A 54,898-nucleotide genomic window follows, 5' to 3' on the forward strand; every position below is an offset into this window, starting at 1 on the left:
CTCGGAGCCCGAGGCCGATCGAGCGGTCACCTCGCTCGATCCGAGGGGCAGATCCTCGACGAGTCCGATGAGGCGCCCGTTCACGGCGGTGAAGGAGGCGGTGACGTCACGCCCGTCCGCGGTCACGACCGTGGTCTCGTCCGCGCCATCCACCGCGATGAGCGCGTCACCCCCCGTCACGGTGTCCGCGCGACCGGAGAGCACGGTCAGCGAGAGGTCGTCCGCGGCGGCGGCCGACCCGAGCGGCGCGGCGAGCGCCACCACCACTCCGATCGCGGCAGCGGCGGACGCGAGCATTCTCGCGCGAGGTCGTCGATGTCTGAGCATGCAAGATCCTCCGATGTGACGTCATCGTCATGGGGGGATGCCTCGTTGCGCCCCCTCGGGGATGAGAGTAGAAGTAATTGTTACGAGCGTCAATGAATCTTTACATAAGATCCATTCAGGAAAGTCGCTGAGGTCGGACCACACCCGCCAGTGCGGGCTCGATGGCCGCGACGTGTTCCCGCATCCGTTCCTCCGCCGCAGGCCCGAGCGCGTCGTACACGGCGACGAAGGCGTCTCGTGCGCGTTCACGCGGCCACGCCGCGGGCATGAGGCGCATCGGATGGCCGGGTTCGGCGTGGCGGAACGACTGCCACGCGAGCATGAGCGAGGTGCGCTGCTCGAGCGCTGCCGCTGGCGTGAGCGTCTCGCCGCCATCGCCGGTGGCGACGCGCGTGAGGAACTCGGCATACTCCTGCTCCACCTCGGAGAGATCCCACGCGCGCGTCGGGCTGTCTCCCGGCGCCGTGGCCAACACGCCCCGGAAGCTGGAGACCTGCCCCACCCCGAGTGAGCCGAGGGCGTCCACGGCCGTGCCGACGGAATCGAACGGCGAGATCCACACGCCGTCGTACAGGGGGGCGTAGCCCAGCCAGCGCAGCCGGGTGCGCGCGGCATGGCGCAGAGGCCGCTCCTTCTCGGGGATCGAGAAGAGCACCGCACTCCACAGACCGTCCCACACCGGATCCTCCCGGCCGAAACGCTGCAGCCACCGGGCCTCGTCCGCCAGTACCGCGGCGCCGCGGTCGGTGAGGGCGTGGCTCGTGCGCCGCCCGGACTTGCTAAGGACGAGCAGGTCGCGGTCGGTCAGCCGCGTCAGGCTCGCCCGGGTCGCGGGCGCCTTCACTCCCAGATCCGACATCGCGGCCAGCAACGCCCCGGTCGGCATCGGCGCGTCGGCCCCCCACCAGTAGTCCCCGAAAAGGGTCAGGATCTGGTGCGCCGGCGACCGCTTGCGGCCGATGCTGACCGTCGGCGCCTGTCGGGTGTCGCTCACCGCCCCATTCTGGCAGCGGGCATCCCCGGATTCGCGTGGTCGCGCGGCGGCGGTCGCTGCCGAGGCCGCCGGAAGTGAGGGCGAGTCAGCTCTGGTCGCCCTCAGGCCTCCGCGCCGATAGCGTCCGGCCATGCCCGATACACGACGCCCCGCTTCCCGGCGCCTCCAGCGCGCACTCCAGGCTCTGGGCGCCGGCGCCCTGTCCGCTGCCCTGCTGCTGGCCGCGGCGCCCGCCGCATCCGCCGCCGACACCGAAGTCGACGGACTCACCTACTCCCTCGCCGCGGGCACCGCTACGGTCACGGGGCAGACCGTGCAGACCTCGGACGTCACCATCCCGCGGCAGATCACCGTCGACGGCGACAGTTACACCGTCACGGCCGTGGGCGACAGCGCGTTCGACCGCACCGGCGGGACGGCGCTGACCTCGCTGAGCCTGCCGGACTCGCTGACCGACATCGGGTTCGCGGCGTTCCAGGGCAACGCCCTCACCTCGCTGACGCTCCCCGCGTCCGTGCGCACCGTCGGCGACCAGGCGTTCGCGCTCAACGCGATCCGCAGCGTGACGTTCCACGAGGGGCTCGCCAGCATCGGCAGCTTCGCGTTCTCGCAGAGCCGACTCGAGCGGGTGACTCTGCCCTCCACCGTCACCGATCTCGGCTTCGCCCCCTTCGGCGACAACCCGCTCTCGGTCATCGAGTTGCTCGGACCGCCGCCCACGACCTTCGGCACGATCGCGACCACGCCGCCCGCCACCGCGCTGTACCCGTGGCGATTCGGCGAGGCCCGCTTCGCCGGCGGATACACCGAGCCGGCCTGGAACGACCTGCCCACCACCGCGGTGGCCACCGTCGCCTTCGACAGCGCCGGCGGCAGCGCCGTCACCGCGCAGTCGGTCGTGCTGGAGTCGGGAGCGACCGCGACACGTCCGGCCGATCCCGCCCGCGACGGCTTCACCTTCGACGGATGGCGCCGAGGGGACGCGGCCTACGACTTCGCCACGCCGCTGACCGGAGACCTCACCCTCACCGCGCAGTGGGCGCTCGCGCCCGAGCCGAGCCCCACCCCGACCCCGGAGCCCACGCCGTCGGCGAGCTCGAGCGCGGCACCGGCGCCCCCATCCACTCCGGCCGCGGCGGAGCTGGCCGCCACGGGGATCGACCCGCTGCCTTTCACACTCGCCGCCCTCGGGCTGCTGGGGGCGGGCGCGGTCGCCTTCGTCGCAGAACGACGAGCCCGCCGACGCGGGTGAGCCGTCAGTACACGTACTCCATGAGCTCCACACCGAGCACGCGGAACGCGTCGTGCACCCGTAGCCGGTGGGCGATGGAGAGGTCGTCGAAGCACACGAACAGCGCATAGGCGACGCCTGCACGGGGGCCGGCGAGCACGCCCGCCTCCGTACGGATGCCGGATGCCCGCCCGGTCTTGTTCACGAACAGCAGCCCGTGCTCGTCGTTGTCGTGGGCGAAAGGATCGAGCCCGGTCGCCGCAGCCACCAAAGACAGATCGTGCCCGTGGCTCAGCCACTCCGCGACCTGTGCGCTCACGCCCGCGCTGACCGCGGTGCTGTTCACGAGCTCGGCGAACAGGTGCGCGTACTCGCGCGCCGCCCCCAGCGCCACGTGCGGGGCATCATCGGGACCGCGCGTATCGCGGAAGCTGTCCATGAGGGCGGAGCGGGTGAGCCCGAGCTGCTCCACACGAGCGCGCACAGCCGGAAGCCCCACCCGCGACATCAGCGCGTTCGCGGCGAGGGCGTCACCCGACGACGCGGCGAGCAGCGCCACGTCGATGAGCGGAAGCGCGGGCGCCTTCAAGTGCTGCCAGACCCCCGACACGGCGACGGGTTCGATACCGGCCCGGTCGATGATCTCCAACGGATCCAGCGTGCCCGCCTCGAACTGCGCGGCCGTCTCCACGAGGAGCGGCACGACTCCGAGCCCCGCGATGGGCAGGCTCCGGAAGTCATCGCCCGCCAGCACCGCCGAGCCGAGATCGAGGTCGTCGATCCGCACCGACACCTGCGCCCCCGACGCGGCGAGCGCGTCGAGGGCTTTCAGGGTCGAGGTGAACGAACGCCGTCCCGCGGCGGCGCGACGCGGAAGGCGCTTGGCCCCCCGCCGCGAGGGCGGCGCCGATTCCGTTCCGCGAGAGGCCTCGGGAGAGCTGGGCACGGCGCAGTTCCTTCCTACCGTTCGGGCTCGGGGATGCGGGCGAGACTACGCCCGACGGATCACGGCTCAGTTACCAGATGGTGACGCGCTGGTCTGCGTCGAGCCACAGGGCGTCACCCTCGGTCACGTCGAACGCCTCGTAGAACGCATCGATGTTGCGCACGATCTGGTTGCAGCGGAACTCGTTCGGGGAGTGCGGATCGATCGTCAGCAGACGGATCGCCTCCGCGTCACGGCTCTTCTGCTGCCAGATCTGCGCCCAGCTGAGCAGCAGCCGCTGGATGCCGGTCATCCCGTCGATGACGGGATCCTCCGCATCCCCCAGAGACAGCCGGTACGCGCGGATCGCGATGCCGAGCCCGCCCAGGTCGCCGATGTTCTCACCGATCGTCAGGGCGCCGTTGACGTGGTTCTCCTCGGGCAGCCCCTGCGGCACGAGTGCGTCGTACTGGGCGATGAGGTTCTTCGTACGCTGCTCGAAGGCCTCGCGGTCCGCATCCGTCCACCAGTCGCGCAGCGACCCGTCACCGTCGAACCGGCTGCCCTGATCGTCGAACCCGTGTCCGATCTCGTGCCCGATGACCGCGCCGATGCCGCCGTAGTTCGCGGCCGCATCCCGGGTCTCGTCGAAGAACGGATACTGCAGGATCGCGGCGGGGAACACGATCTCGTTCATGAGGGGGTTGTAGTACGCATTGACCGTCTGCGGCGTCATGTACCACTCGTCACGGTCGATCGGCTGCCCGACCTTGCCCAGCTGACGGTCGTGCTCGTGCACGTGGGCCCGACGGACGTTGCCGACGAGGTCGGCGGCGTCGAGCTCGAGCCCCGAGTAGTCCTTCCACTTGACCGGGTAGCCGATCTTCGGCGTGAAGGCGTCGAGCTTGGCGAGCGCGCGCTCACGCGTCTCGGGGCTCATCCATTCCAGCTGCGAGATCGACTGGCGGTACGCCTCGATGAGGTTGGCGACCAGCTCGTCCATCGCGATCTTGGCCGCCGGAGGGAAGTGGCGCTCGACGTAGACCTTGCCGACGACCTCGCCCAGCGCCGCCTCGACCAGGCCGACGGCGCGCTTCCAGCGCTCGCGGTTGACCGGGACGCCGGTGAGCTGGGTTCCGTAGAACGAGAAGTTCTCGTCGACGAAGGACTCCGGCAGGAACGCGGCGGCCGCGTGCACGATCTTGAAGCGCAGCCACGCCTTCCAGTCGTCGAGGCGCTGCTCGGTGAGCACCGTTCCCAGCGCCTCGATGAAACTCGGCTGCGAGACGACGATCTCGGCGAACGCATCCGGATGGTGCGGGGCGACGCCCTCGAGCCAGGGCGCGAGGTCGACGCCGGCCAGCGCGACGACCTCGTCCCACGTCTTGAGGTTGTAGGTCGCCACGGCGTCGCGGCTGCGGACGTTGTCCCAGTGGTGCGAGGCCAGCTCGGTCTCCAGCGCCACCACGCGCTCCGCGGCGTCAGCCGCATCCGCGACCTCGGCGAGCGTCAGGATGCGCTCGATGTGCTGGCGAAGCGCCTGCCGGGTCTCCTCGAACGAGTCGAGGCGGTAGTAGCTCTCGTCCGGCATCGACAGGCCGCCCTGGATGAAGAAGGGCAGGTAGCGCTGCGGGTTGCCGGGGTCGGGCTCGACGTAGAGCTCGACGATCCCGCCGATGCCGTCGCGTTCCAGCTCGCCCACGAGCCGGAGGAGGGAGGCGACATCGCTCACCGCATCCACCCGCGCCAGCTGATCGACGAGCGGCTCGGTGCCGCGCTCCGCGATGCGCTCGGTGTCCATGAAACTCGCGTACAGGTCGCCGATCTTGCGCGCCTCGGTGCCGGGTTCGGCATCCTGCGACTCGAGGATGATGGCACGGACGTCCTTCTCGGCCTGCTCGGCCAAGAGGTGGAAGGAGCCCCAGCGCGCCTTGTCCTCGGGAATCTCGGTCCGGGCGATCCATTCGCCGTTGACGTAGCGGAACAGGTCGTCCTGCGGGCGGATCTCGTTGCTCAGCTCGTCGAGCGCGAGACCGGAACGGGGGGAATCGGTCATGCGCACAGGATATGCCGCGCCGCTGAGTGGGGGCTCCAGCCGCCGCGACGTGCCGCCGCATCCCTTCGCCAACCTCCGCGAGACTGCATCTCGAGCACGAGATCACTGTGTTTACCCGTGATCTCGCGATGGAAATGCAGTCTCGCGGGGGGAGACGGGCGTCGCTGGGGAGAGCGGATGCGGAGCGTCGGTGCGGCTCAATAGGGTCGAGGGGTGGCGGCGACACTCAATCGGCAGATCGTGAATCTCGCGGTGCCCGCGCTGGGCGCGCTCATCGCGGAGCCGCTGTTCCTCATCATCGACGCCGCCATGATCGGGCACCTCGGCGTCGTCCCGCTCGCGGGCCTGGGCATCGCGTCGGCCGTGCTGCAGACGATCGTCGGGCTCATGGTGTTCCTCGCCTACTCGACGACCCCCGCGGTGGCCCGCCGGTTCGGCGCGGGTCAGCACGGCTCGGCCGTGACGGCGGGCATCGACGGGATGTGGCTGGCTCTCGGCCTGGGCTTCATCCTCGCCGTGGCCGGATACCTCACGACCCCGATGCTCGTCGGCCTGTTCGCACCCGCTGCCGACGTCGCGGCGGAGGCGGAGGCGTACCTCGGCATCTCGATGTGGGGCCTGCCGGCCATGCTGATCGTTTTCGCGGCGACGGGTCTGCTCCGCGGCATGCAAGACACCGTGACCCCGCTCTGGATCGCCGGCGCCGGATTCACGGCGAACGCGGGACTGAACTGGCTGTTCATCTACGGATTCGGATGGGGCATCGCCGGCTCCGCGGTCGGAACCGTCGTGGCGCAGTGGGGCATGGTCGCCGTGTACGTGTTGGTGGTGGGACGCCTGGCGCGGCGGCACGACGCATCCATTCGCCCGCGGCGCGACAGCGTGTCCGGCGCCGCACGCAGCGGCGGCTGGATGTTCCTGCGCACCGTCTCGTTGCGCGCGGCTCTTCTGGCGACGGTCGCCGTGGCGACGGCGCTCGGCACCCCCGAGCTCGCCGGCTGGCAGGTGGCGTTCACGATCTTCTCGACCGCCGCGTTCGCCCTCGATGCGCTGGCGATCGCCGCGCAGGCACTGGTCGGTCGCGGGCTCGGAGAAGGCGACGAGATCTTCGTGCGGCGCGTGCTCGGCCGCACGGTCGCGTGGGGCGTGTGGTTCGGCGTGATCGTCGGGGCGTTGATCGGCGGCTTCTCGGGCGTGATCGGTCTCGTCTTCACCTCGGATGCGGCCATCGCCGCGCTCGTGCAGCCCGCGCTGATCGTGCTCGCCGTCGCGCAGCCGCTGTGCGGCATCGTGTTCGTGCTCGACGGCGTGCTCATCGGCGCCGGGGACGGCAAGTACCTCGCCCTCGCGGGGATCGCCAACCTCGTGCCGTTCGTTCCGGCGCTGCTCGCGCTGGTCTGGGCGGGCGCCGCGGGAGCGGCGGGCCTGGCCTGGCTCGCCGTCGCCTTCTTCGGTGTCTACATGCTGGCCCGCGCCGTCACCCTCGGCTGGCGCGTGCGCACCGGCGCGTGGATGCGCGTCCCGGCCTGAGCCCGCGCTGCGGGTGCTCCGGCATCCCCGCAGCGGCACGGCACGTCGCCCGACTCTCGCGGCCCGGTAGCCGCGCCCGCGCGGCCCACGCGCAGCACCCACCCTGCGTGTCTCAAACGTTCACCCCCACGCGGGCCTATCCATGCATGAGTGAGACGCACACGTCCGGCCCACCACGCGTGTCTCACTCATGCACGCGTGAAGCCCGGCATCCCTGCACAACTGAGACACACACGCGGCAAGGGAGAGACGCACGCGGCGAGACCGGATGCCGGCACCCGGCCCCATCCGAGCCATCGGGCAGCGGGCTCAGGAGTCGCAGGCGATCCCGTCGCCGTCACGGTCGAGGTCGTAGATGTCCGATCCGACGACCCGCGCCGTGCCGGAGAAGTAGGCGGGGCCGTTGCCGCTGCCGCCAGCGCAGTCCACGTCGGAGGCGATCGGGACGCATCCATCCGCGTAGTTCGGGTCGCAGTCGCCCTGCGCCGGGGCAGGAGCCGCCGGCGCCGGCGCTGCAGCCGGCGGATCGTACGTGCCGATCGCCGTCACCTCGGTGACCGGGGCGCGCGTCACCGTCTCTGCAATCTGCTCACGCTTCACTTCGACGCCATCGACGAGGGTCACGCGGAACGTGCGGGTGAGTTCGCCGGTGACTCCTGCCACCGACACCATCGACTCGCCGCGGGTCAGCGATGGGTCCTCCGCCGTCGTCCGTTCGAAGGGCATGGCTTCCGTCACGGTCTCGTCGCGCGTCGTCGTGACCGGGGTGGGAGTCGGGCTCGGTGCACGGGTCGTCGTGCGCTCAGGCGTCGGGCTGACGGACGAGGCTGCTCCAACCGCGCTGACCTCGACGGGACGGCCCGCGCTGGTGGCCGCCGCGACGGTCCCCGTCACGAGAACGAGCACGGCTGCGCCGCCCGTCACGGCGACGGCCATGCTGCGTGTCCGCAGCCGTAACCACGTGGGCGTTCCGGCCGAGATGGCGACGATCCCGGTCACGAGGACGCTGAGCGCGCCGAGCGCGACCAGCCACGGCACGAAGACCGTCAGCGTCACGAGGGCCGCGGCGATGAGCACCCAGCCCCACACCGGCACCCCGAGCCATGACCGGCCGGGATCCTGCTTCGGTACTGCCGGACTCGCCGCGGGCGCCACACGGTCCGTCCACTGCCGGCCGTCCCACCAGCGCCACTGATTCCCGTTCGTCGGGTCGGGAAACCATCCGGCTTCGTTCACCATCGCACTCCCCCAGAAGTGAGAACCGACCTCACCCCCAGTCAGCGAGATCCAGGCTCACTGAAGCAGATGCGCACCTCGCTCGCAACGGGCGATTTCTCACCGAGTGAGCATCCGATCACCGAGCGAGCATCCGATCGGGCGCTCACTCGGCTCGCAACCCCCGGCGGCACCTGCACCGTCACGCCCCCCACGTCAGGATGTGGCATCCGCGCGCATGTCGGGGCAGGTACCGCCGGGAGTGGTCGCCAACTCGAAGTGCCAGCGTTCGTTGGCGTAGGTCTGGCACAGGCCGTACGCGGCGCCGTGCTCCCCGAGCCAGAGCTGGGCGTCGAGCGGTCCGATGTCGACGGCGTCGCCCGTCACGTGCTGAGAAGCCTCCGGCGTCGCCACGAAGTGACGCGCGGTCTCCTCGTCGCCGTAGTAGCGGATGGCGTCCCCCATCAGCCACCGCTGGTAGGCCTCGCTGCGCCATCCACTGGAGACCAGCAGCGCCACCCCGTCGCCCGCCGCGTCGGCCGTGGCGGCGCGCATCGCGTCGCGCAGCTCGGCGTCGAGCCCGGCGATGGCGGGCAGGTGATCGTCGCCGACGGTGACGGCCTGGTCGCCCCGGATGAGGCCGTTCGCCTCGTCCGGTGCGAACGACCCGTCCGTGGTGAGCACGGCACGCAGCCACACGCCGGCGAGCGCGGCGAGCAGGATCGCGGCGACGAGACCGAGCGCGGCGAACGCGAGCCGGTGGGACCGCGCCGGAGCGATGGCGGATGCGGGTGCGACGGAACTGTGCATGCCCCACATCCCACGCGGCGCCGTGTTATCACAGCGTCAGCACAATCGGATATGTCCGCGATATGTACTCCCACCTAGACTCACCGCATGCGGGTGCTGATCGTCGAGGACGAGTTGTTCCTCGCCGAAGCGATCCGCGACGGACTGCGTCTCGAGGCGATCGCCGCGGACATCGCCGGCGACGGCGACACGGCGCTCGAGCAGCTCTCCGTCAACTCCTACGACGTCGTCGTGCTCGACCGCGACATCCCCGGCCCCAACGGCGATGAGATCGCCCGCCGTGTGACAGCCGAGACGGCGGCTCCCCGCATCCTCATGCTCACCGCCGCCGACCGGCTCGACGACAAGGAGACGGGCTTCGCGAGCGGCGCGGACGACTACCTCACGAAGCCGTTCGCGCTTCGGGAGCTCGTGCTCAGGTTGCGCGCGCTCGGGCGCCGCCCCGCGGCGGGCGCACCTCCCACGGCCGAGCGCGCGGGGGTGACTCTGGACCGATTCCGGCGCGAGGTGTTCCGCGACGGACGCTATGTCGCGCTCACCCGTAAGCAGTTCGCGGTGCTCGACGTGCTGATGAGCGCGGACGGAGGTGTCGTCAGCGCCGAAGACCTGTTGGAGCGCGCGTGGGACGAGAACGCCGACCCGTTCACGAACGCCGTGCGCATCACGATCTCGACGCTGCGCAAGCGTCTGGGCGAGCCGTGGGTCATCGAGACCGTGCCGGGCGTCGGTTACCGGATGCTGCCGTGACGCCCCGCGGTGTCGGCGTCTCGATCCGCCTCAAGCTCGCACTCAGCTACGCCGGGTTCCTCATCGTCGCCGGCGTCGCGCTCGTGGTGGTCGGGCTCCTGGTGCTGCGCTTCGTACCCCAGGGCGCCCTGTTCGGTATGGACGGCGACTGGGCACCGAACCGCGCCGACCTGCTCGAGGTCTTCACGCGCTATGCCGTCTGGGCGATCATCGCGCTCGTGCTGTTCGGCCTCGTCGGCGGCTGGATCCTCGCGGGCATCGTGCTGCGGCCGCTCCAGCGCATGACGGATGCGGTCGCCCTCGTGCGCGACGGCCGCCTCGATCACCGGGTCGAGCTGCCCGGACGCCGCGACGAGCTGACCGAGCTCGCCGACACCCTCGACGCGATGCTGGATCGCATCGAGCGCACCCTCGACGAGGAGCGCCGGTTCGCCGCGAACGCGTCGCACGAACTGCGCACCCCGCACGCCGTCATCCGCACCCTCGTCGAGGTGGCGCAGGCGGATCCCGCCGGGCGCGACATCGACACGACGCTCGCCCGCATCGGAGCGACGAACGACCGTGCGATCGAGGCCACGGAGGCGCTGCTCGCGCTCGCACGGGTGGGCCGCGGCACGCCCCTCGCCCTGCAGCGGGTCGACCTGGCGGCGGTCGTCGAGACGGCGCTCGCGGACGTCCGCGCGGATGCGGAAGCCGCCCGCATCCGCATCGACACCGATCTGCGGGCGTCGATCGTCACCGCCGACGAGGCGCTTCTGCTGAGACTCGCCGCCAACCTCCTGCGCAATGCCGTGGTCCACAACGTCGACGACGGATGGATGCTGGTGCGCGTGCGCGAGGGCACCCTGATCGTCGAGAACGGCGGCGATCAGCTGACCGCGGAGGTCGCCGCGACCCTCACCGAGCCCTTCGTGCGCGGCGCCGGCCGCACCCGCGGGGCACACGGCCGCTCCGGCGCGGGACTGGGGCTCGCGATCGTCGCCTCGATCGTGCGCGCGCACGGGGCGACGCTGGCCGTGGCGGCACGACCCACGGGCGGGTTGCAGGTCACGGTTCATCTGCCGCGCTGAGCCGATCCGATCCCGCGGATCGACGCCGCCACGATCACGCCGATCGCGCCGCCGCAGGTGTTCCAGAGCACGTCGCCGGCATCCGGCACGCGGCCGGGGACCGCCTCCTGCGCGATCTCCACGAGCGCCGACAGGACGAACCCGGCGATGATCGCGACGGGCCACGCCCGGCGGGGCAGCAGCAGTGCGAGGGTCGCACCCACCGGGATGAACAACAGGGTGTTGAGCACCTGATCCGGCCCACCCGGCAGCCAGGTCAGGACGGGCGCCGCGACATCCTGCAGCAGCCAGACGACGCGGCCCCGCAGCGGATGGACGAGGGCCCAGGGAGCGAGGGTCAGCAGCGCCACGACCGCCACGGCCGCGACGGCGGCGACGAGGCGGGCGGGTGAAATGCGCGTGTGCGGCATGTGTCCTCCGTGGTTCGGGAGGACCAGTCCACGTCAGGCGATGTTGCGGGAGCGTATGCGCCTCAGCGCGCCCAGCGGCGGCACCATTCGTACATCACGACGGCGGCCGCAGCGGCGGCGTTGATCGAGCGCGTCGACCCGTACTGCGAGATCTCGACGACCCCGGATGCGGCCGCCACGGCCTCGGGCGAGAGCCCCGGCCCCTCCTGACCGAACACGAGCACGCAGCGTTCGGGGAGCTCCGCATCCTGCACGGGGACGGAGCCGGGCACGTTGTCGACGGCGATGACGGGGAGCTGCTCGGCCGCAGCCCACGCCGCGAACGCTGCGACGTCGTCGTGATGGCGGACGTGCTGATAGCGGTCGGTGACCATGGCGCCGCGCTTGTTCCAGCGGCGACGGCCGATGATGTGCACCTCGGCGGCGGCGAAGGCGTTGGCGCTGCGCACGATCGAGCCGATGTTCATGTCGTGCTGCCAGTTCTCGATCGCCACATGGAAACCGTGCCGGTGTGCGTCGAGATCGGCGACGATCGCCTCCATGCGCCAATAGCGGTAGCGATCGATGACGTTGCGGCGGTCACCGGCGGCGAGCAGATCAGGGTCGAAGTGCGCGTCGTCGGGCCACGGCCCCTCCCAGGGCCCGACGCCGTGCTCGGGAGCGGTGTCCGCGGTGGTGTCCTCCGGCTCGCCCGCATCCGTCATCCACCCAGGCTAGCCGCGCCCGCGCTCGCTTCTCACTCCATGGAACGGATCTTTTCGGTTCCCCGAAAACTGCGATACGGTTTCGGCATGCCGAAAACACTGACCGTCGCGCCCGCGCAGGCGGCGCCCGCGCGTCGGATGGTGTGGCTGCTGGGTCCGGCGCTGGTCGCCGGGGTGGCCTACCTCGACCCGGGGAACGTCGCCGCGAACATGACCGCCGGCGCGACCTTCGGCTACCTGCTCGTGTGGGTCGTCGTGCTCGGCAACCTCATGGCGTGGCTGATCCAGTACCTGTCCGCGAAACTCGGCATCGTCACCGGCCAGAGCCTGCCGGACCTCCTCGGCCACCGCATCCGCCGCCCATGGGCCCGGCGGCTGTACTGGCTGCAGGCCGAGCTCGTGGCGATGGCGACGGATGTGGCCGAGGTGATCGGCGGCGCGGTCGCGCTCAATCTCCTCTTCGGCATTCCGCTCCTGTGGGGCGGCGTGATCACCGGCGTCGTGTCGATGCTCGTGCTCACGGTGCAGTCGCGCCGCGGCGCCCGCGCGTTCGAGACCGTCGTCATCACGATGCTCATCGTGATCGTCATCGGCTTCTGCGCCGGCATCCTCTTCTCGCCACCGGATGCGGGCGGCCTGGTGCAGGGCCTGGTGCCGCGCTTCGAGGGCACGGAATCGGTGCTGCTGGCGGCGTCCATCCTGGGCGCGACCGTCATGCCCCACGCGATCTACGCGCATTCCTCACTCGCACGCGATCGCTTCCCGCTGACGGATACCGCCCCCGCCGATCGCGAACGTCGGCTGCTGCGCGCCACGCGGTGGGACGTCACGATCGCCATGGCGGTCGCCGGCACGACGAACCTCATCATGCTGCTGCTCGCCGCATCCAGCCTCGCCGGGGTGCCCGGCACCGACTCCCTCGAGGGCGCGTACGCGGCCCTGTCGGCGGGACTCGGACCGGTCGTCGCCACGCTCTTCGCCGTGGGCCTGCTCGCGAGCGGGCTCGCCTCGACCTCGGTCGGCGCCTATGCCGGCTCCGAGATCATGAAGGGGCTGCTGCACGTGCGCGTGCCCCTGCTGGCTCGGCGGCTCGTCACCCTGATCCCGGCCCTCGTGATCCTGGGACTCGGGCTCGACCCGACGCTCGCGCTCGTGCTCAGCCAGGTCGTCCTGTCGTTCGGCATCCCGTTCGCCCTCATCCCGCTCGTCTGGTTGACGGCGCAGCGAGGCCTGCTGGGCCGGTACCGCAACCGCCTCGCGACGACCGTCGCCGGAGCGGCCGCATCCGTGTTCCTGGTCGCTCTGAACGCACTGCTCATCTGGCTCGTCGTCACGGGCGGGTAGCCTGACGGGGTGCCCACATCCGCAGCCGTCGACGACTATCTGAAGGTCGTGTACCAGCACACGGAATGGCAGGACGAGCGGATCACGCCCTCGCAGCTCGCACAGCAGCTCGGGCTCGCGCCGTCGAGCGTCACCGAGATGGTGCAGAAGCTCGCCGCGGCGGGCCTCGTGAGCCATCGCCGGTACGGCCCGATCACGCTGACCGAGAAGGGCCTGGCCCGTGCGGCGGCGATCGTCCGCCGCCACCGCCTCGTCGAGACGTGGCTCGTTCGCGAGTATGGCTACACCTGGGACGAGGTGCACGACGAGGCCGAGATCCTCGAGCACGCACTCAGCGACCGGCTGCTCGATCGCATCGATGAACGACTCGGACGGCCGCGTTTCGATCCCCACGGCGACGCCATCCCTGACGCGCTGGGCCAGGTCGAACGTGTACCGTTCGTGCTGCTCGCCGACGCGCCGGCCGGGCACGTGGGTCGCGTCCTGCGCGTCAACGACCGCGACCCCGACCTGCTGCGCGAGCTCGAGCGCCGCGGCCTGGACGTCGACCATCGCGTGGAGGTGCTCGATCCCGCGCCCGCTCTACGGGTCCGCGTGGATGGCACCGAGATCAGCATCCCTTCTGCGGCGCACGACGCGATCTGGCTCTCCGCCTGAGGCGATCGGATGCGGCTGGCGCCGCGCTCAGCGGCGGGCTGCGTCGAAGGGCCACCGCATCCGCGTGGCCGCCTCGCACATGAGCCACAGTCGCTCGCCGATCGCCGGCTCCCGCAGGAACGCCGTCGGCTGCGCGGCTCGGGGTGGCCCGGCGACGACGCGGCCGGGGCCCCACATCTGCCCGCCCTCCACGTCGGGGTCGACGAGGGCGCGAACCAGCGGCCACGCGCCGTGCTCTTTGGACTGTGTGATGGGGGCCTGCAGATTGTCGAGGAACCGACCCCAGCGCGAGGGCTCGTTGACCCCGCGGATGCCGACGGTGCGACCACTCGTGGAGTAGCCGGGGTGGGCGATCACGCTCGTCACGGGAACGCGGGCCTCGCGCAGGCGCCGGTCCGCCTCGAGGCCGACGACCGTGGTGACCGCCTTCGACTGCACGTACGCACGCCACGGCGAGTAGCGCTCGACGAGCTGCGGATCGGTGGGGTCGTACTTCGAGATCGAGGTCGACATGCTGCCGAGCCACACCATCCGACCGCGACGGGCGGCGAGCGTGGTCAGCAGCGCGCCGGCCAGGGCGAAGTGGCCGAGCGCGTTCGTGGCGAGCACGAGCTCGTTGCCGTCCCGCGTCGTCTCGCGCTGGGCGGGCGGATGCACGATCCCCGCGTTCAGCAGCAGTCCGTCGAGGCGTCCCCGCTGACGGACGGTGGCAGCCGCCGCTCGTACCGAGCCGAGGTTGCTCGTGTCCAACAGCAGCGTCTCGGCGGCGCCGGTCGCGTGCGGCAGACGCGCGGACACGGCGGCACGGGCGGCGGCGAGCCGGTTGGGGTTGCGGCCGGTCATGATGACGCGGGCTCCCGCGTTCACGAGCTGCTCGCTGGCGAAGTATCCGAGGCCCGCGTTCGAGCCCGTCACCAGGTAGGTCCGGCCCGTCAGGTCCGGCAGCCGGTGCGGATTCCAATCCGCCTCGCGAGCGCTCACGCGTACGACCCTAGTGCGCTGGGAGAGGCACCCCCTCCACCCTTGAGCACTCCTTCGCGCCCGGGTAGCCTGGCCGCCCCGCGGATGCCGCCATGACCTGGCTCCGCGGGCTCGGATACCGCCCGCGGGAGCCCTAGGCTGAGGCCATGCGCACGCGCGATGACATCGAATGCTGGCTGACCGACATGGACGGCGTGCTGGTGCACGACAACCAGGCGATCCCGGGAGCCGCCGAACTGCTCGCGCAGTGGCGCGACACCGGCACACCCTTCCTGGTGCTCACGAACAACCCGATCTTCACCCCTCGCGATCTCAGCGCGCGCCTGAAGCGATCCGGCCTCGACGTGCCCGAGGAGCGGATCTGGACCTCGGCGCTGGCGACGGCCGAGTTCCTCAAGTCGCAGATGCCCGGCAGCTCCGCGTTCGTCATCGGCGAGGCGGGGCTCACGACCGCTCTCCACGAGGCGGGCGTCGTCATGACCGAGACGCAGCCCGACTATGTCGTCGTCGGCGAGACGCGCCAGTACTCGTTCGAGGCGATCACCCAGGCCATCCGCTTCATCAACGCAGGTGCGCGGTTCATCGTCACCAACCCGGATGCGACGGGCCCCACCCCGAACGGCATCGTGCCGGCGACGGGATCGTTCGCCGCGATGATCACGAAGGCCACCGGCAAGGAGCCGTACGTGGTCGGCAAGCCGAACCCTATGATGTTCCGCTCCGCACTCAACCGCATCGGCGCGCACTCCGAGAACACCGGCATGATCGGCGACCGCATGGACACCGACGTCGTGGCGGGAATCGAGGCGGGGCTGCACACCGTGCTCGTCATGACCGGCATCAGCGACCCGGCCGAGATCGAGCGCTACCCGTTCCGCCCCGACGAGGTGCTCACCTCTGTGGCCGAGCTCATCGCCCGCGAGCCCGTCGAGTCGGAGATGCCCGAGGGCATCTGAACGCACGCGTCCCCGCACCATCCTGAGGACGATGCGGGAACGGATGCGCGGTGTCAGCGGTAGGTGATGCTGAAGCCGTACAGCTTGTCGGGGCCCCAATAGCCGCAGGCATCGCCGGCGAAGATCTCGCCACCCGTCGCATTGATGGCCCAGCCCGTGACCTGCTCGGCGATCTGGCAGATGCCCTTCGTGGGGAAGCCGTGCAGCACGACGGTCTCATCCGCGAACGCCGGGGCGGCTGCTGCGGCACCGGCTCCGGTCAGAGTCGCGGCAGCGAGGAGCCCGGCAGCCAGGCGAGTGCGCTTCTTCATATGCGTGTCCTTTCCGAGGGGTGTCCCGGAAGGGTGCCACGCGTCGCACAGCCCGCGCAGAGATTATCCACAGCCGAGCCGCGCGTCAGCGGTCGCGCGGCTGCCTGTCGTCATGCTCCCGGTCGTCGCGCTCGCGGCGCAGGAACCGGATGAGCTGCAGGACGAACGTCACCAGCGCGCCCGCCGTGATGACCAGCGCGACCAGCAGCATGAGGGTGCGATCGTCCATCGTCAGCACCGCCCTGCGGGAGCAATCCCGCACGCAGGACGATCACGCCGCATCCGTCCTGCAGAACGGGGATCTCCTGAAATGCGGATGCGGGCAGCAGCCATCACTGAGCCGGAAGACCCAGATCGTCGAGATCGATCGCGGCGAGCCACTGCAGGCCCTCGGCTTCGACGGCCGCCTGGGCTCCGGTCTTGCGGTCGACGATCACGGCGACGGCGACCGGCTCAGCGCCCTCACGGCGCAGCGCCTCGACGGCCTTCAGGGCGGACTGGCCGGTCGTGGAGGTGTCTTCGACGACGACGACGCGCTTGCCCGCCACATCCGCGCCCTCGATCTGGCGACCGCGGCCGTGGTCCTTGGGCTCCTTGCGCACGACGAATGCGTCCAGCGGCGTGCCCGCGTGCACCGACTCGTGCATGACCGCGTTGGCGATCGGGTCGGCCCCGAGGGTGAGACCCCCGACGGCAACGACGCCGTCCACGTCGCGGATCAGATCGAGGATGATGCGCCCGATCGCGGGAGCCGCCCGGTGGTCGAGCGTCAGCTTGCGCATGTCGACGTAGTACGACGCCTTCTTACCGCTCGAGAGGGTGAAGTCGCCGTGGAAGACGGCCTCGGCGCCGATCAGCGCGATGAGCGCCTGGCGGTCGGATTCGAGCTCGGGAGTGGATGCGGCGGTCACACCGTCGAGTCTAGGGGCGCGAGCGGATGCGCCGTCAGGACCGGGACCCGTTACAGGTAGTCGAAGTAACGGTCCCACCACGTCGGCTCGCCTCCGCCGAAGACGTGTCGAGCAATCGCGCCACGATACGGCGTCCAGAGCGGCTCCTCGGGAACGAGGACGTACCCACCGGCATCCAGACACGCTGCGATCCGCTCGACATCGTGCGGATCGGCTCGCGCCCTGAATACCTCCTCACTGTGCACCCCCGGGTTGTCGAGGGCAATGACGGCGAGCATGCCGAAGTTGGAGACCCGCACCACGAAGCGTTGCCCGGTCGCCGTAGCCTCAGCAGGGACGACGACCTGGGCATGGAAGCTCGCATCCTGCACGTGCAGATCGGCCGCGCACTCCGCCTCGAAGGCGCCGGACAGTCGCTCGGTCAGCTCGACGAACGCGCGCCGCGCGGCCGCCCGGTCGAAACCGGCCGGCGTCTCGATGTGGTCGGGGTCGTCCAGCGCCTCCAGCAGCGTCCACAGCGCCCTCGGTTCGGCTCGCACGCTGCCAGTGTCTCAGGGCCTCACGGCGTGCGCGAGAAGAACGGCCGGGGCCACGCACCGAGGGCGAGCACCGCGAGCACGGTCTGCAGCAGCCCGGTGACGAAGTAGATGCCGTGCAGCGGCGACCACACCAAGAGCATCCCCAGCTCGACGAAGATCCAGATCATCATCACGAGCCCCGCCGCCGCCTGCAGCCCCCAAACCAACGCGTAACGCCGGTACTGCGCGATGACGGCGAGTGCCTGCATCCCGCCGACGACGACTCCCAGGATGACGCCGGGCCAGAAGTACGTGGTGAACGGGGTGCCCTCGAGCCACTCGAGAGGCACTCCCATCCCGCCGCCCGCAGTCAGACCGATCATCCCCGCGACCGCGGAGACGAGGTTGAACCACGCCACGACGAGGAGGGCGACGCGGAGCGCACGAGGCACCGTCATGGGCGCAGGCTACGCCGCGGGGCACCGCATCCGTCACGGCCCGCGCCGGGACTAACACGGGCGCGGTAGCGTCCGATGGTGCACATCACCCTGACACCGCCCACGGCCGACGAGTTCGCCGCTCTCTACGCGAGCACCGGATGGGGCGAGCGCACGGCGCAGCAGCTGGCCGCCGCGCTCGCCGGCAGCTGGGTCGTGTGCTGCGCGCGCGACGACGCGGGCGCGCTCGTGGGAATGGGCCGCCTGATCAGCGACGGCGTGCTGCACGCTTTCGTCACCGAGCTCATCGTGGCGACCGAGGCGCGCGGCAACGGCGCTGGGGCACTCATCCTCGATGCGCTCGTCGAGGAGTCTCGGCGTCGTGGGGTGGACGACGTGCAGTTGTTCGCTGCGCGTGGCCGCACCGCTTTCTACGAGCGCAACGGGTTCACCCCGCGCCCCGCGGATGCGCCGGGGATGGACCTCGCCTGAGCCACGGCGGCGCACTCAGACGAGGTCCGGTGCCGCTCAGGAGCAGGTGTAGGTGACGCCGTCGACGTAGTGCGTTCCCGGCCCGAGGTCGGCGCACTGCGCGATGAGTCCCGCGAAGACGGTTCCGAGGATGATCGCGACGATGATTCCGATCACCAGGAGGACGGCACCGACGATGATTCCGATGAGTGCCGGGGTGTTCTTGTACCCGGCCTTCTTCGACTGCGAGTAGGCGACGATCGAGAGGATCAGGCCGATCAGGCTCGCGAAGAACGAGACGATCAGCCCGACGATTCCGAGAGTCTTGCCGGGGTACGAGCCGTTCGCGGTCGCCACGGGCTGCTGCGGCGGCTGGGACATGGGGGGCATGGGCTGGGTCATGATGCTCCTTCTGGTGGTTCGACGGGGCGAGGGGGGAGTGCGAGGTCAGCCGCCGAAGAGACGACCGAAGAACCCCTTCTTCTTCTCCCAGCCGTTGACGGCGAGGAAGTCGAACAGGGGCTGCTTGATGCGGTCGGTGTCGAAGGACCAGCCGGCGGACGTGCCTTCGCCCTCCGGCGTCGTCACGCGCGTGCCGGCGACGAAGCTACGGGTCATCCGTGACTGCTTGCCCTTGAAGGTGGAGGTGCTCCCCCCGAAGTGGAAGGACCCGTCGGTCGAGAACCTGCCGGATGCCTTCGAGGTGGTCTGCGTCTCGTCGGTGTCGAACGTGCCCTCGTCTTCGTCGAACGTGACCTCGATGGAGTAGGCGTCGTCGATCTGTCCGGCGCCCAGGAGGGCGACGTACTGCACGTGGGCGATGTCCCACGAGCCCTGGATGCGGTCGCCGACGGCACGGAACACGAACGGCGAATCGGGAGAGTTCAGCTCGTCGACGCGGGTGAGCAGCTCGGCAAGTGGCGTGCGCATGCCAGGAAGATACTCCGCCCGAGGCGCGCGCGATCGACCGCTGTGGACAACCAGTCCAAAGGTGTACAGTTCACGGCCGCCGGCGTACGGCGTCGGGGCCGGGTTCTAGGCTGGAGGCATGCGCCTGGCCACCTGGAACGTCAACTCGATCCGTGCACGCGTCGTGCGCACCGTGGAGTTCTGCGTCCGCGAGAACATCGACGTGCTGGCCATGCAGGAGATCAAGTGCAAGCCTGAGCAGTTCCCGTACGCGGCCTTCGAGGAGGCCGGCTATCACGTCGCCGCCCACGGCCTGAACCAGTGGAACGGCGTCGCCATCGCCAGCCGTGAGCCCATCACCGAGGTCGAGACGGCCTTCCCCGGCATGCCCGGGTTCCTCAAGGGGCACGAAGGGCCCGACCTCCCGCAGGAGGCCCGCGCCATCGGCGCGACCATCGACGGCGTGCGCGTATGGAGCCTCTATGTGCCCAACGGCCGTGGGCTCGACGACCCGCACTACCTTTACAAGCTCGACTGGCTCGCGGCGCTGACCGGCTACACCCGCGAGACCCTCGCGGCGAACCCCGATCTGCCCCTCGCCCTTGTCGGTGACTTCAACATCGCGCCGACCGATGCCGACAACGGCGACCCGACCGTCGTCGAAGGCGTCACCACGCACGTCTCCCCTCCCGAGCGCGAGGCGTTCCGCGCCCTGCTGGATGCGGGACTCAGCGACACCGTCCGGCCGCTCGTGCCCACCGGCTACACCTACTGGGACTACAAGCAGCTGCGCTTCCCCCGCAACGAGGGCCTGCGCATCGACTTCATCCTCGGCTCGCACGCCTTCGCGGATGCCGTCGCTGGCGCGGCCATCCACCGCGACGAGCGCAAGGGCGAGATCCCCAGCGACCACGTCCCCGTCGTCGTCGACCTGGACTTCGCGGGCGACGAAGACGACGACGACCGCCCCATGATCTTCGGCTGACCGCATCGTTCCCTGTTGAAGGGACCCGAGACGCCACGCCTCCGGCCCCGGCACGACATCACGCGTCCCTCGAACAGGTGAATCTGCGACGGGGAACGTTCAGTCGGTGTCGTCGGCGAGGTGGAGGAAGCCGAGGGAGTTGCCGTCGGGGTCGTCGAGATCGCGCGAGTACATGGATCCGTACTCCTGCGGAGCCTTCGGCTCGCTGCCCCCGGCGGCGATGCCGCGTTCAACGATCGCGTCCACCGCGTCGCGCGAGTCGAGCGAGAAGGACACCGACACCTGTGCGCTCGTGCGGGGGTCGGCGATCGGCTTGTCGGTGAACGACGCGAAGAAGTCCCGCATCAGGACCATGAAGAAGATGTTCTCGTCCCACACCACGCACGCCGCGTTCTCGTCCGAGAAGTCCGGATTGATGTCGCAGCCGAGCGCCCGGTAGAAGGCCACGCTGCGCTCGAGATCGGTGGTGACCAGGTTGATGAAGACGCTGGTGGAGGCCATACCGTGCCCTTCGATCGGCGAGGCCGGTCGCCGCGCTCTGGGTGGATGCTCGCACCGACGCCCTGGTGCGTCAATGCTCTCCGTCTGGCGGGGGATGCCGCATCCGATGGCCCGCTCTAGGTTGGGAGGATGCTGCCGCTCACGCCCGCGCAACAACGCGGTGATCTCCTGCTGGCCGCCGCCATGTGCATCGGCGCGCTGATCAGCGCTGCGCTCTCCTCCGTCGCCGGCATCTACGGCGAGCACCAGGGCTCGCTGGCGGCCGCCGTCGCCTACGCGTTCGTGCTGGCCGTCCCCCTCGCGCTCCGCCGACGCTGGCCGGCCACCGTCGCCGTCGTCGTCTGCGCCGCGTACTTCGCGGCCGTCACCCTCCGCGTCCCCGAGATCTACGCGGGCAACATCGCCATGTTCATCGCCATCTACACGGTGGGCGCCTGGTCGCCGAACCGACGCCGGGCGATGTGGACGCGTATCGGCATCATCGCCGGGATGGCGGTGTGGCTAATGGTGACGATGTTCGTCGACGCGACGAGCGACGTCGAGATCGAGGGGGTGTCGCGCGCGGGCGCCTTCTCGCCCTATGTCGCCTCGATGCTGCTGACCCTCCTGATCAACGCCCTCTACTTCGGCGGCGCCTACTTCTTCGGCGAGCGCACCTGGGCGAGCAGACAGCAGCGCGCACTGCTCGAGGAGCGCACGGCGGAACTCGAGCGCGAGCGCGAGCGCAGCGCCGAGCAGGCGGTCGCGCTGGAGCGGGTTCGACTCGCCCGCGAGCTGCACGACGTCGTGGCCCACCACGTCTCCCTCATGGGCGTGCAGGCGGGCGCGGCGCGCATGATGATGGGGAAGGATCCGCAGGCGGCGGGCGAGACGCTGGCCCGCGTGGAGGAGTCGGCGCGTTCGGCGCTGAGCGAGCTGCGCCATCTGCTCGAGACGCTGCGGACGCCCGGCGACCAGGCCGAAGAGACATCCGTCGGCCTGGAGGGCCTCGAGAATCTCGTCGCCGAGGCGAGCGCGGCGGGGGTCGCCTGCGAGCTGCGCATCGTCGGTGAGGAGCGCGACGTGCCCGACACCGTCCAGGTGAACCTGTACCGGATCGCACAGGAGGCGCTCACCAACGCCCGCCGCCACGCCGGTCCCGGCGCGCGAGCCGACGTCCGCCTGCGCTACGCCGCCGAGGGAGTGGAGCTCGAGGTCGCCAACACCGGACGGCCGGTGGCCGAGATCACCCCCGGCATGGGCCTGATCGGGATGCGGGAGCGCGCCGCCGCATCCGGAGGCACGATCGAGGCGACGCCCCGATCCAGCGGAGGATTCGTCGTGCGTGTGCGCGTTCCCCTCACGCCGCTCGTCATGGCGGACGCCCCGTGAGCGGCCGCATCCGGGTCGTCCTCGCCGACGATCACGCCATGATGCGCGCGGGCTTTCGCACCATCCTGACCCTCGACGATCGCATCGAGGTCGTCGGCGAGGCGGGCACGGGCGCCGAGGCCATCGCGCAGGCCCGCGCTCTGCGTCCCGACGTCGTGTGCATGGACGTGCAGATGCCCGACCTCGACGGCCTGGAGGCGACCCGGCGCATCATCGCCGACCCCGACATCCCCTCGGCGGTGCTGGTGGTGACGACCTTCGACCGCGACGACTACCTGTTCGCCGCACTGGATGCGGGCGCCAGCGGGTTCCTGCTGAAGAACGCGGGTCCCGAGGAGCTGACGGCCGCGGTGCGGGTCGTCGCCGGCGGCGATGCGCTGCTCGCTCCGGAGGTCACCCGCCGCGTCATCGCCCGGTTCGCGAACTCGGCCGTCTCCGCATCCGCTCCCGAACCCCTGCCGGTCTCGAGCCCGCTCACCGAGCGGGAGGAGGAGGTGCTCCGCCTCATGGCGGATGCGCTGTCCAACGGCGAGATCGCCGAGCGGCTGTACATCGGCGAGGCGACCGTGAAGACCCACGTGTCCAATGTGCTGGCCAAGCTCGGCGCCCGCGACCGGGTGCAGGCCGTCGTCCTGGCCCACCGCCACGGCCTCGCCTGACCCCGCACCCCCGGCGTCGCTCTGCCCGAGTTGCGTCGCATCTGCGCAGATGCGCCTGTGGATCTCTGTCGCCGCTGCGCACATGTGGCGCGGCGGCTGCGCGGAGACTCCTCGACGCTGCGCAGCCCGGATGCGGCACCGCCCAGCCCCCGGATGCGGCACCACCCAGCTCCCGGATGCGGCACCGCCTCTCGCCTGTACCGCGACATCTGCACGGCGGGTGGCCCCGAGGACGTCTCACCCTGCTCGGCAGGTCGCTTCTGCACCGCGCATCGTGCAGATGTCGCAGCACCCGCCCACTCCGCCGGAAGGGGGAGGGTGTGAACCCGTCCAGGGAGGGAGGTGCGCAGGGATGCGTCGGACGTAACGTCGGAGCACGGACCAAGGAGGACGCATGCTGCGCCTGTCAGGAGTGACAAAGAACTACGGCACACGCCGGGTACTCGACGATGTCGGTTTCACCGTCGAGAGCGGCCGGCTCACCGGCTTCGTCGGCGGCAACGGTGCCGGAAAGACCACGACGATGCGCATCGCACTGGGCGTGCTCGCGGCGGATGCGGGCACGGTCGAGATCGATGGCACGCCCATCACGAGCGAGGACCGTCGCCGCTTCGGCTACATGCCCGAAGAGCGCGGGCTGTACCCGAAGATGAAGGTCGGCGAGCACATCGCTTACCTCGCCCGCCTCCACGGCTACAGCAAGGCCGCCGCCACCGCGAACGCGGAGAAGCTGCTGGACCGCCTCGGACTCGGCGAGCGCCTCGGCGACACGGTCGAGACCCTCTCGCTCGGCAACCAGCAGCGCGCGCAGATCGCCGCGGCCCTCGTGCACGAGCCCGAGGTGCTCATCCTCGACGAGCCGTTCTCGGGCCTCGACCCGCTCGCGGTCGAGGTCGTCGCGGGCGTGCTCGCCGAGCGCGCCGCGACGGGCGTCGCGGTGCTGTTCTCGTCGCACCAGCTCGACGTCGTCGAGCGCCTCTGCGACGACCTCGTCATCATCGCGGGCGGCACGATCCGCGCGGCGGGTAGCCGGGAGCAGCTTCGCGCCGAGTACAGCTCACCGCGCTACGAGCTCGTCACCGGTGGCGACCTGGGCTGGCTCCGCGACGTGCCCGAGGTCACGGTCGTCGAGCTCGCGGGCGGTGAGGCCGTGTTCGAGGCCTCCCCCGACGTCGCTCGCGGCGTCCTCTCCCGTGCGGCGGCGTCGGGAGACGTCGACGCCTTCTCGCCGCAGCGTCCCACACTCACGCAGATCTTCCGGGAGGTCATCCGATGAACGCGCACACCCCCGCAGCGCCCACCACCGCGCAGAGCGTCTGGCTCGTCGCCGAGCGCGAGATCGGCTCGAAGCTGCGCAGCAAGTCGTTCGTGATCTCCACCGTCATCCTCTTCGTGCTCGCCCTCGGCGCGGTCGTCTGGGGCGGGTTCACGGCGAGCGACACGAGCGGCATCAAGGTGGCCGTGACGCCGGCGACCGCATCCGTCGTCTCAGGCGTCGCAGGACTCGACGTGACGGATGCGGACTCCTCCGACTCCGCCATGGCGCTGGTCACCGACGGCACCGTGGAGGCGGCGCTCGTCCCCACCGCGGATGTGCCGGACGCGACCGCTTCCGGCTCGTTCGACTACACGGTGGTCGGCAAGGACGATCTGCCGTCCGGGCTGCTGTCGATCCTGAGCCAGTCGCCGCCGGTGCACCTGCTCGATCCCTCGAGCACCGACTTCCTGCTGCGGTACTTCGTGGCGCTCGGATTCGGCATCGTGTTCCTGCTGGCCGCCTCGACCTTCGGCGGCACGATCGCGCAGTCGGTCGTCGAGGAGAAGCAGACCCGCGTCGTCGAGCTGCTGATCTCGGCCATCCCGGTGCGAGCTCTCATGGCCGGCAAGATCATCGGCAACACGATCCTCGCGATGGGTCAGATCGTGGTGCTCGCGGCGATCGCGATCGTCGGGCTCTCGGTGACGGGGCAGGACCTCGTGCTCACGGGCCTCGGCGGACCCATCGTCTGGTTCGCGATCTTCTTCCTGCTCGGCTTCATCCTGCTGGCCGCCCTGTTCGCCGCGGCCGGCGCCATGGTGTCGCGCATGGAGGACATCGGCTCGACCACCGCGCCCCTGACGATGCTCGTGATGCTGCCGTACTTCCTGGTCATCTTCTTCAACGACAACCAACTCGTGCTGACGATCATGTCGTACGTGCCGTTCTCGGCTCCAGTCGCGATGCCGCTGCGTCTCTACCTGGGTGGCGCGATGTGGTGGGAGCCGCTGGTCTCGCTCGTCGTCCTGGCGATCACGTGCGTGCTGGCGATCTGGGTCGGCTCGCGCATCTACAGCCGTTCACTGCTGCGGATGGGGGCACGCGTGAAGCTGTCCGAGGCCCTCTCGCGCAGCTGATCCCGCGTTTCGTCTCGCTTCGCTCGCTCAACGACCGGTAAGGCTCCCTCGCTTCGCTCGCTCAACGACCGATGGAACCCCGCCGGTCGTTGAGCGACGAGCAGAGCGAGGAGACGAAACGCGGCCTCAGGTGCGATGGGCGGCGCGGCCGCCGTGCCCGCCCATCGCATCGGCCGCACGCACCTGAGCGAGGTGCGACAGCGCCTGGGGGGTGTTGCCGATCTGCCGGCGGGCCGTGGGGTCGTACTCCTCGGAGAACAGCCCCAGATCGTTCGCGGTCGCGCAGGCGCGGTCCATGAGCGCCTGCGCATCGCCGACCCGGCCCATGCGGGCGTACTGCTCCACGAGCCAGAACGTGCACGCGATGAACGGATGCTCGCCGCCCGCCAGCCCGTCCACGCCCGTCTGCGTGCGGTAGCGGTTGACGAGACCGTCGGGCATCAGCTCCGCTTCGATACGGGCGACCGTGGCGACCATGCGCGGGTCATCCGGTTCGCAGAAGCCCACCTGAGGCAGCAGCAGGAGCGAGGCGTCGACCTCGGTCGAGCCGTAGTGCTGCACGAACGCTCCGGATGCCGCATCCACGCCATGGGTGTCGATCTCCTCGCGCAGCCGGTCGCGCAGGGCCTCCCACTTCTCGACCGGTCCGTCCTGCCCGTAGGCACGCACCGCGCGTACGCCACGGTCGAAGGCGGCCCACATCATCGCGCGCGACTGGGTGAAGCGCTGCGGATCGCCGCGCACCTCCCAGATGCCGTTGTCGGGCTCGTCGATGCGAGCCTCGACGCCGTCGAGGAGGGTACGCTGCAGGGCCCACGCCAGCGGGTCGTCGGGCACCCCGGCGACGCGAGCCGCCTCGAGCGACACCATGACCTCGCCGACCACGTCGGCCTGATACTGCGTGACCGCACCGTTTCCGACCCGCACCGGCGCCGATCCCTCGTAGCCGGGCAGGCTCGTCAGCTGCCGCTCCGGCAGGTCGCGCTCGCCCGCGACGCCGTACATGATCTGCATCTGGCGCGGATCCCCCGCGATCGCACGGATGAGCCAGGACCGCCACTGCTCGGCGACCTGAAGAAAGCCGTGCGCGACGAGCGCCTCGAGTGTGAGGGCCGCATCGCGCAGCCACACGTACCGGTAGTCCCAGTTGCGCTCTCCCCCGATCTGCTCGGGGAGCGAGGTGGTGACCGCCGCGACGATGCCGCCGGTGTCCTGGTGACTCAGCGCCCGCAGGACGAGCAGGGAACGCACGACCTCGTCGCGATGCGGTCCGTCGTGATCGATGGATGCGGCGAAGCCGGTCCACCAGGCGCGCGTGCGCTCGAGCGCCGCATCCACGTCGAGCGGTTCGGGCGTGGGCAGGTAGGAGGGGTTCCAGGTGGCGACGAGGTCGGCCGTCTCGCCGGCGGCGACGCTCACGCGCCCGCGGTGCGCGCGTCCGTGCGGGGTGAGTGCGACGCCGCGGACGACGAGCGCGTCGGGGCCGGCGATCGCGTGGAGCGCGGGAGCCGCCGCATCCCCCACCTGACGCACCCAGGGGATCGCGCGCGCGTAGTCGAAGCGGATGCGCAGATGCGTCGTGAACTCGACGGTGCCGCTGACGCCGACGATGCGGCGCACGATGTCGACGCGTCCCCCGTCGATAGGCAGGAAGTCGTGTACCTCGGCGACGCCGCTCGCACTCTCCCACCGGGTCACGAGCACGAAGGTGTCACCGTCGTAGTGCCGGCTCGCGAGGGCGTCCCCGTCCTCCGGCCGCAGATGCCACGCGCCCTGCTCGTTCTCGCCGAGAATCGCGCCGAAGACGGATGCGGAGTCGAACCGCGGTGCGCAGAACCAGTCGATGCTGCCCTCGCGCGAGACCAGGGCGGCGGTGCGGCAATCGCTGAGGACGGCGTAGTCCTCGATCGGGACGCTCATGCTCCGATCATGCCGTGTCGCGGGCCTGCGCCGCGTCGGGCACGGCAACTCATAGCGGGGACTAACGTGGCCTGCGTGACCGACACCACGCTCGTCATCTTCGGCGCGACCGGCGACCTCACGTCCCGGCTGCTGCTTCCCGCGCTCGCTCAACTGCTGGATCGAGAACCGGGCCGCACCGTGCACCTGCTCGGCGCCGCCCGTCGGGAGCTCAGCGACAAGCAGTGGCGCGACCTGCTGAAGGCGGGCGTCGGCGACCGCCACGGAGAGGCGGTGGACCGCCTCGTCGCGGACGCGCGCTACATCGTGGCCGACCCGACCGACGCGAAAGACCTGAAGAGCGTGCTGGATGCGATCGAGGGCCGGCCGGTGTTCTACTTCGCCGTTCCGCCCCAGGTCGCGGAGGCCGCGTGCGAGCATCTCGCGGGCATGGATCTCCCTGAGGGGCTCACCCTCGCGCTCGAGAAGCCGTTCGGCACGGATGAGGCGAGCGCCCGATCGCTGAACGAGACCCTGCGCCGCGTCGTGCCCGAGAACCAGATCTTCCGCGTGGACCACTTCCTCGGCCGCTCCACCGTGCTCAACGTCCTGGGGCTGCGCTTCGCCAACCGGCTGTTCGAGCCGGCATGGTCGGCCGAGGACATCGAGTCCGTCGTCATCCGCTTCGACGAGACGCTCGGACTCGAGGACCGCGCCGGCTACTACGACCAGGCGGGCGCCCTGATCGACATGATCCAGAGCCACCTGCTGCAGGTCATGGCGATCGTGGCGATGGAGCCCCCGGCGACGCTGCACGAGAACGATCTGCGCGATGCGACCGCGGCCGCACTCCGTGCGACATCGCTGTGGGAGGACAACGCCGTGCGCTCCGCCCGCCGCGCCCGCTACACCGCCGGCACCGTGGGTGACGAGGAGCTGCCCGCCTACGCCGACGAACCGGGCGTCGACCCCGCCCGCCAGACCGAGACGCTCGCGGAGGTCACCCTCGAGGTGCGCACGGCACGCTGGGAAGGGGTTCCCTTCACCCTGCGTTCGGGCAAGGCGCTCGGACGCAAGGACACCGAGATCGTGCTGACGTTCCGGCCCGTGCGCCACCTGCCGGCCGGCTTCGCCGGGCACGCTCCCGGCTCGACCCTGCGGTTCTCGCTCGGCCCCGACAAGATCTCGCTCGGTCTGAACGTCAACGGCCACGAACCGTTCTCACTCGTGCGGGAGGACGTGGAGGTGACCCTCGGCGACGGCGCACTCCTCGCCTACAGCGAGGTGCTCTCCAGCATCCTCGACCAGGATGCGGCGCTCGCCGTCCGCGGCGACGCGGCCGAACAGTGCTGGCGCATCGTGCAGCCGGTGCTGGACGCGTGGCGACGCGGCGAGACGCCGCTGGACGAATACCCGGCCGGATCGGCGGGCCCCGCCACCTGGCCGCAGTTGCCGTGAGCCGCGTCAGGTCTGCAGCACCGCCAGGACGTTGCCCGCGGGATCGGTGAACCACGCGATGTCGGGGCCGTGCCCGCCGCCACGCAGGATGCCGCGCTCGTCGGTGGCGAACTCCTCGTCGGCGTAGATCTTCGTCTCCACCCCTCGAGCACGGAGGTCGTCGACGGCCGCGTCGATGTCGGCGACGGGAAAGTTGAGCACGGTGTAGGTCGCGGGCTCGTGGTTCGGCTTCGTGTACAACAGCACCCGAGCCCCCGACGAGAGCTCGAGCTCCAGGAAGCCCATGGGGTTGTCGACGACCGTGAGGCCGAGCACGTCGCCGTAGAACGTGCGGGCCGCATCCGTGTCGTCGATGCTGAAACCGCTGAACGCGGCATCCGGTGTGAACATCGTGATCCCCCTCGATCGTCACACCCCAGCTTGCTCCCGACGCGGGCGAGTGTCGAGAGCGGATGCGGGTTCAGCGCTCGACGAGAACGCCGTCCGCGTCGGCCCAGACGTGGCGGCCGGGGGCGAACACGACGCCCGCGATCTCGACGGGCACGTCGACGTCGCCGACGCCGTCCTTCGCGCTCTTGCGCGGGTTCGTGCCGAGCGCCTTCACCCCCAGCGGGAGCGTCGCCAGCACGGCCGCATCCCTGACCGCACCGAACACGACGATGCCGGCCCAGCCGTTCTCGACCGCGGCGCCGGCGATGATGTCGCCGACCAGCGCGGACTCCAGCGAACCTCCACCGTCCACGACCAGCACGGCGCCGTCTCCCGGAGTCTGCAGCACCGCCTTCACGAGGGCGTTGTCGCGATGGCACCGCACCGTGCGGACGGGACCGTCGAACGCCTGCCTTCCTCCCACGTCGCGCAACTGCAGCGCGAGCGAGTCGAGCTGCTCACCTCGCTCGTCGTACACATCGGCCGTCGCGATCACCATGCGTCCACGGTAGGACGCCGGATGCGGCGGATGCGTGGTCGGCGCCGTGAAGTTCTTTCCACATTCACACCCGGCACGGATCCGGGAACATTCCGCCTCTGTATACCGTTGCATGGATCGGGCCGATGACGTCCCCCCGCATATTCGACCCCGAGGAGATCCTCATGTCTGACACTCTCGACCGCACCGCACCCGTCGACGCGCCCATTCTCGACGTGCTCTCGCAGCGCTGGAGCACCCGCGCCTACGACAGCGTGACCCCCATCGACGAGGACGCCCTGCGCGGCGCGCTCGAGGCCGCCCGCTGGTCGCCCTCCGCCTACAACAACCAGCCCTGGCGCTTCATCGTGGCCCGCCGCGGCACCGAGACCCACGCCAAGGTCGTCGCCAGCATGGTGGAGTTCAACCAGGCGTGGGCCGCCCCCGCCGGCGCTCTCGTCGTCTTCATCGCCGAGACCTCTCGCGGCGAGCACCAGTTCCCCTCCGCGTTCTACGACCTCGGCCAGGCCGCCGCGCACTTCACCGTGCAGGCCCACGCCAACGGTCTGTACACCCACCAGCTGACCGGCTTCGATGCGGCCGCGGTCGCCGAAGCCTTCGAGCTCGCGCCGGAGTTCACGCCCTTCTCGATCATGGCCGTCGGCAACCTCGGCACCATCGAGGACGCCCCGGAGTTCGCCCGTGACGGCGAGCGCGCCCCTCGCGTCCGCCGCCCCATCGAGGAGTCCGTCGTCGTCGACGACTGACCCCTCGGGCCCACCGCTCGCCTGTCACAGATCGCCCGCCGAGGCTCGATTTGTGACAGGGGAACCGCGCTACCCCCAGCTCGCCTGTCACAGATCGACGCTCCGCGCTCGATTTGTGACAGGCGAGCTGTCGTTTCGGCGCGCGACAGGGCCCGGCGGTGGAACCTGACGGCGGGGCGCGGGAGGGCGTTTCGGGTGCGGCACTCTAGACGCCACCACATCCGGGCACCAGCCTGCGCCACCTCGGCGCATGACGTGTCTATCGTGAGGCATGGTCCCGAGCATCGTCGGAGTCGGCACGGCCGTGCCGGACACCCGGCTCACCCAGTCGCAGATCCGCGACCTCTTCCTCGCGCAGCCCGGTCTCGACCGCCGCGCGCAACGGATCCTCGGCGCCGCGTTCGACGCGGCGGCCATCGAGACGCGCCACACGGTGCTGGCGTCCCTCACCGGCGACGCCCCGCCCGAGGCTCTCGTGGTGCGCGAGGGCGACCTGCTTCTGGACCCCGGCACCTCCGCGCGCAACGCCGAGTTCCGCCGGCTCGTGCCCGATCTGTTCGCACGGGCGGCCAGAGCTGCCCTGGCCGATGCCGGAGTCGCAGCCGGGGACGTGTCGCACGTCATCACCGTCAGCTGCACCGGGCTGTTCGCCCCCGGCCCCGACATGCTTCTCGTGCGCGACCTGGGTCTGCGCCCGGAGACCGAGCGCTACCACCACGGGTTCGTCGGCTGCGCGGCGGCCGTGCCGGCGCTGCGCGCGGCCCACCGCATCGCCGTCGCACAGCCGGGCGCCGTCGTGCTCGTCGTGTGCGCCGAGCTGTGCTCCCTGCACCTGCGCGTCAGCGACGACCCGGAGCAGATCGTCGCCGCATCCCTCTTCGCCGACGGTGCCGCGGCCGCCGTCGTGACCTCGCGAGAGCACGCGGGTCGCCGGTTCGAGCTGGACGAGTTCCGCACCGCGCTCAGCGACGACGGCGAGCACGACATGGTATGGACCATCGGCGACCACGGCTTCGAGATGACGCTCACCGCCGAGGTGCCCCGCATCGTGGGGCGCGAGGTCGCCGGCGCGGTCGCCTACCTCGACGGCGCCACCGCCTGGGCGATCCACCCGGGCGGGCGAAGCGTGCTGGATCGGGTGGCCAACGGGCTCGGACTCACCGAGGAGCAGATGGCCCCGTCACGCGAGGTGCTGCGCGCGTTCGGCAACATGTCCAGCGCGACCGTGCTGTTCATCCTCGACCGGATGCGGCGCGACCCCGCCCTCACCGACGGCACGACTCTGGGACTTCTGGCCTTCGGCCCCGGCCTCACGGTCGAGTCCGGGCGTCTGCTCGTGCGAGGCGACGCGTGAATCTCGCGGAACGCGATGTCTCTCTCCGTGAGCTGATGGACGACCCGGACTGCGACCCGCGGCTGCTCGCGGCGACCTACCGCCGCTTCGGTCTCGTGAACCGGCTGGTCGCGGGATGGACCGGCGTCTACCGGCGGACGCTCCGTCCGTACCTGTCCGGCCTCGGACGCCCGGCGCGCGTGCTGGATCTGGGATGCGGCGGTGGGGATGTGGCGGCGCACCTCGCCGCACTCGCCCGCGCCGACGGGCTGCAGGTGCACTGGGTCGGCGCCGACCCCGACCCGCGGGCCATCGAGGCCGCGGCCTCGCGCGCCGCATCCGATGTGTCCTTCCTCTGCACCGGCTCGCACTCCCTGCGCGAGAGCGGGGAGCGCTTCGACGCGGTGCTGTCGAACCACGTGCTGCATCACCTGGATGCGGCGGAGCTCGCCGCGTTCGTCGACGACTCCGCCGCGCTCTCGACCGGTGTCGTCCTGCACGGCGACATCGAGCGCGGGCGCCTGGCATACGCGCTCTACGGCGTCGGCATCCTGCCGCTGGCTCCCGGCACCTTCCTGCGCACCGACGGACTCCGCTCCATCCGGCGCAGCTATCAGGCGGCCGAACTTGCGTCGCGCCTGCCGGAAGGATGGCGGGTGGAGCGCTCCGCCCGCTTCCGCGTACTTGCCGTGAAGGACCCCCATGCCTGAGGTCATCGTCGTCGGCGCGGGGCCGGTCGGGCTGCTGCTCACCGCGGAACTGCGTCGCCTCGGCGCCGATGTCACCACGCTCGAGAAGCGTCCCGGCCCCGGCGGCGGCACGCGGGCGATCGGCATTCATCCGCCGACGCTCGCCGCGCTCGAAGCGTCGGGCGCGACGGAGCGCCTGCTCGAGGATGCGGTGCGCGTCGAGCGGGGCGAGGCGCGCACCGACGGCCGGCTCGTCGGCGCGGTCGACTTCCGTCGCCTGTCCGTCCGCTTCCCTTTCGTCGCGACCCTTCCGCAGCGCCTGACCGAGGGTGTGCTCGCCGATCTGGCGGGGCCCATCGAGCGCGGCGTCACGGTGACCGCCGTGCAGAGCGAGGGCGACCGGATGCGGGTGCGCACGGCCGAGGGACGCGACCTCACCGCGCGTGTCGTCATCGTGGCCGGCGGCTGGGGCGGCAGGGCGCTCGCGTACCGCCCCGCCGCGCTGCGGGCGCACGAGTACCGCGACCGCTATCTCATGACCGACACGGCGGTGGGCGTGTCCGACCCGGTGGCGGTGATCCGGCTCGACGCCGCCGGCGTCATGGAGTCCTTTCCGCTGCCCGGCTCCGCACGCCGCTTCGTGCTGCACGACGCCGAAGGCGGCCCGGACGAGCCCGATGCCCGATACGAGCGGATGCGGCGCGCGCTGCGCGAGCGCGGCGAAGAGGAGGCGGCCGACCGGATGGAGGTCGTCACCGCCTTCCGGGTGCGACGCCTCGTCGCTCCGCGGCTGCGCCGGGGCGGTCTCGTGGTCGTGGGCGACGCGGCGCACGAGGTGAGCCCGATCGGCGGGCAGGGCATGAACCTCGGACTGCTGGATGCGGCGACGCTCGCCCCGCTCGTCGCGGAGGGGATCCGTACCGGCTCACTCGCCTCCCCCGCGCTCGACCGATGGGAGCGTCGCCGCGTACGCTCCGCGCGGATCGCGGCCGCAATGGCGAGCGTGAACACCGCGCTCGGGCGCCCGGCCGGCGCGACGACCCACCGCATCCGCGGTGCGGCGCTCGGGATGCTGCTGCGAGGCCCTGCCGGGGCCGTCCTCACGCGCGCCTACGCGATGGGCTTCGACGCCGACGCCCGCTGAGGTTGCCCACAGGCCCGAGCACCGCGCGCGCCGATCTGACAGCATTCATCCGTGAGCATGCGACGGTTCCGAATCCTCGGCGCGATGACCCTGGCCGCGGCGGCGCTCGTGCTGACGGCGTGCACCGCGGCGCCGGAGGAGCCAGCCGGGTCGTCGAGCCCGATCGCCACGCAGGCACCCTCGACGACACCCGTGCCCGCGGCATCCGACGACACCGCCGACGGGCCCGTCGAGAGCTTCCGCGCGTGGTTCGACGCGACCCGGACCCCCGATCCCGCGGCGGCGTGCGCGACGCTGTCGCCGCTCTGGCGGAGCGCATGCTCGCCGAGCTGAACCAGAACGGACTCGCTCTCACCACCTGCGAGGAGATGATCCAGGCGACCTCGGAGCTCTACCGGGCAACCGGCCAGAGCGCCGACGTCGACGTGCAGGTGCAATCCGAGACGGCCACCGACGCCACGCTGTTCGTCACCTACGGCGCGTCCGGCGATTGCGGCACGGTCGTGATGCACCGCGACGCCGCGTCCTGGATCATCACGGACGAGTCGCGCGAGTGCGCGCGGTAGCACCCCTCAGGCGGTGAGCGAGCCGCCGGTCGCCACGAGTTGCACGGCGAGCAGGAGCGCCGCGCCCATCACGAGGCGGAACACGATGCGCCCGGGGCGACGCGCCCACGCGCACCCCACGGCGACGAGCGCCACGCCGACCACGGCCGCGAAGAAGACCCACGAGACGATCGGCACCGCGTCCCTCGCCGGCCCGAACCGGACGGCCACCGCCCCGCCGATGATTCCGACGCCCGCCAGCGCGCCCGACCAGCGCGCGCCGATGCGATGCGGCAGCCCGCGGATGCCGGTGCGCTGATCGTCGTCGAGATCCGGCAGCACGTTGGCCAGGTGCACCGCAGCCCCCAGCGACGCTCCGGCGGCGCTCGCCCACGGAGCCGCGAGCGCGGGCTCCGCGGCCGACAGCGTCGCGAGAGAGGGCAGCAGGCCGAAGCTCACGAGGAACGGCAGGATCGAGACCGGCGTCGCCTTCAGCGGCGCGTTGTACAGCCACGCGGAAGCGATCGTCACCGCCTGGGCGGCCAGCAACCCCCATCCGAGCGGCGCGGACAGCAGGAGCGCGCCGACGACGGATGCTGCCGCGACCGCCCAGGCGATGCGCAGGCTCACATCGCCGCGCGCGAGCGGCTTGTCGGTGCGGCCCACGGCGCGGTCGCGGCCGGCGTCGATCGCATCGTTGGACAGGCCGATCGAGACCTGTCCCGCGAAGACGGCGACCGTCAGCAGCGCGATGCGCGATGCGTCGAGTCCTGCCGAGACACCGAGCGCCAGGGTGAGCACCGTGACGACCAGCGCGGGGCCCGGATGCGTGGACGCCCACAGGGCGCGCACACTCGCCAGGGCACGGGTCATGCTCCGACCGTAAGCCGCCGCATCCGTGTCACCCCACGGGTTGACGACGACGCGCCGCTCATCAGGTCTCGGTGACCCGCGCCTGGATGCGGGCGATCGCTTCGCCCAGGCGGCCCCGCGCGAGGAGTCCGCCCGCGACCAACGGCCCCGATGCGTCGCGACCGACCGGCGGCAGCAGGCGCAGGGCCGCGCGCGCGTCGGGGGTGAGAAGGGCGAGCTGCCCGTCGATCTCGCCGTCGAAGGTGCCCGGCGCCGCCGCATCCGCCGCCACCGCGGCGTAGGCGGCCGCACCCAGTGCATGCGCCCCCATGTGCGCGACGCCGGCCGCCTGCGCTGCGGAACGGGCGGCCGCGATCGCCGCGGCACCGGTCACCGCGTGCGCGGCCCGGCCGGCGACGAACCGCCGCTTGATCTCTCCCGCCGCATCCAGCTCGCCGCGGGCGTACGCACGGGCACGTGCGATGGCGTCACGGGGCCGGTCGTCATCGGGCGCCTCCGCCTCGAACAGGGCGAGCACGCGCTGGGCGCACTCCGCCGCCCAGGCCGCGACCAGGCGACGGTCGGCGTCGTCGAGCGACTGAGGCGATGACATCTCTCCTGTCTACACCGCATCCGCCCGACGGCACACGATCGCGCCGACCGGGCGTTCGCCCCGGGTCGCGCGTCGGTGCGTCTCCCGGATCTCGAACCCCGCCCGCTCGAGGCGTCGCTCCAGCTCCGCAGCGGGCCAGCGCCACGCCCCGACGACGGCGTGATCGAACGGCTCGACCGCGTCCGCGTCGAAGAATCCGAGCACGAGCGCGCCGCCCGGGCGCAGCACCCGCGCGAACTCCGCCAACGGCACGTCGATCACCGGCGGCGCGTGGTGGATCGTCGAGAACCACGCGAGGATGCCGCCCAGCGCCGCATCCGGTTCGTCGATCGCGTCTATCGTGCCGAGATCGAACCGGATGCCGGGGTGGCTCGCTCGGGCCGCCTGAACGAACTCCGGCGTCAGGTCGATGCCCCGCACGTCGAGGCCGCGCTCGGCGAGGTGCGCGCTCCAGTGGCCCGGTCCGCATCCGGCATCCAGGACCGGTCCGCGGATGCCATCGGCCCAGGTCTCGACCAACCGGCGGTCGGAAGGGTGCACGGCGGCCATCGTCCCCAGCACCCGCGCGTACTCGGCGGACCGCCGGTCGTACGCCTCGGCCACATCCGTCACCCGTCGAGCGTAGCCGCGACGCCCCCACGCCCCGTCAGGAGATCTCCCTCCCGCAGGACGATTCGTGAGGGATCGTCCTGCACCGTGGCGATCTCCTGATGAGGGATGCGGCGCAGACGGCGCCTCAGATCCAGCCGCGCTCCTGTGCGCGCAGCAGCGCCTGCTGACGCGTCTCGAGGTGCAGCTTGCCCAGGATCGACGAGACATGGTTGCGCACGGTACCGGGCGAGAGGTGCAGAGTGCGGGCGATGGTGGCGACCGTCTGCCCCTGGGCGCCGGCGCGAAGCACGTCGAGCTCCCGGTCGGTGAGGGGGCTGCGCTCGTCGGCGAGCGCGTCGGCGGCGATCTCCGGGTCGACGTACCGGCGCCCCGCGGCGACCTGGCGGATGACGTCGGCGACGTCCTGCGCCGGCCGGGACTTCGGCAGGAACCCGTCGACGCCCGCCTGCAGTGCGCGCCGCAGAACGCCCGGGCGCGCGTGCCGGGTCACCGCGACGATGCGCGAGCGCGTCTGCCTGCGCACCCGCGCGGCCGCATCGATGCCGTCCAGGCCCGGCATCTCGACGTCGAAGAGGCAGACGTCCGGCTGCAGCCGGAGTGCCGCCGCGACCGCCTGCTCTCCGTCGACGCATTCGCCGACCACGTCGATGTCCTGCTCCAGTCGCAGCAGCGCGGCGAGCGCAGTGCGGATCATGTCCTCGTCGTCGGCGATGAGCACCCGGATCATGCGCTCACCCCCGCCGGCACGCGCGCGTCCAGGACGAACACGTCGCCCTCGAGCTCGGTCACGAGCGCTCCGCCGGCCTCGGCGAGACGCGCCGCCATGCCGTCGATCCCCGCCCCCTTGCCTGCGGCCGCACCGCCGCGGTCGTTCTCCGCCCGGTACCGCCAGCCGCCGGCGTCTCGCTCCAGCGAGAGCCGGACGAAGCATCCACCGCCGTGCTTGAGGATGTTGGTCGTGCTCTCGCGCACGACGGGGCCGAGCGTGTCGCTCGGCGCGCCGGCCGCATCCGGGCTCACGGCGAGCTCGACGTCGAGCCCCGCCGCACGCAGGAGGTCGGCGGCATTGGCCAGCTCGTCGGGGAGCGGGACGCCGCGGAAGCGCGCGGCGAGCGCCCGGGTGCCCACACGTGCCTCGTCCACCTCGCGGCGCGCGGCACGGATGTGCGCGAGGGCGGCCGGCGGATCGGCGCTCAGCCGCTCGGCGAGCTCGAGCTGCAGCGCGACGACCTGCAGATGGTGGCCCTGCAGGTCGTGCACGTCGCTCGCCAGACGCAGCCGTTCCTGGGTCGCCGCGAGGTTCGCCTCGGTGAGGCGGGCCCGGTCGAGCTCTCGCACGATGTCCCACCACCAGAGCATGCTGACGACAGTGATCGGCAACGCCACGGGGAACATGAAGAGCACGAAGATCGGGCCGTAGACGAGGGTCGCCTCGCCCTCGACGGCACGCAGGTACTCGATCACCGCGACGGCGGCGAGCACGACGGTGACGAGCCCCGTGACCCGGGCCCGCACGCCCCTCGGCCACGGCAGGGTGCACACGAGCGCTCCCACCAGGGCCAGCGCCAGCGTGATGCTGCCGGTCGCGGACCCGATCGCGATGGCCGCCGCAGCGCCCAGGGCGAACGCGGCGAAGCGCACCCACCGGCGGCCTCCCGCTGCATCCGCCCGGAAGTAGTCCATACCTGTCATGACGAACGCCACGAGCCAGGCGACGGATGCGGCCACGAACACGATCAGCTCCGGGGCGGACGCTGTGACCCACGTCGGAATGGCCCAGACCGTCAGGGTGCCGACGGCGAAGAACACGGCGGACGAGAACGTGTACCACCATGTCGCGCGCACGCCACGACCGACGGAGGGCTCGGCGGCGGCCAGGGACGATGAAGCACTCACGCCGACCAGGCTACGGGCATGACAAAAGTCACGGCCGACCCGCCCTTTCCTCCTCGGCGGAGGTGACGAGGCGGCACTGCCGGCGACGGGCGGTGGCGGGTGGGATGGGAATGTTCCCCCGACCGAGCACGCCACCCCGACGGAGCCGACATGCACGATCTCATCGCAGGATTCCAGAACCTCATCGCCACCGTCCCCGAGCTGGTGCAGCCGTTCATCGTCGCACTCGCGGGCGCCGTGCCGTTCGTCGAAGGCGAGGGCGCGGCCGTCATCGGCATCGTCGGCGGCATCCACCCGATCGTCGCCGCCATCGCCGCCGCCGTCGGCAACTTCGTCTGCGTGGCGATCGTGGTGCTGGTGGGGGCGGGCGTCCGATCCGCCGTCACCTCCGGGCGCGTAGCCACCGCCGGCGGCGCGGTCGCCGAGACCTCGCCGCGCCGCGAGAAGTTCCAGCGCGCTTTCGTGCGATACGGCGTTCCGGGCGTGAGCCTGCTCGGGCCGCTCCTGCTCCCGACGCAGCTCACCTCCGCGATGCTCGCCGGCGCCGGTGTCGCCAAGGGCCGGATCCTGGTGTGGCAGGCCATCGCCATCACGATGTGGACCACCATCGCGACGCTCATCGTCACGGGCGTCTGGGCCTTCGCCGGCATCCTCTGAGCATGAACGAGAGGCCCCGCATCCGTCGGGATGCGGGGCCTCTCGTTCGTCGATCAGTCGTCGAGCAGCTCGGCCTCGATGACGTCGTCATCGCTCGGAGCGGACTCGGATGCGGCCGAACCCGCGCTCGTCAGCACGAGCTGCGAGCCGTCTGCGGCGACATCCACCCGCACGACGTTGCCGTCGTGCACGCCGCCCGAGAGGATCGCCATGGCGAGGCGGTCCTGGATCTCGGACTGGATGAGCCGGCGCAGCGGCCGGGCGCCGAACACGGGGTCGTAGCCGCGCTCCGCGAGCCAGGCGCGGGCGTCCGGGGTGACCGCGAGCGTGAGCCGGCGGTCCTTCAGGCGGCGCTGCAGCGCATCCACCGACAGCTCCACGATCTGTGCGAGATCGTCCTGGCTCAGCGCCTGGAACATCACGATGTCGTCGAGGCGGTTGAGGAACTCGGGACGGAAGGCCTGCCGCAGCAGCACCTGCACCTGCTCGCGCTTCTGCTCGAGCGTCAGCATCGGGTCGATGAGGATCGGCGAGCCGAGGTTCGAGGTGAGGATCAGGATGACGTTGCGGAAGTCGACCGTGCGCCCCTGACCGTCGGTGAGGCGTCCGTCGTCCATGACCTGCAGCAGCACGTCGAAGACCTCCGGATGCGCCTTCTCGACCTCGTCGAGCAGCACGACCGAGTAGGGACGACGACGCACGGCCTCGGTCAGCTGACCGCCCTGCTCGTAGCCGATGTAGCCGGGAGGGGCACCGACGAGGCGCGAGACCGAGTGCTTCTCGCCGTACTCCGACATGTCGATGCGCACCATGGCGTGCTCGTCGTCGAAGAGGAACTCCGCGAGCGCCTTCGCGAGCTCGGTCTTGCCGACGCCCGTGGGGCCGAGGAACAGGAACGAGCCTGTGGGCCGGTTCGGGTCACTGATGCCCGCACGCGAGCGGCGCACCGCATCCGAGACCGCCTTCACGGCCTCCTTCTGACCGATGAGACGCTTGCCCAGCTCCGCCTCCAGATGCACGAGCTTCTCGCTCTCGCCCTGCAGCAGACGCCCCACCGGGATGCCGGTCCACGCCGCGATCACCGAGGCGATGTCCTCGTCGGTGACCTGATCGTTCACCATCCTGTCGCCGGTCGACTCGGCCTGTTCGGCCACGCCGAGCTCGCGCTCGAGCGCGGGGATCTCCGCGTACAGCAGCCGGGACGCACGCTCGAGGTTGCCCTCGCGCTGCGCGCGCTCGGCATCGATGCGTGCCGCATCCAGTCGGGTCTTGAGCTCACCGACGCGGTTGAGCGAGGCGCGCTCGTGCTCCCATCGCGCCTGAAGTTCGCCGAGGCGCTCCTGCTCGACGCGGAGGTCCTCCCGGAGCTTTTCGAGGCGCTCCTTCGAGGCCGCGTCCTTCTCCTTCTTGAGCGCCAGCTCCTCGAGCTTCAGGCGGTCGACGTGGCGACGCAGCTCGTCGATCTCCAGCGGCGCGGAGTCGATCTCCATGCGCAGGCGCGAAGCGGCCTCGTCGATCAGGTCGATCGCCTTGTCGGGCAGCTGCCGCGAGGGGATGTAGCGGTTCGACAGCGCGGCGGCAGCGACCAGCGCGCCGTCCGCGATGGCCACCTTGTGGTGGGCCTCGTAGCGCTCCTTGAGTCCGCGCAGGATCGCGACGGTGTCCTCGACCGTGGGCTCGCCCACGTACACCTGCTGGAAACGACGTTCGAGGGCCGCATCCTTCTCGATGAACTCGCGATACTCGTCGAGGGTCGTCGCGCCGATCAGGCGCAGCTCGCCGCGCGCGAGCATGGGCTTGAGCATGTTGGATGCGGCGACCGAGCCCTCACCACCGCCCGCGCCCATGAGCACGTGCAGCTCGTCGATGAAGGTGATGATGCGACCGTCGGACTCGGTGATCTCCTTGAGCACGCTCTTGAGGCGCTCCTCGAACTGGCCGCGGTACATGGCGCCGGCGACGAGCGCCGAGATGTCGAGGGAGACGAGCTCCTTGTTCTTGAGGCTCTCCGCGACGTCGCCGGCGACGATGCGCTGCGCGAGCCCCTCGACCACGGCGGTCTTTCCGACGCCGGGCTCGCCGATGAGGACGGGGTTGTTCTTCGTGCGCCGGGTCAGCACCTGACTGACCCGGCGGATCTCGCTGTCGCGCCCGATGACGGGGTCGAGCTTGCCCTGCCGGGCGCGCTCGGTGAGGTTGATGCCGAACTGCTCGAGGGCGCTTTGCGACTCCTCCTGCCCGGGCTGTTGCGTGGCGTTCATGTGTTCTCCTGAAATCTCCGGGACTCAAACTTGAGTCTCACAGGCTCAAGTTTATCACCGAGGGTCGTCGGGCACCAGAGGGCACCGCAGATGAGCGTTCGTCACGAAGCCGTCGAACCCGCCGGCGAAACGGCTACGGTGCTGCGGTGATCCGCCGAGCCTCGCCCACCCCCCTGACGACCCGCGTACTCCTCAGCTGCGCAGCGATCGCGGCGGCCGGTGCCGTGCTCTTGACGGTCGCGAACCTCACCGCCAAGCTCTTGATCCCGGTCTTCCCACCATCGGCGTACCTCCTCGCCGGGCTCTGGGCGGTCCCTGCGACACTCGCGCTGGCGCTGCTGCGCAGCCCGGGCGTCGGCGTTCTCACGGGCCTGATCGCGGGCGTGGCCATGACGCCTTTCAGCCCCCAGGGTGCCTCCGTCATCCTGGCGACGCTGTGGTGGGCCGCGGCCTGCGAGGTGCCGTTCCTGTTGACGCGCTATCGTCGCTGGACGCTCGCGTTGCACGTGTGCGGCGGCGGCGTCGCGGGGCTCGCGAGTATCGTCGTGTCGGTCGCGACCGGGGTGCTGCCGGCACTCACGTTCCCCGCGCAGGTGCTCACTCTCGCCCTCTCGATCGCCGCCCCCGTGGTGTGCGCGATCGGCGGCGTGGCCCTGGCGGGGCGGCTGCGGCGAACCGGGGTCGGCGCTCAGTCCGCGGCGAGCGGGGCCGCGTCCGCGCCCTCCGAGCCCTCCGCCTGAGCGAAGGCTGCCGCCGCCTCCCGCATCCCGAGCCGCACGGCCAGGTGCAGCGTCTCCGGGTCGCCCGCCGCGTCTCGCTGGAACGCCGCGAGCACCAAGGCGTCGACCACCACGAACGCGCGACCGAGCGCCGCGCGCGCGTGGGGCGTCAGCGGCACGGTGTCCTGGCGCTCGAGTGCGGCCACGACGTCGTCGAGGATCGTGAGGTCGGCGGGCGCGGCCCGGGCCGGGATGTCCACGAGCAGCCATCCCGCGGTGCGGATGGCCCGGAACGACGGGATGGTGCGGTAGGCCGTGAGAAGCGACCGCACGAGCGCGTGGAACACGCTCTGCCCGTCCGTGTGCGGCTGCGCGAGCGCTATGGCGATGAGGCGCCGAAGCAGCTGGAAGTTGCGTTCACCGAGCGCGACGATGACGGCCTTCGCGTCCGGGAAGTAGCGGTAGACGGTGCCGACCGAGGTGTGCGCCTCCTCCGCGACGAGGGCGGGCGTGAGCTCGATCGATCCCACCCGGTCGACGACGGATGCGGCGGCGCGCAGCAAGCCCTCCACCCGCTCGTTCGAGCGCTCCTGCACGGGAAGCCGCCGCAGGCGGGTGACCGGCGTCGGCCGGCTCAGGCTGTGGGGCATACGGGTCTTCTCCCTTCGCCGCGGTGGTGCGCGATCACGACGATGGGCGGTCCCATCCGCTTCCGATGCTCGCGCTCCGACACCGCGGACGTCAATCCCACGGGGTCGGAGGTGACGATCACTCAGCGATGCGCCCCCGACCAGCCGGCGGGACCGTACTCTCGCGTCGGCCCGCTACCCGTCGGGCGCCCCGTAACCCCCTTCCGAGAGGAACATCCCCCCATGACCTCCACGCCCCAGCCCACCGCCGAGACCGGCTCCGCCTCGAACACCCCCGCCGTGCTGACGCACCTGGGCGGCATCCTGTTCTCGTTCGTACCGAGCCTCGTCGTCTTCCTCGTGCAGCGCGGCACGGGCTCGAATCTCTACGAGCAGGCCAAGGAGGCGCTCAACCTGCAGATCACGGTCTTGCTCGGGATCGTCGCGGCCGGCATCCTGGCGTTCGTCATCAACGTCCCCGTGGGCGGTCTCGTGTGGATCGTCGGCGTCGTCTTCGCCGTGATCGGCGCGCGCGCTGCCGCCAAGGGCGAGCTGTACCGCAACCGCAGCATCCTGCGCCTGGTCAACTGAGCGCAGCGGTCACGCGACGGCGGCGACCGCCTCATCGACCGGACAGGCGAACCGGGCACGGTAGGCGGTCGGCGTCGTCGACAGCACGCGCGTGAAGTTCTGCCGCAGCACGGCCGCGGAGCCGAACCCGCACTCCGCGGCGATCCGATCCAGTCCGTAATCGGTCTGCTCGAGCAGCCGCTGCGCGTGCAGCACGCGCTGCCGCGCCAGCCAGGACGCAGGGGTGGCCCCCAGGTCGGCTTTGAAGCGACGCGCGAAGGTGCGCGGGGACATGTGCGCCTTGGCCGCCAGCTGCTCGACCGACAGCTCCTGGCGCAGGTTCTGCACCATCCACTCCGTCACCGGTGCGAGCGAGAGCGACGCCGTCTGCGCGAGCGGACGCGAGATGAACTGGGCCTGTCCGCCCTCACGCTGCGGGGCCACGACCATGCGGCGCGCGATCGTGTTGGTCGCCTCCGCACCGAGCTCTTGGCGAAGCAGGTGGAGGCACGCATCCAGCCCAGCCGCCGTTCCCGCGCTCGTGATGACCTTTCCGTCCTGCACGTAGAGCACGTCCGGGTCGATGTCGAGGCTCGGGTACATCTGGGACATCCGGTCGGTGTACTTCCAGTGCGTCGTGGCACGGCGCCCGTCGAGCACACCGGATGCCGCGAGCACGAACGAGCCGCTGCACACGCTCAGCAGCCACGCGTCGCGGCGCTCGGCCCGGCGCAGCACGGCGGCGAGCCGCGCGTCGATCGTGCCCCAGGTCTCGCGCGGGACAGGAGTGACGACGACGAGATCGGCCTCGTCGGCGAAGGAGAGGTCGTGCTCGACGTTGATCGAGAAGCCGAGGTTCGACATGATCGCACCCGGCTCGATGGCGCAGACGCGGAAGTCGAACATCGGGATGCCGTCGTCGGTGCGATCGATGCCGAACGCCTCGCATGCCAGACCGAACTCGAACGGGGTGAACCCGTGCTGGACGACGACGGCAACGGTTCTCATGGACTCTCCCGGGTTGGCAGGATTAACGCGCTTATGGGCAATCCTGCCAGTCGTGGCACGATCGCACAACACGTAGCTTTTCTGCCATGATCGCACTCATCGTCCTCGGCATCCTCTCGATCGTGGCCATCGCCGCCACCGTCATCGCCGTCGCGCGAGACGGTTACGGCCCGGTGCGCACCGACTGGAGCCGGCTCCCCGACCGCGACGACCCCGTCGCCCCCGCTATCCCTGCGGCCCCTGCCGCCCCTGCGGCCCCTGCCACTCTTGTGGCCCCGACATCCGTTGGAGGGACCCTTGTTGCGCCGGCGACGCCCGCCGCGCACGCCGGCCCCATCGCCCCCGCAACTCCTGTTCAAGGGACCCGTGTTGCGGCCCCGACGCCCGAAACACCGCATCCCGCGTCCCTCGAACACGTTGGTTCTCACGCCCCGGCGTGAACCCGGGCCGGTCGCCGTCCGTGCCGACCCGCTCGTCGGCTCTCGTTGCGGCACCACCGCCCGAAACGCCGCACGTTGCGTCCCTCGAACACGAACGGAGGCCGGCCGCAACCGTTCGAGGGACCCGAGGTGCAGGGCGAGGAGGTTCGGAGGGAGACGAGGAGGTTCGCGCGCGGATGCGGCGTCAGGGCCGCGGGGCGCGGCGATGCGGCGCCATCGCGCGCACGGTGTCGAGCAGGATGCGGGCCGAGCGCTCCCACGAGAACCGCGCCACGTGCTCACGCCCGGCGGCGATGGTGGCGGCGCGCACGGCGGGATCGTCCAGCTTCACGACGGCCGCGGCGAACGCTTGCGGATCGTGAGGATCGACGTACAGGGCGCCGTCTCCGGCGACCTCGCGGAAGATCTCGAGGTCGGTGACGACGGCGGGAACGCCCAGCTCGAGCGCCTCGGCGATGGGCAGGCCGTACCCCTCGTCGAGGCTGGTGGTCGCGAGCACCGCGCGGTCGGCGAGCAGACGCGCGTACTCCTCATCGCTCACCCCGTTGTGGAACACGATGTCGGCGCCGGCGGGGGTGATCGTCTCGAGCTCGGCACGACGCTCGGTCGAGATGCGGCTGAGCAGGTGCAGGGTGCGGCCGGGAAGCCCTGCCATGGCGCGCACGAGGTTCGCGACGTTCTTGTACGGCATGAACGAGCCCATGTAGACGACGTTGCGCACGGGCCCGCTTGCGTCCACCACCGCGCCATCGAGGCGATCGGCCAGGCGCTGCGGGGCGTTGGGGATGACGACCACGGGGCGCGAGGTGAGGTTCACGGCCGCGAACTGCCGCTTGCTCGTCTCGCTGACCGTGGCGACCACATCCGCCGCGTTGAGCGTCAGCCGCTGCGGAAGGTAGCTGAGGTGGAACAGTCGCCACCCGAGCCGCACGGGGGCAGGCAGATCCTTCGGCGGCGTGCGGTGGCGGTAGTAGATCGTGTCGTGCAACGTGAGGATGACACGGTAGCGACGCCCGGCCGTGCCGATCGTCTGCATCGGGGAGAAGACGACATCGGGCGCGAAGCGGTTGAGCAGCCGCGCCGTGAAGGGTTCACGCCACGAGGTCGGCGCATGGATCGCGAGGGTCTGTGCCGCGTCCGGGAGCAGCGCGATCTGCCGCGCGTCGTGCACGAGGAAGGTGACCTCGACGCCCGCATCCGGCGCGGCCGCCGACACCGCGGCCGCAAGCTCTGCGGAGTAGCGGCTGATGCCGTCGTGGAAGTCCGTGCGGATGTACCGCGCGTCGAAGAACAGCCGAAGCGGCGCGGCGGCCGTCACGGCGCGACCGGCTGGCCCCGGTACAGCTTCTCGAAGGTGTCGAGGGTGCGCGCGATGTCGTGGATCTCGACGCCCTTCAGCGAGGCCTCCTGCATCGCGCGATAGTCCTCGGGGGACGCGGTGAGCACCCGTGTGAGCTTCTCGGCGAGGTCGTCGGCGTTCTGCGGCCGGAAGAGCCAGCCGTTCTCACCGTCGTGGACGAGGTGCGGCAGCGCGAGCGCGTCGGCCGCCACGACGGGAAGGCCCGAGGCCATCGCCTCCATGGTCGCGATGGACTGCAGCTCGGCGATCGAGGGCATCGCGAAGACGGACGCACGGGTGAGGATGCGGCGCAGCTCCTCCTCCTCCACCCGACCGTGGAACGTCACACGATCGGTGAGCCCGAGCTGTTGCACGAGCGCGTCCAGCGATCTGCGCTGGTCGCCGCCGCCGACGATCTCGACGGTGGCCTCGAGCGCCGGGTCGAGCTTGGTCACGGCCTGCAGCAGGGTGTCGACGTGCTTCTCGGTGGTGAGGCGTCCGACGAACAGGATGCGGTTGCCGTCGCGCGGCGACAGATCCGCCGTGTACCCCGAGGCGTCGATGCCGCAGCTGATCGGGATCACGCCGTGGATGTCGATCGTCGCCTCGAGGAAGTCTGCCGCGCGGCGCGTGGGAGTGGTCACCGCACGAGCCATGTCGAAGGTGCGCGAGGCATCGTCCCACGCGAGCTTGACGAAGATCTTGTCGAGCACGGGCGGCAACGTCGTGAAATCGAGGATGTTCTCGGCCATGACGTGGTTGGTGGCGACGACCGGGATGCCGCGCTTTCGCGCCTCGCGTGCGAGCCCGCGACCGATGACGATGTGGGACTGGATGTGCACGACGTCGGGCTTCACGCTGTCGAGCACCTGTCGGGCGTAGTGCTTGGAGCGCCACGGCCAGACGAAACGGAGCCAGTCGTGCGGCTTCCAGCGCACGGCCGGCAGGCGGTGCACCGTGACCGGCACGCCCTCGATGATCTCGGTCGCGGGCGGGTACGTGCGGTACTTGAGGCCGGGGGCGACGACATGGACATCGTGACCGCGGCTCGTGAGACCGGCAGCGAGACGCTCGGCGAAACGCGCGGCACCGTTCACGTCGGGCGCGAACGTGTCGCAGCCCATGACGATCGTGAGGGGGCGTTCGGTATCCGGCGCCGGTTCGGGGACATCGGGCGTCGAGGGGGTAGTCACGTGTGGTGGCTGCCTCTCTGGGGGGTCGTTTGCGGGGTGCGCAGGCATCGCGAGTCTACCGGAGCCCTCCTGAGCACCACCGAGGCACCCCGCCTACTCTGGTTGTCATGATGCGATTGCAGGCCGACGCCGATGAGGCCCAGTGGGTCGCCGTCACCGAATCGTTGGGGTTGCGCGGACGTCGCCACCGCAAGAAGGCGCTGCGGATGCTGATGGCACAGGGCTCGCTCGCCGCGGGCACCGAGCAGCGCACCGGCAGCGGCTTCGCGGCCTGGCTCGTGAGCCAGGCGACGCCGTTGCTCATGAGGCGGGCCGCCGGACGCGTCCTGGCGTGGATGTGGCGCGCAGACCCCGAGCTCGTCGTCGTGCTCGCGCAGGTGCAGGAGGCGACGCCGCAGCTGCGGACCGCTCGCGCCATGATGCCGATGGAGTACGACGACACCGAGGACTTCCGCAATCCGCACCTCGGCACGGGCGAGCGTCTGCTCATGGACCTGCCCTCGAACCCCAAGGCGCCGCCGTTCGCGACCTACACCTGGGACATCGGCACGCACCTCGTCACGCTGACCGCGGTCTTCGGAGACCGCGAGCGCGTGAAGACGGCGGTCCCGGCCGTCGACGCGCTCGCCCGCACGCTGCGGGCGGTCGACGATCTGCCGATCGGCGAGTCGCCCGACATCCTGCGCATCGACCCGGCCTAGCCGCCCGGTCACGACGGACCGGGCGGCCGGGCTCAGCTCGAGGGCACGCCCGGGGCGGGCGGCGCCGTCGGCGGAACAGGAGCCGAGGGGACGTCTTCCGGGGCCACGGCTTCGGCCGCCGCATCCGTCGTCGCTTCCGGCGCCGCGGCGGCCTCCTCGACCAGCTCCGTCGCCGCCTGCTCGAACTGCGAGCGGTACAGACGCCAGTAGGCACCCTCCGCGGCGATGAGCTGCTCGTGCGTGCCCTTTTCGACGATGTCGCCGTGCTCCATCACAAGGATGAGATCCGCATCGCGGATCGTCGAGAGCCGGTGCGCGATCACGAACGAGGTGCGCCCCTCGCGCAGCGCCGCCATCGCGTGCTGCAACAGGAGCTCGGTGCGGGTGTCGACCGAGCTGGTGGCCTCGTCGAGGATCAGCACCTCAGGACGAGCGACGAACGCGCGGGCGATCGTGATGAGCTGCTTCTCTCCTGCCGAGACGTTCGCCGCATCCTCGTCCAGCACCGTGTCATACCCGTCGGGCAGAGTCTGCACGAACGGATCGACGCGGGTCGCGACGGCGGCCTCGACCACCTCTTCATCGGTGGCGTTCGCGCGACCATAGCGGATGTTCTCGCGGATGGATCCCGCGAACAGCCACGGGTCCTGCAGCACCATGCCGGTGCGCGAGCGCACATCGTCACGGGTGAGTTCGGCGATGTCCTGCCCGTCGAGGAGGATGCGACCGCCGTCGAGCTCGTAGAAGCGCATGATCAGGTTGACCAGCGTCGTCTTTCCGGCGCCGGTGGGCCCGACGATCGCCACCGTCTGTCCGGGCTCGACCCGGAACGACAGGTCGGTGATGAGGGGCTTGTCGGGCGAGTACGAGAAGGCGACGTTCTGGAACTCGATGACTCCTCGGCCCCCCGCGGGTGCGGGAGCGTCGTCGGAGTCGGGCTCCTGCTCCTCGGCGTCGAGCAGATCGAACACACGCTCCGCGGATGCGGTGCCCGACTGGATGACGGCTGCCATCCCACCCAGCTCCGACAGTGGCTGCGTGAACTGCTGCGAGTACTGGATGAAGGCCTGCACGTCGCCGAGGCGCAGCTGCCCCGATGCCACCATCAACGCACCGAGCACCGCGATGCCGACGTAGGTGAGGTTTCCGACGAACATCATGCCCGGCATGATGATGCCCGAGAGGAACTGCGCCCGGAAGCTCGCCCGGTACAGCTCCTCGTTCTCGGCCTGGAACTTCTCGCGCGCATCCGCCTCGCGCCCGTAGACCTTGACGAGCGCGTGGCCCGAGAAGGACTCCTCGACGCGGGCGTTGAGCCGCCCCACCTTGCGCCACTGCAGGGCGAAGGACTTCTGCGATTTCGGTCCGATGACACCGAAGATGACCGCCATGAGCGGAAGCGACACGAGCGCGACGAGCGCGAGCTGCCACGAGATGGAGAACATCATCACGAGCACGCCGACGACCGTCAGAACAGACGTCACCACGGTCGAGAGCGACTGCTGCATCGTCTGGGTGATGTTGTCGATGTCGTTCGTGACGCGGGAGATGAGCTCACCGCGCTGCACGCGGTCGAAGTACGACAGCGGCAGGCGGTTGATCTTCGCCTCGACGGACTCGCGCAGGCGCCACATCGTGCGCACCATGATCACGTTGATGACGTAGCCCTGGAACCAGGTGAGCACGGCGGAGGCGATGTAGATCGCGAGTGCGGCCATCGTGACCACCCGCAGTCGTTCGAAGTCGATGCCCGCCCCCACCGCGAAGTTCGGCATGGCGCCGACGATGTTCGCGATGTCCCCCTGCCCCGCCGCCTGCAGCGCGGCGACCACATCGGCCTGCGAGGTGCCCGCGGGGAACTGACCGCCCAGTCCTGCCGAGACGACGCCCTCGAAGATGACGTTGGTCGCCTCGCCGAGCACGCGCGGGGCGATGACGGCCAGCACGACACCCGCGGCGCCTGCCAGAGAGACGAGCGTGAAGGCGACGGCATGGGGCTTCAGGAGTCCGACCAGCCGCAGGAACGACCTGCCGAAGTTCGCGGCCTTGCCGGGTGCGACGGAGTCCCAGCTGCCCGAGTTCTGGCGCGCCTGCTCGGCGAGCTCCAGTTCCAGGCGCTCTTCCTCTGTCAGCGCGTCGGGCGTGCTCATGCGTCCACCCCCAGCTGCGACTCGACGATCTCTCGATACGTGTCGTTGTCGGCGAGCAGCTCCTCGTGCGTGCCCACGCCCACCATGCGACCGCCGTCGAGCACGACGATGCGGTCGGCGCCGGTGACCGTCGAGATCCGCTGCGCGACGACGATCTTGGTCACCTCCGGCAGGCGTTCCCAGAGCGCTTGGCGAAGCCGCGCGTCGGTGCGCAGGTCGAGCGCGGAGAAGGAGTCGTCGAAGACGAACAGGTCGGGGCGGTGCACGATCGCCCGCGCGATCGCCAGGCGCTGACGCTGGCCCCCCGAGACGTTCGTGCCGCCCTGCGCGATGGTCGCCTCGAGGCCACCGGACATCTCGGACACGAAGTCCCTCGCCTGGGCGATCTCGAGCGCCTCCCACAGCTCGTCGTCGCTCGCATCCTCACGGCCGAAGCGGAGGTTGGAGGCGACGGTTCCGGTGAACAGGAACGGGCGTTGCGGCACGAGGCCGACGCCCTTCCACAGCACATCGAGATCCGCCTCGCGCACATCGACGCCCGCCACCCGCACGGCACCTCCCGTCACGTCAAAGAGTCGCGGGATGAGCGAGACGAGTGTGGACTTGCCGGAACCCGTGGACCCGACGATCGCGACCGTCTCGCCGCGCGCCGCGTGGAAGGAGATGCCCTGCAGCACGGGGGCGTTCGCGCCGGGGTAGCTGAACGACACATCGTCGAGTTCGAGGGCACCGGGTGCGGGAAAGACCGTGACGGGCTGTGACGGCCGAGCGAGCCCTCCCTCGGCGTCGAGCACCTCGCCGATGCGCTCGGCGGACACCGCGGCGCGCGGGATCATGATCGTCATGAAGCTCGCCATGAGCACTCCCATGAGGATCTGCCCGACGTACTGCATGAACGCGAAGAGCGTTCCGATCTCGACGCCCCCCGCGTCGATCTGACGACCGCCGAACCAGATCACTCCGACGACCGTGACGTTCAGCACCAGCATCGCAAGCGGGAAGAGGAGCACGAAGAGGGATCCGACCTTGCGTCCGATGACCATGATGTCGGTGTTCGCGAGACGGAAGCGCTCGGCCTCGATCGACTCGCGCACGAACGCGCGCACGACCCGCACGCCGGTCAGCTGCTCTCGCATGACCCGGTTGACGGCGTCGAGCTTCTTCTGGAACTGCCGGAACAACGGCACCATCCGGGCGATGATGAGCCCCGCCACGACCAGCAGGGCGGGCACCGCCACGGCGATCAGCCAGCTCAGCCCCACATCCTGCTGCACGGCCATCACGATGCCGCCGATGGCCAGCAAGGGGGCGGTGACGAGCATCGTGGAGCCCATCATCGCGAGCATCTGCACCTGCTGGACGTCGTTCGTGTTGCGGGTGATGAGCGAGCCCGGGCCGAACTGCGACACCTCGCGCTCGGAGAACCCGCTGACCTTCTGGAACACGTCGCGCCGGATGTCGCGGCCGGCCGACATCGCGGCACGGGCGGCGAAGAAGGTGGCGATGACGGATGCGGTGATCTGCCCGAGCGAGATGACCAGCATGATCGTGCCGGTCGACCAGATGTAGCCGGTGTCGCCGCGGGCGACGCCGTTGTCGATGATGTCGGCGTTCAGACGCGGCAGGTAGAGCGACGCCATGGCGGAGGCGAACTGGAAGACCAGCAGAGCCAGCAGCCACCAGCGGTAGGGCGCGAGATAGCGCACCAGGAGTTTTACGAGCACGGTGCCTCCCCAGGCGGAGCGCGGTTCACACGCCGTGCACAGGTTAGGCCGGACCCCCGACACCCCGCATCCGCCGGCGGGAGGATTTCGCTCAGGGCGTGGACTTCTCCGCCGCGGCGAGCGCCGCGCGGGCTGCCGCGAGCTCCTGCTCGAGCCGCGCGACGTCGGCCCGGGTGGCGGGCAGCTGCTCCTGATGGCCGCGGGTGACACGCTCCATGACCCACGAGGAGAACGTCGCCACGATGAGGCCGACGAGCACCACGCCTCCCATCATGAGCGCCACCGCGACGACGCGTCCCGGCACCGTGACCGGGGTGAAGTCTCCGTATCCGACCGTCGTCACCGTGCAGAACGCCCACCAGACCGCGTCTCCGAAGCTGCGGATGTTGCTGTCCGCCGCGTGGCGCTCGACCTCCAGCACGGCGAGCGCCGCCGTCCAGATCAGCAGCAGGGCGGCCGCGATGCCGTACACGAGCATCCGCGCCCGCAGCGAGCTTGCCGCGGTACGGGTGAACGAGGCGATGCGGGTGAGTGCGCCGAGCAGGCGCACCGGCCGGAGGATCGGCAGCAGCGCCACCGCGAGGTCGAACAGGTGCGTGCGGAACCATCGCCCCTTCGGACGCGACATCGCGAGGCGCGCGAGGTAGTCGACGATGAACATCGCCCAGGTGATCGTGAGGATCGACGAGGTGATGACCTCTGCCACCCCGGACACATCGGCGATGACGTGCACGGTCTGGGTGAGGATGAACACGAGCGCCGCGATCGTCAGCGGCCAGTAGGTCATCCGCTCCCACCGTGCCGTGGCCGCGGTCTCACCGCGCGGGTTCACTCCCGCGCGACGTTGCTGCCCATCCCCGTGCACACCTGCACTCTAGAGCGCGCCCGCCCCCCTCACACGGCGACGTCGCCGACCAGGTTCACCCGGATGCCCATCGCGTCGAAGGCCGCGGCCTTCGCGATCAGCGCACGGTCGGCGGTCTCGGCATCCGGTGCGTAGACGACCTGCGCGTGGTTCGCCTTGTGACGGGCCATGAACTGGTCGCGACCGATGCCGTGCAGCACGACGTGGGCGATGGGCCACTCGGGGTTCGTAGCCTCCTTACGGCGGCGGGTCTCCTCCTCGGGCAGCTCCACCGCGCTGGCCCGGAAGATGTCGGCCTGCAGCACGCCCTCGGCGATGAAGACACGCGAGACGACGAGCTCGCCCGGCTTGCTCACGCCGTTGATCGTCGCGCCGCCCGCGGGGAAGAAGACGTGTCCCTGCCGCCACCCCTCTGCCTTGTCCCAGCCGCCGAGGTGGGATGCGGGAACCGACCCCGAGATCTCGTAGACCCAGACGAACTCGCCGTCGAACTCCTCGCCCCACCGCACGTCGTGCAGCGTGTTGTCGGGCACGAGCCCCATCGCACGCCACACGCGGTCGGTCACGAGCGCGTCGACCGCCACACCCTCATCGGCCTCGTTGAAGTGCGGCAGCGCACGGCCCGCGTGCAGTTCGCGGCGTCCGTCGCGCGAGAACACCGGCGGCCGCTCGCTCGTGTTGAGGATGCCCTCGGCGAGATCGGATGCGGGCACGAGGTCCTTCAGCCCCTGCTGGTACTGGATGCCGACCGCATCCAGACCGAAGTCGTCCGCGATGCGCAGCGCGGCGACGTACATCTTCAGCTGCCACTGGACCTGCTCGCGGGTCAGCTCGGTGGCCGGATCCTCGCCGAAGCGGAACGTCATCCCCCGATCGATCAGCCAGTCGAACGCGGCGTCGGCGTCCGCATCCGTGACGGCGAGCATCTCGGCGTAGAGCGCGGACTGCGACAGGCGCTCCTTGTAGATGCCGGTCGGGTTCAGCAGCTCGTCGTCGAAGATGGCGTTGTACATGCCCATGCAGCCTTCGTCGAAGACGCCGATGATGGCCTTCTCCTCGCGCAGCTGTCGGCCGATCGCCTCGCCGAGCTCTCGCTCCGGGCTCTCGGGCAGCGTCGGCAGCGCCCGCACGTGGGAGGTGTCGTGGGTGATGCGACCGGTGCGCGTCCACTCGAGCAACCCTTCGCGGAACCAGTCGTCCGCGAAGTCGACCGACCAGATCGTGGCGTAGGGCGTGCCCATCTTGGTGAGGCCCGCGTTCAGCCCGAGCAGACCCACGAGACCCGGCCACTCTCCGGCGAAGTTCGCGACCGTGAGGATCGGACCGCGGTGGGTGCGCAACCCCGCGAGCACGTGGTGCGAGTACTGCCACACCGCCTCGGCGACGATGAGCGGCGCCTCGGCGGGGATGCTCTTGAACACCTCCATGCCCATGCGCTGGCTCGAGATGAATCCGTGGCCGGTTGCGGGGTCGACGTCGTTGGCCCTGACCACGCTCCATCCGAGGTCGCCGAGCACGCGCGTCACGGCGGCCTCCAGCTCGACCTGCGCGGGCCAGCCGGCGACGTTCGCCGATTCGCGGAGGTCGCCCGACGAGATCAGGTACGCGGTGCGCGGCGGCGCCACGAGAGCGGCGGGTGCGGTGGGGAGGGTGTAGGTCATGATCGATCTCCTTGCAGAGCGGTGAGGATGTCGGCGCGGTGCGGCATCGACGCCGCGGCCCCCGGACGGGTGACGGTGAGAGCGGCCGCGGCGGACGCGGCCTCGAGTGAGGAGTGGAGCGTGGCGCCGGCGGCGAGCCAGGCGATCAGCACGCCGGCGAAGGTGTCGCCCGCACCGGTGGTGTCGACGACGGCCACGGGGCGCGCAGCCACGGTCGCCGTGATCTCGCCGCCTTGCGCGACCAGCGCGCCCTGGGCCCCGAGGGTCACGACGACCGTCCCGGCGGCACGGCTGAGCACGCGGGCAGCCCCGGCCGCATCCGGGTCGCCGCTCAGCGCGGCCGCCTCGTGCTCGTTGACCAGAAGGATGTCGCTCAGCGAGATCAGCTCGTCGATGTGGGACTCGGGCACGGGTGCCGGTGTGAGCACCGTCGTCACGCCGTGTCCGCGCGCCCAGCGCATGGCCTCGACCACGAGCGCGACAGGCCGCTCCAGCTGGACGACGAGATGCCCGGCACCGGCGATCGCCGCCCGGTCCGAGTCGGACAACCGGTCGTCCCCGTTCGCGCCCGCAACGACGACGATGGCGTTCTCGCCGTCGTCGGTGACCGTGATGGCGGCGATCCCCGTGGGCTCCGCGCTCGGCACGAGCCCGGATGCGTCGATCCCCTGCGCGAGGAGGAAACCGCGCAGACGGCCGCCGAACTCGTCCGTGCCGACCGCGCCGAGGAAGCAGACGCTCGCCCCGGCACGGGCGGCGGCGACGGCCTGGTTCAGCCCCTTCCCGCCCGGTCCCGTCGCGAACGACGACCCGCTGACGGTCTCCCCCGGACGCACCGTGGA

60 protein-coding genes (2 of these 60 running past the window's edge) are annotated in these 54,898 nt (G+C 70.8%); 25 read left to right on the plus strand and 35 right to left on the minus strand.

Translation table 11 applies throughout. The annotated features are described in order from the left end of the window. Positions 1 to 297 carry the 5' portion of a DUF6351 family protein gene (locus QE374_RS08095; protein WP_309733810.1) on the minus strand. It extends 2,538 nt beyond the left edge of the window, so only the first 297 of its 2,835 coding nucleotides appear in the window; the start codon lies at positions 295 to 297; the stop codon falls past the left edge of the window. 145 nt (positions 298 to 442) lie between these two features. Further along, complete coding sequence (locus QE374_RS08100; RefSeq protein ID WP_309733811.1) at positions 443 to 1,321, minus strand: PaaX family transcriptional regulator C-terminal domain-containing protein; 879 nt, start codon at positions 1,319 to 1,321, stop codon at positions 443 to 445. A 130-nt stretch (positions 1,322 to 1,451) separates the two neighbouring features. Here QE374_RS08100 and QE374_RS08105 point away from each other — a divergent pair, with 130 nt between their 5' ends. Then, positions 1,452 to 2,573: a leucine-rich repeat protein gene (locus QE374_RS08105; RefSeq protein WP_309733813.1), complete on the plus strand. Its 1,122-nt coding sequence runs from the start codon at positions 1,452 to 1,454 to the stop codon at positions 2,571 to 2,573. Positions 2,574 to 2,577: 4 nt separating this feature from the next. Here QE374_RS08105 and QE374_RS08110 read toward each other — a convergent pair whose 3' ends face one another. Next, complete coding sequence (locus QE374_RS08110; protein WP_243226463.1) at positions 2,578 to 3,498, minus strand: serine hydrolase; 921 nt, start codon at positions 3,496 to 3,498, stop codon at positions 2,578 to 2,580. A 70-nt stretch (positions 3,499 to 3,568) separates the two neighbouring features. Continuing rightward, positions 3,569 to 5,533: a M13-type metalloendopeptidase gene (locus tag QE374_RS08115; protein ID WP_309733816.1), complete on the minus strand. Its 1,965-nt coding sequence runs from the start codon at positions 5,531 to 5,533 to the stop codon at positions 3,569 to 3,571. Between the two features lie 213 nt (positions 5,534 to 5,746). On the opposite strand from QE374_RS08115, the gene QE374_RS08120 reads away from it, so the two are divergent. Then, the gene (locus QE374_RS08120) at positions 5,747 to 7,063 is read left to right on the plus strand and encodes an MATE family efflux transporter (RefSeq protein ID WP_309733818.1); all 1,317 of its coding nucleotides are present in this window, start codon (positions 5,747 to 5,749) and stop codon (positions 7,061 to 7,063) included. Between the two features lie 309 nt (positions 7,064 to 7,372). Here QE374_RS08120 and QE374_RS08125 read toward each other — a convergent pair whose 3' ends face one another. Further along, the gene (locus QE374_RS08125; RefSeq protein ID WP_309733819.1) at positions 7,373 to 8,302 is read right to left on the minus strand and encodes a G5 domain-containing protein; all 930 of its coding nucleotides are present in this window, start codon (positions 8,300 to 8,302) and stop codon (positions 7,373 to 7,375) included. A 192-nt stretch (positions 8,303 to 8,494) separates the two neighbouring features. Next, positions 8,495 to 9,088 (minus strand): D-alanyl-D-alanine carboxypeptidase family protein, encoded by a 594-nt coding sequence (locus QE374_RS08130; protein ID WP_309733820.1) that lies wholly within the window; start codon positions 9,086 to 9,088, stop codon positions 8,495 to 8,497. 87 nt (positions 9,089 to 9,175) lie between these two features. On the opposite strand from QE374_RS08130, the gene QE374_RS08135 reads away from it, so the two are divergent. Together QE374_RS08135 and QE374_RS08140 are read left to right on the plus strand one after the other, a co-directional pair. Further along, on the plus strand, positions 9,176 to 9,835 hold the full coding sequence (locus QE374_RS08135; RefSeq protein WP_309733822.1) for a response regulator transcription factor: 660 nt from the start codon (positions 9,176 to 9,178) through the stop codon (positions 9,833 to 9,835). Further along, positions 9,832 to 10,905 carry a HAMP domain-containing sensor histidine kinase gene (locus QE374_RS08140; RefSeq protein WP_309733824.1) on the plus strand — a complete coding sequence of 358 codons (1,074 nt, stop codon included), beginning with the start codon at positions 9,832 to 9,834 and terminating at the stop codon, positions 10,903 to 10,905. Before QE374_RS08135 ends, QE374_RS08140 begins: the two co-directional genes overlap by 4 nt. On the opposite strand, the gene QE374_RS08145 is transcribed toward QE374_RS08140, so the two are convergent. Together QE374_RS08145 and QE374_RS08150 are read right to left on the minus strand one after the other, a co-directional pair. Further along, on the minus strand, positions 10,890 to 11,315 hold the full coding sequence (locus QE374_RS08145) for a VanZ family protein (RefSeq protein ID WP_309733825.1): 426 nt from the start codon (positions 11,313 to 11,315) through the stop codon (positions 10,890 to 10,892). The genes QE374_RS08140 and QE374_RS08145 overlap by 16 nt on opposite strands. Before the next feature lie 62 nt (positions 11,316 to 11,377). Beyond that, positions 11,378 to 12,019: a TrmH family RNA methyltransferase gene (locus QE374_RS08150; RefSeq protein ID WP_309733827.1), complete on the minus strand. Its 642-nt coding sequence runs from the start codon at positions 12,017 to 12,019 to the stop codon at positions 11,378 to 11,380. Between the two features lie 87 nt (positions 12,020 to 12,106). On the opposite strand from QE374_RS08150, the gene QE374_RS08155 reads away from it, so the two are divergent. Then, complete coding sequence (locus QE374_RS08155) at positions 12,107 to 13,363, plus strand: Nramp family divalent metal transporter (protein WP_309733829.1); 1,257 nt, start codon at positions 12,107 to 12,109, stop codon at positions 13,361 to 13,363. A gap of 9 nt (positions 13,364 to 13,372) precedes the next feature. Then, complete coding sequence (locus QE374_RS08160; RefSeq protein WP_309733831.1) at positions 13,373 to 14,020, plus strand: metal-dependent transcriptional regulator; 648 nt, start codon at positions 13,373 to 13,375, stop codon at positions 14,018 to 14,020. A 27-nt stretch (positions 14,021 to 14,047) separates the two neighbouring features. Here QE374_RS08160 and QE374_RS08165 read toward each other — a convergent pair whose 3' ends face one another. Continuing rightward, a complete protein-coding gene (locus tag QE374_RS08165; protein WP_309733833.1) occupies positions 14,048 to 15,001 on the minus strand; it encodes an SDR family NAD(P)-dependent oxidoreductase in 954 nt (317 codons plus the stop codon). A 146-nt stretch (positions 15,002 to 15,147) separates the two neighbouring features. Between QE374_RS08165 and QE374_RS08170 the strand changes: the two genes are divergently transcribed. Beyond that, positions 15,148 to 15,957, plus strand: a complete 810-nt coding sequence (locus QE374_RS08170; RefSeq protein ID WP_274286952.1) for an HAD-IIA family hydrolase — start codon at positions 15,148 to 15,150, stop codon at positions 15,955 to 15,957. Positions 15,958 to 16,010: 53 nt separating this feature from the next. Here the strand turns inward: QE374_RS08170 and QE374_RS08175 are convergent, their stop codons facing one another. From QE374_RS08175 to QE374_RS08195, 5 genes are all read right to left on the minus strand, one after another. Beyond that, positions 16,011 to 16,268 (minus strand): hypothetical protein, encoded by a 258-nt coding sequence (locus tag QE374_RS08175; RefSeq protein WP_137418666.1) that lies wholly within the window; start codon positions 16,266 to 16,268, stop codon positions 16,011 to 16,013. A gap of 85 nt (positions 16,269 to 16,353) precedes the next feature. After that, complete coding sequence (locus QE374_RS08180) at positions 16,354 to 16,497, minus strand: hypothetical protein (RefSeq protein ID WP_309733837.1); 144 nt, start codon at positions 16,495 to 16,497, stop codon at positions 16,354 to 16,356. Positions 16,498 to 16,600: 103 nt separating this feature from the next. After that, positions 16,601 to 17,179, minus strand: a complete 579-nt coding sequence (gene pyrE / locus QE374_RS08185) for an orotate phosphoribosyltransferase (RefSeq protein ID WP_137418665.1) — start codon at positions 17,177 to 17,179, stop codon at positions 16,601 to 16,603. A gap of 50 nt (positions 17,180 to 17,229) precedes the next feature. Then, the gene (locus QE374_RS08190; protein ID WP_309733841.1) at positions 17,230 to 17,718 is read right to left on the minus strand and encodes a hypothetical protein; all 489 of its coding nucleotides are present in this window, start codon (positions 17,716 to 17,718) and stop codon (positions 17,230 to 17,232) included. 20 nt (positions 17,719 to 17,738) lie between these two features. After that, positions 17,739 to 18,155: a hypothetical protein gene (locus QE374_RS08195; RefSeq protein ID WP_309733843.1), complete on the minus strand. Its 417-nt coding sequence runs from the start codon at positions 18,153 to 18,155 to the stop codon at positions 17,739 to 17,741. 78 nt (positions 18,156 to 18,233) lie between these two features. On the opposite strand from QE374_RS08195, the gene QE374_RS08200 reads away from it, so the two are divergent. Further along, positions 18,234 to 18,626, plus strand: coding sequence for a GNAT family N-acetyltransferase (locus tag QE374_RS08200; RefSeq protein ID WP_309733845.1), 393 nt, complete (start codon positions 18,234 to 18,236; stop codon positions 18,624 to 18,626). A 36-nt stretch (positions 18,627 to 18,662) separates the two neighbouring features. On the opposite strand, the gene QE374_RS08205 is transcribed toward QE374_RS08200, so the two are convergent. Beyond that, complete coding sequence (locus tag QE374_RS08205) at positions 18,663 to 19,007, minus strand: DUF4190 domain-containing protein (RefSeq protein ID WP_309733846.1); 345 nt, start codon at positions 19,005 to 19,007, stop codon at positions 18,663 to 18,665. Between the two features lie 45 nt (positions 19,008 to 19,052). After that, entirely contained in the window at positions 19,053 to 19,535 is a 483-nt protein-coding gene (locus QE374_RS08210) for a hypothetical protein (RefSeq protein ID WP_309733849.1), read from the minus strand. Positions 19,536 to 19,653: 118 nt separating this feature from the next. On the opposite strand from QE374_RS08210, the gene QE374_RS08215 reads away from it, so the two are divergent. Beyond that, entirely contained in the window at positions 19,654 to 20,499 is an 846-nt protein-coding gene (locus tag QE374_RS08215; protein ID WP_309733851.1) for an exodeoxyribonuclease III, read from the plus strand. 99 nt (positions 20,500 to 20,598) lie between these two features. Here the strand turns inward: QE374_RS08215 and QE374_RS08220 are convergent, their stop codons facing one another. Continuing rightward, positions 20,599 to 21,000 carry a VOC family protein gene (locus QE374_RS08220; RefSeq protein ID WP_309733853.1) on the minus strand — a complete coding sequence of 134 codons (402 nt, stop codon included), beginning with the start codon at positions 20,998 to 21,000 and terminating at the stop codon, positions 20,599 to 20,601. Between the two features lie 129 nt (positions 21,001 to 21,129). On the opposite strand from QE374_RS08220, the gene QE374_RS08225 reads away from it, so the two are divergent. The 4 genes from QE374_RS08225 to QE374_RS08240 all read left to right on the plus strand — a co-directional run bounded on the left by QE374_RS08225 (position 21,130) and on the right by QE374_RS08240 (position 25,424). Next, complete coding sequence (locus QE374_RS08225; RefSeq protein ID WP_309733855.1) at positions 21,130 to 22,371, plus strand: sensor histidine kinase; 1,242 nt, start codon at positions 21,130 to 21,132, stop codon at positions 22,369 to 22,371. Then, positions 22,368 to 23,030 (plus strand): response regulator transcription factor, encoded by a 663-nt coding sequence (locus QE374_RS08230; RefSeq protein WP_309733857.1) that lies wholly within the window; start codon positions 22,368 to 22,370, stop codon positions 23,028 to 23,030. The genes QE374_RS08225 and QE374_RS08230 overlap by 4 nt, the downstream gene beginning before the upstream one ends. 394 nt (positions 23,031 to 23,424) lie before the next feature. Beyond that, on the plus strand, positions 23,425 to 24,306 hold the full coding sequence (locus tag QE374_RS08235) for an ATP-binding cassette domain-containing protein (protein WP_309733858.1): 882 nt from the start codon (positions 23,425 to 23,427) through the stop codon (positions 24,304 to 24,306). Further along, positions 24,303 to 25,424: an ABC transporter permease gene (locus QE374_RS08240; protein ID WP_309733860.1), complete on the plus strand. Its 1,122-nt coding sequence runs from the start codon at positions 24,303 to 24,305 to the stop codon at positions 25,422 to 25,424. Before QE374_RS08235 ends, QE374_RS08240 begins: the two co-directional genes overlap by 4 nt. Positions 25,425 to 25,550: 126 nt before the next feature. Here the strand turns inward: QE374_RS08240 and QE374_RS08245 are convergent, their stop codons facing one another. Beyond that, entirely contained in the window at positions 25,551 to 27,344 is a 1,794-nt protein-coding gene (locus tag QE374_RS08245; protein ID WP_309733862.1) for a glycoside hydrolase family 15 protein, read from the minus strand. 75 nt (positions 27,345 to 27,419) lie between these two features. On the opposite strand from QE374_RS08245, the gene QE374_RS08250 reads away from it, so the two are divergent. Further along, complete coding sequence (locus tag QE374_RS08250) at positions 27,420 to 28,781, plus strand: glucose-6-phosphate dehydrogenase (protein ID WP_309733864.1); 1,362 nt, start codon at positions 27,420 to 27,422, stop codon at positions 28,779 to 28,781. 6 nt (positions 28,782 to 28,787) lie between these two features. Here QE374_RS08250 and QE374_RS08255 read toward each other — a convergent pair whose 3' ends face one another. Continuing rightward, positions 28,788 to 29,171: a VOC family protein gene (locus tag QE374_RS08255; RefSeq protein ID WP_309733866.1), complete on the minus strand. Its 384-nt coding sequence runs from the start codon at positions 29,169 to 29,171 to the stop codon at positions 28,788 to 28,790. Between the two features lie 70 nt (positions 29,172 to 29,241). Next, the gene (gene rraA / locus QE374_RS08260) at positions 29,242 to 29,709 is read right to left on the minus strand and encodes a ribonuclease E activity regulator RraA (RefSeq protein WP_309733868.1); all 468 of its coding nucleotides are present in this window, start codon (positions 29,707 to 29,709) and stop codon (positions 29,242 to 29,244) included. A gap of 164 nt (positions 29,710 to 29,873) precedes the next feature. Between rraA and QE374_RS08265 the strand changes: the two genes are divergently transcribed. The 6 genes from QE374_RS08265 (at position 29,874) to QE374_RS08290 (ending at position 34,187) form a co-directional block, all read left to right on the plus strand. Continuing rightward, positions 29,874 to 30,455 carry a nitroreductase family protein gene (locus tag QE374_RS08265; protein WP_309733869.1) on the plus strand — a complete coding sequence of 194 codons (582 nt, stop codon included), beginning with the start codon at positions 29,874 to 29,876 and terminating at the stop codon, positions 30,453 to 30,455. 271 nt (positions 30,456 to 30,726) lie between these two features. Continuing rightward, on the plus strand, positions 30,727 to 31,809 hold the full coding sequence (locus QE374_RS08270; protein WP_309733870.1) for a type III polyketide synthase: 1,083 nt from the start codon (positions 30,727 to 30,729) through the stop codon (positions 31,807 to 31,809). After that, a complete protein-coding gene (locus QE374_RS08275) occupies positions 31,806 to 32,498 on the plus strand; it encodes a methyltransferase domain-containing protein (RefSeq protein WP_309733871.1) in 693 nt (230 codons plus the stop codon). Before QE374_RS08270 ends, QE374_RS08275 begins: the two co-directional genes overlap by 4 nt. Then, complete coding sequence (locus QE374_RS08280; protein WP_309733872.1) at positions 32,491 to 33,621, plus strand: NAD(P)/FAD-dependent oxidoreductase; 1,131 nt, start codon at positions 32,491 to 32,493, stop codon at positions 33,619 to 33,621. Before QE374_RS08275 ends, QE374_RS08280 begins: the two co-directional genes overlap by 8 nt. 51 nt (positions 33,622 to 33,672) lie before the next feature. Beyond that, positions 33,673 to 33,954, plus strand: coding sequence for a hypothetical protein (locus QE374_RS08285; protein WP_309733873.1), 282 nt, complete (start codon positions 33,673 to 33,675; stop codon positions 33,952 to 33,954). Next, positions 33,939 to 34,187: a hypothetical protein gene (locus tag QE374_RS08290; RefSeq protein ID WP_309733875.1), complete on the plus strand. Its 249-nt coding sequence runs from the start codon at positions 33,939 to 33,941 to the stop codon at positions 34,185 to 34,187. Before QE374_RS08285 ends, QE374_RS08290 begins: the two co-directional genes overlap by 16 nt. Positions 34,188 to 34,193: 6 nt before the next feature. Here QE374_RS08290 and QE374_RS08295 read toward each other — a convergent pair whose 3' ends face one another. From QE374_RS08295 to QE374_RS08315, 5 genes are all read right to left on the minus strand, one after another. Next, positions 34,194 to 35,039 carry a UbiA family prenyltransferase gene (locus tag QE374_RS08295; RefSeq protein ID WP_309733877.1) on the minus strand — a complete coding sequence of 282 codons (846 nt, stop codon included), beginning with the start codon at positions 35,037 to 35,039 and terminating at the stop codon, positions 34,194 to 34,196. Between the two features lie 61 nt (positions 35,040 to 35,100). After that, positions 35,101 to 35,631, minus strand: a complete 531-nt coding sequence (locus QE374_RS08300) for a putative immunity protein (RefSeq protein ID WP_309733878.1) — start codon at positions 35,629 to 35,631, stop codon at positions 35,101 to 35,103. 9 nt (positions 35,632 to 35,640) lie between these two features. Further along, complete coding sequence (locus QE374_RS08305; protein ID WP_309733880.1) at positions 35,641 to 36,243, minus strand: methyltransferase domain-containing protein; 603 nt, start codon at positions 36,241 to 36,243, stop codon at positions 35,641 to 35,643. A 124-nt stretch (positions 36,244 to 36,367) separates the two neighbouring features. Next, entirely contained in the window at positions 36,368 to 36,970 is a 603-nt protein-coding gene (locus QE374_RS08310; protein ID WP_309733882.1) for a response regulator transcription factor, read from the minus strand. Further along, a complete protein-coding gene (locus tag QE374_RS08315; protein ID WP_309733885.1) occupies positions 36,967 to 38,139 on the minus strand; it encodes a histidine kinase in 1,173 nt (390 codons plus the stop codon). Before QE374_RS08315 ends, QE374_RS08310 begins: the two co-directional genes overlap by 4 nt. A 150-nt stretch (positions 38,140 to 38,289) precedes the next feature. Here QE374_RS08315 and QE374_RS08320 point away from each other — a divergent pair, with 150 nt between their 5' ends. Continuing rightward, on the plus strand, positions 38,290 to 38,796 hold the full coding sequence (locus tag QE374_RS08320) for a small multidrug efflux protein (protein WP_309733887.1): 507 nt from the start codon (positions 38,290 to 38,292) through the stop codon (positions 38,794 to 38,796). A gap of 53 nt (positions 38,797 to 38,849) precedes the next feature. On the opposite strand, the gene QE374_RS08325 is transcribed toward QE374_RS08320, so the two are convergent. Continuing rightward, positions 38,850 to 41,057 carry an AAA family ATPase gene (locus QE374_RS08325; RefSeq protein WP_309733888.1) on the minus strand — a complete coding sequence of 736 codons (2,208 nt, stop codon included), beginning with the start codon at positions 41,055 to 41,057 and terminating at the stop codon, positions 38,850 to 38,852. Positions 41,058 to 41,203: 146 nt separating this feature from the next. Here QE374_RS08325 and QE374_RS08330 point away from each other — a divergent pair, with 146 nt between their 5' ends. Continuing rightward, on the plus strand, positions 41,204 to 41,797 hold the full coding sequence (locus tag QE374_RS08330) for an ECF transporter S component (protein ID WP_309733891.1): 594 nt from the start codon (positions 41,204 to 41,206) through the stop codon (positions 41,795 to 41,797). Here the strand turns inward: QE374_RS08330 and QE374_RS08335 are convergent. Continuing rightward, positions 41,746 to 42,426, minus strand: a complete 681-nt coding sequence (locus tag QE374_RS08335; RefSeq protein WP_309733893.1) for a TetR/AcrR family transcriptional regulator — start codon at positions 42,424 to 42,426, stop codon at positions 41,746 to 41,748. The two genes, QE374_RS08330 and QE374_RS08335, sit on opposite strands and share 52 nt — an antisense overlap. A gap of 222 nt (positions 42,427 to 42,648) precedes the next feature. On the opposite strand from QE374_RS08335, the gene QE374_RS08340 reads away from it, so the two are divergent. After that, positions 42,649 to 42,996 (plus strand): DUF4870 domain-containing protein, encoded by a 348-nt coding sequence (locus QE374_RS08340; RefSeq protein ID WP_309733895.1) that lies wholly within the window; start codon positions 42,649 to 42,651, stop codon positions 42,994 to 42,996. Between the two features lie 9 nt (positions 42,997 to 43,005). On the opposite strand, the gene QE374_RS08345 is transcribed toward QE374_RS08340, so the two are convergent. Continuing rightward, positions 43,006 to 43,983 (minus strand): helix-turn-helix domain-containing protein, encoded by a 978-nt coding sequence (locus tag QE374_RS08345; protein WP_309733896.1) that lies wholly within the window; start codon positions 43,981 to 43,983, stop codon positions 43,006 to 43,008. An 86-nt stretch (positions 43,984 to 44,069) separates the two neighbouring features. Here QE374_RS08345 and QE374_RS08350 point away from each other — a divergent pair, with 86 nt between their 5' ends. After that, positions 44,070 to 44,423 (plus strand): hypothetical protein, encoded by a 354-nt coding sequence (locus tag QE374_RS08350; RefSeq protein ID WP_309733898.1) that lies wholly within the window; start codon positions 44,070 to 44,072, stop codon positions 44,421 to 44,423. 184 nt (positions 44,424 to 44,607) lie between these two features. Here QE374_RS08350 and QE374_RS08355 read toward each other — a convergent pair whose 3' ends face one another. Together QE374_RS08355 and QE374_RS08360 are read right to left on the minus strand one after the other, a co-directional pair. Next, complete coding sequence (locus QE374_RS08355) at positions 44,608 to 45,741, minus strand: glycosyltransferase family 1 protein (protein ID WP_309733900.1); 1,134 nt, start codon at positions 45,739 to 45,741, stop codon at positions 44,608 to 44,610. Then, positions 45,738 to 46,955, minus strand: coding sequence for a glycosyltransferase (locus tag QE374_RS08360; RefSeq protein WP_309733901.1), 1,218 nt, complete (start codon positions 46,953 to 46,955; stop codon positions 45,738 to 45,740). The genes QE374_RS08355 and QE374_RS08360 overlap by 4 nt, the downstream gene beginning before the upstream one ends. 107 nt (positions 46,956 to 47,062) lie before the next feature. On the opposite strand from QE374_RS08360, the gene QE374_RS08365 reads away from it, so the two are divergent. Next, positions 47,063 to 47,656, plus strand: coding sequence for a hypothetical protein (locus QE374_RS08365; RefSeq protein WP_309733903.1), 594 nt, complete (start codon positions 47,063 to 47,065; stop codon positions 47,654 to 47,656). 32 nt (positions 47,657 to 47,688) lie between these two features. On the opposite strand, the gene QE374_RS08370 is transcribed toward QE374_RS08365, so the two are convergent. From QE374_RS08370 to QE374_RS08390, 5 genes are all read right to left on the minus strand, one after another. Continuing rightward, a complete protein-coding gene (locus QE374_RS08370) occupies positions 47,689 to 49,806 on the minus strand; it encodes an ABC transporter ATP-binding protein (RefSeq protein WP_309733905.1) in 2,118 nt (705 codons plus the stop codon). After that, positions 49,803 to 51,530, minus strand: a complete 1,728-nt coding sequence (locus tag QE374_RS08375) for an ABC transporter ATP-binding protein (RefSeq protein WP_309733906.1) — start codon at positions 51,528 to 51,530, stop codon at positions 49,803 to 49,805. The genes QE374_RS08370 and QE374_RS08375 overlap by 4 nt, the downstream gene beginning before the upstream one ends. Before the next feature lie 91 nt (positions 51,531 to 51,621). After that, positions 51,622 to 52,395, minus strand: coding sequence for an ion channel (locus tag QE374_RS08380; RefSeq protein WP_309733907.1), 774 nt, complete (start codon positions 52,393 to 52,395; stop codon positions 51,622 to 51,624). A 29-nt stretch (positions 52,396 to 52,424) separates the two neighbouring features. Further along, the gene (locus tag QE374_RS08385; protein ID WP_309733909.1) at positions 52,425 to 54,056 is read right to left on the minus strand and encodes a fucose isomerase; all 1,632 of its coding nucleotides are present in this window, start codon (positions 54,054 to 54,056) and stop codon (positions 52,425 to 52,427) included. Continuing rightward, on the minus strand, positions 54,053 to 54,898 hold the 3' portion of the coding sequence (locus QE374_RS08390) for a ribokinase (protein ID WP_309733910.1). 60 nt of this gene lie beyond the right edge of the window; only the last 846 of its 906 coding nucleotides appear in the window; its start codon lies beyond the right edge, outside the window; its stop codon occupies positions 54,053 to 54,055. The genes QE374_RS08385 and QE374_RS08390 overlap by 4 nt, the downstream gene beginning before the upstream one ends.

It is taken from the genome of Microbacterium sp. SORGH_AS_0428 (assembly GCF_031453615.1).
Classification (GTDB): Bacteria; Actinomycetota; Actinomycetes; order Actinomycetales; family Microbacteriaceae; genus Microbacterium.

What these genes read in the sequence shown, in the direction of transcription:
- QE374_RS08105 (WP_309733813.1), top strand. Translation starts at nt 1,452, where the DNA reads ATGCCCGATACACGACGCCCCGCTTCCCGGCGCCTCCAGCGCGCACTC.
- QE374_RS08115 (WP_309733816.1), bottom strand. Translation starts at nt 5,533, where the DNA reads ATGACCGATTCCCCCCGTTCCGGTCTCGCGCTCGACGAGCTGAGCAAC.
- QE374_RS08125 (WP_309733819.1), bottom strand. Translation starts at nt 8,302, where the DNA reads ATGGTGAACGAAGCCGGATGGTTTCCCGACCCGACGAACGGGAATCAG.
- QE374_RS08130 (WP_309733820.1), bottom strand. Translation starts at nt 9,088, where the DNA reads ATGCACAGTTCCGTCGCACCCGCATCCGCCATCGCTCCGGCGCGGTCC.
- QE374_RS08135 (WP_309733822.1), top strand. Translation starts at nt 9,176, where the DNA reads ATGCGGGTGCTGATCGTCGAGGACGAGTTGTTCCTCGCCGAAGCGATC.
- QE374_RS08145 (WP_309733825.1), bottom strand. Translation starts at nt 11,315, where the DNA reads ATGCCGCACACGCGCATTTCACCCGCCCGCCTCGTCGCCGCCGTCGCG.
- QE374_RS08150 (WP_309733827.1), bottom strand. Translation starts at nt 12,019, where the DNA reads ATGACGGATGCGGGCGAGCCGGAGGACACCACCGCGGACACCGCTCCC.
- QE374_RS08155 (WP_309733829.1), top strand. Translation starts at nt 12,107, where the DNA reads ATGCCGAAAACACTGACCGTCGCGCCCGCGCAGGCGGCGCCCGCGCGT.
- QE374_RS08170 (WP_274286952.1), top strand. Translation starts at nt 15,148, where the DNA reads ATGCGCACGCGCGATGACATCGAATGCTGGCTGACCGACATGGACGGC.
- QE374_RS08175 (WP_137418666.1), bottom strand. Translation starts at nt 16,268, where the DNA reads ATGAAGAAGCGCACTCGCCTGGCTGCCGGGCTCCTCGCTGCCGCGACT.
- QE374_RS08180 (WP_309733837.1), bottom strand. Translation starts at nt 16,497, where the DNA reads ATGGACGATCGCACCCTCATGCTGCTGGTCGCGCTGGTCATCACGGCG.
- QE374_RS08195 (WP_309733843.1), bottom strand. Translation starts at nt 18,155, where the DNA reads ATGACGGTGCCTCGTGCGCTCCGCGTCGCCCTCCTCGTCGTGGCGTGG.
- QE374_RS08205 (WP_309733846.1), bottom strand. Translation starts at nt 19,007, where the DNA reads ATGACCCAGCCCATGCCCCCCATGTCCCAGCCGCCGCAGCAGCCCGTG.
- QE374_RS08210 (WP_309733849.1), bottom strand. Translation starts at nt 19,535, where the DNA reads ATGCGCACGCCACTTGCCGAGCTGCTCACCCGCGTCGACGAGCTGAAC.
- QE374_RS08215 (WP_309733851.1), top strand. Translation starts at nt 19,654, where the DNA reads ATGCGCCTGGCCACCTGGAACGTCAACTCGATCCGTGCACGCGTCGTG.
- QE374_RS08220 (WP_309733853.1), bottom strand. Translation starts at nt 21,000, where the DNA reads ATGGCCTCCACCAGCGTCTTCATCAACCTGGTCACCACCGATCTCGAG.
- QE374_RS08225 (WP_309733855.1), top strand. Translation starts at nt 21,130, where the DNA reads ATGCTGCCGCTCACGCCCGCGCAACAACGCGGTGATCTCCTGCTGGCC.
- QE374_RS08235 (WP_309733858.1), top strand. Translation starts at nt 23,425, where the DNA reads ATGCTGCGCCTGTCAGGAGTGACAAAGAACTACGGCACACGCCGGGTA.
- QE374_RS08240 (WP_309733860.1), top strand. Translation starts at nt 24,303, where the DNA reads ATGAACGCGCACACCCCCGCAGCGCCCACCACCGCGCAGAGCGTCTGG.
- QE374_RS08245 (WP_309733862.1), bottom strand. Translation starts at nt 27,344, where the DNA reads ATGAGCGTCCCGATCGAGGACTACGCCGTCCTCAGCGATTGCCGCACC.
- QE374_RS08255 (WP_309733866.1), bottom strand. Translation starts at nt 29,171, where the DNA reads ATGTTCACACCGGATGCCGCGTTCAGCGGTTTCAGCATCGACGACACG.
- rraA (WP_309733868.1), bottom strand. Translation starts at nt 29,709, where the DNA reads ATGGTGATCGCGACGGCCGATGTGTACGACGAGCGAGGTGAGCAGCTC.
- QE374_RS08265 (WP_309733869.1), top strand. Translation starts at nt 29,874, where the DNA reads ATGTCTGACACTCTCGACCGCACCGCACCCGTCGACGCGCCCATTCTC.
- QE374_RS08270 (WP_309733870.1), top strand. Translation starts at nt 30,727, where the DNA reads ATGGTCCCGAGCATCGTCGGAGTCGGCACGGCCGTGCCGGACACCCGG.
- QE374_RS08280 (WP_309733872.1), top strand. Translation starts at nt 32,491, where the DNA reads ATGCCTGAGGTCATCGTCGTCGGCGCGGGGCCGGTCGGGCTGCTGCTC.
- QE374_RS08290 (WP_309733875.1), top strand. Translation starts at nt 33,939, where the DNA reads ATGCTCGCCGAGCTGAACCAGAACGGACTCGCTCTCACCACCTGCGAG.
- QE374_RS08295 (WP_309733877.1), bottom strand. Translation starts at nt 35,039, where the DNA reads ATGACCCGTGCCCTGGCGAGTGTGCGCGCCCTGTGGGCGTCCACGCAT.
- QE374_RS08300 (WP_309733878.1), bottom strand. Translation starts at nt 35,631, where the DNA reads ATGTCATCGCCTCAGTCGCTCGACGACGCCGACCGTCGCCTGGTCGCG.
- QE374_RS08310 (WP_309733882.1), bottom strand. Translation starts at nt 36,970, where the DNA reads ATGATCCGGGTGCTCATCGCCGACGACGAGGACATGATCCGCACTGCG.
- QE374_RS08320 (WP_309733887.1), top strand. Translation starts at nt 38,290, where the DNA reads ATGCACGATCTCATCGCAGGATTCCAGAACCTCATCGCCACCGTCCCC.
- QE374_RS08325 (WP_309733888.1), bottom strand. Translation starts at nt 41,057, where the DNA reads ATGAACGCCACGCAACAGCCCGGGCAGGAGGAGTCGCAAAGCGCCCTC.
- QE374_RS08335 (WP_309733893.1), bottom strand. Translation starts at nt 42,426, where the DNA reads ATGCCCCACAGCCTGAGCCGGCCGACGCCGGTCACCCGCCTGCGGCGG.
- QE374_RS08340 (WP_309733895.1), top strand. Translation starts at nt 42,649, where the DNA reads ATGACCTCCACGCCCCAGCCCACCGCCGAGACCGGCTCCGCCTCGAAC.
- QE374_RS08345 (WP_309733896.1), bottom strand. Translation starts at nt 43,983, where the DNA reads ATGAGAACCGTTGCCGTCGTCGTCCAGCACGGGTTCACCCCGTTCGAG.
- QE374_RS08350 (WP_309733898.1), top strand. Translation starts at nt 44,070, where the DNA reads ATGATCGCACTCATCGTCCTCGGCATCCTCTCGATCGTGGCCATCGCC.
- QE374_RS08365 (WP_309733903.1), top strand. Translation starts at nt 47,063, where the DNA reads ATGATGCGATTGCAGGCCGACGCCGATGAGGCCCAGTGGGTCGCCGTC.
- QE374_RS08370 (WP_309733905.1), bottom strand. Translation starts at nt 49,806, where the DNA reads ATGAGCACGCCCGACGCGCTGACAGAGGAAGAGCGCCTGGAACTGGAG.
- QE374_RS08385 (WP_309733909.1), bottom strand. Translation starts at nt 54,056, where the DNA reads ATGACCTACACCCTCCCCACCGCACCCGCCGCTCTCGTGGCGCCGCCG.